44 protein-coding genes and 1 riboswitch (1 of these 45 only partly in view) are annotated in these 41,787 nt (G+C 71.6%); of the genes, 21 read left to right on the forward strand and 23 right to left on the reverse strand.

Going from position 1 to position 41,787, the window contains the following annotated elements:
- On the reverse strand, window positions 1-425 hold the 5' end (the start) of the coding sequence (locus D0Z08_RS25455) for a hypothetical protein (RefSeq protein ID WP_118928089.1). 1,459 nt of this gene lie to the left of the window's left edge; the window shows 425 of its 1,884 coding nt (coding positions 1-425); its start codon is at window positions 423-425; its stop codon lies beyond the left edge, outside the window.
- Window positions 426-464: 39 nt separating this feature from the next.
- A complete protein-coding gene (locus tag D0Z08_RS25460; RefSeq protein ID WP_118928090.1) occupies window positions 465-764 on the reverse strand; it encodes a TFIIB-type zinc ribbon-containing protein in 300 nt (99 codons plus the stop codon).
- Window positions 765-927: 163 nt separating this feature from the next.
- On the opposite strand from D0Z08_RS25460, the gene D0Z08_RS25465 reads away from it, so the two are divergent.
- Window positions 928-2,394: an alkaline phosphatase PhoX gene (locus tag D0Z08_RS25465; RefSeq protein ID WP_245994483.1), complete on the forward strand. Its 1,467-nt coding sequence runs from the start codon at window positions 928-930 to the stop codon at window positions 2,392-2,394.
- An 11-nt stretch (window positions 2,395-2,405) separates the two neighbouring features.
- Here the strand turns inward: D0Z08_RS25465 and D0Z08_RS25470 are convergent, their stop codons facing one another.
- The 3 genes from D0Z08_RS25470 to D0Z08_RS25480 form a co-directional block, all read right to left on the reverse strand.
- Window positions 2,406-4,091 (reverse strand): fumarate hydratase, encoded by a 1,686-nt coding sequence (locus D0Z08_RS25470; RefSeq protein WP_118928092.1) that lies wholly within the window; start codon window positions 4,089-4,091, stop codon window positions 2,406-2,408.
- A 6-nt stretch (window positions 4,092-4,097) separates the two neighbouring features.
- A complete protein-coding gene (locus D0Z08_RS25475) occupies window positions 4,098-7,304 on the reverse strand; it encodes a putative bifunctional diguanylate cyclase/phosphodiesterase (protein WP_118928093.1) in 3,207 nt (1,068 codons plus the stop codon).
- A gap of 147 nt (window positions 7,305-7,451) precedes the next feature.
- The gene (locus D0Z08_RS25480) at window positions 7,452-7,871 is read right to left on the reverse strand and encodes a hypothetical protein (RefSeq protein ID WP_118928094.1); all 420 of its coding nucleotides are present in this window, start codon (window positions 7,869-7,871) and stop codon (window positions 7,452-7,454) included.
- Window positions 7,872-7,919: 48 nt separating this feature from the next.
- Here D0Z08_RS25480 and D0Z08_RS25485 point away from each other — a divergent pair, with 48 nt between their 5' ends.
- Window positions 7,920-8,996 carry an NAD(P)-binding domain-containing protein gene (locus D0Z08_RS25485; protein ID WP_118928095.1) on the forward strand — a complete coding sequence of 359 codons (1,077 nt, stop codon included), beginning with the start codon at window positions 7,920-7,922 and terminating at the stop codon, window positions 8,994-8,996.
- 7 nt (window positions 8,997-9,003) lie between these two features.
- Here D0Z08_RS25485 and D0Z08_RS25490 read toward each other — a convergent pair whose 3' ends face one another.
- A complete protein-coding gene (locus D0Z08_RS25490; protein WP_118928096.1) occupies window positions 9,004-10,968 on the reverse strand; it encodes an acyl-CoA dehydrogenase family protein in 1,965 nt (654 codons plus the stop codon).
- Window positions 10,969-11,052: 84 nt separating this feature from the next.
- Between D0Z08_RS25490 and D0Z08_RS25495 the strand changes: the two genes are divergently transcribed.
- The 10 genes from D0Z08_RS25495 to D0Z08_RS25540 all read left to right on the forward strand — a co-directional run bounded on the left by D0Z08_RS25495 (window position 11,053) and on the right by D0Z08_RS25540 (window position 18,557).
- Window positions 11,053-11,544, forward strand: coding sequence for a DinB family protein (locus D0Z08_RS25495; protein WP_118928097.1), 492 nt, complete (start codon window positions 11,053-11,055; stop codon window positions 11,542-11,544).
- A 28-nt stretch (window positions 11,545-11,572) separates the two neighbouring features.
- A riboswitch (TPP riboswitch) is annotated at window positions 11,573-11,683 on the forward strand.
- Complete coding sequence (gene thiE, locus D0Z08_RS25500) at window positions 11,681-12,292, forward strand: thiamine phosphate synthase (RefSeq protein ID WP_118928098.1); 612 nt, start codon at window positions 11,681-11,683, stop codon at window positions 12,290-12,292. It overlaps the preceding riboswitch by 3 nt.
- A 40-nt stretch (window positions 12,293-12,332) precedes the next feature.
- Complete coding sequence (locus D0Z08_RS25505; RefSeq protein ID WP_182481486.1) at window positions 12,333-13,349, forward strand: FAD-dependent oxidoreductase; 1,017 nt, start codon at window positions 12,333-12,335, stop codon at window positions 13,347-13,349.
- Window positions 13,343-13,546, forward strand: coding sequence for a sulfur carrier protein ThiS (gene thiS / locus D0Z08_RS25510; protein ID WP_118928100.1), 204 nt, complete (start codon window positions 13,343-13,345; stop codon window positions 13,544-13,546). Before D0Z08_RS25505 ends, thiS begins: the two co-directional genes overlap by 7 nt.
- The gene (locus D0Z08_RS25515; protein WP_118928101.1) at window positions 13,543-14,307 is read left to right on the forward strand and encodes a thiazole synthase; all 765 of its coding nucleotides are present in this window, start codon (window positions 13,543-13,545) and stop codon (window positions 14,305-14,307) included. Before thiS ends, D0Z08_RS25515 begins: the two co-directional genes overlap by 4 nt.
- On the forward strand, window positions 14,304-14,882 hold the full coding sequence (locus D0Z08_RS25520; protein ID WP_118928102.1) for a thiamine phosphate synthase: 579 nt from the start codon (window positions 14,304-14,306) through the stop codon (window positions 14,880-14,882). Before D0Z08_RS25515 ends, D0Z08_RS25520 begins: the two co-directional genes overlap by 4 nt.
- Window positions 14,879-15,664: a bifunctional hydroxymethylpyrimidine kinase/phosphomethylpyrimidine kinase gene (gene thiD, locus D0Z08_RS25525; RefSeq protein WP_118928103.1), complete on the forward strand. Its 786-nt coding sequence runs from the start codon at window positions 14,879-14,881 to the stop codon at window positions 15,662-15,664. The genes D0Z08_RS25520 and thiD overlap by 4 nt, the downstream gene beginning before the upstream one ends.
- Entirely contained in the window at window positions 15,661-17,373 is a 1,713-nt protein-coding gene (thiC, locus tag D0Z08_RS25530; RefSeq protein ID WP_118928104.1) for a phosphomethylpyrimidine synthase ThiC, read from the forward strand. The genes thiD and thiC overlap by 4 nt, the downstream gene beginning before the upstream one ends.
- 10 nt (window positions 17,374-17,383) lie before the next feature.
- Complete coding sequence (locus D0Z08_RS25535; RefSeq protein WP_118928105.1) at window positions 17,384-17,707, forward strand: DUF1905 domain-containing protein; 324 nt, start codon at window positions 17,384-17,386, stop codon at window positions 17,705-17,707.
- Between the two features lie 31 nt (window positions 17,708-17,738).
- Complete coding sequence (locus tag D0Z08_RS25540) at window positions 17,739-18,557, forward strand: arylamine N-acetyltransferase family protein (RefSeq protein WP_220454344.1); 819 nt, start codon at window positions 17,739-17,741, stop codon at window positions 18,555-18,557.
- Here D0Z08_RS25540 and D0Z08_RS25545 read toward each other — a convergent pair.
- The 5 genes from D0Z08_RS25545 to D0Z08_RS25565 form a co-directional block, all read right to left on the reverse strand.
- Window positions 18,554-19,759, reverse strand: a complete 1,206-nt coding sequence (locus D0Z08_RS25545; RefSeq protein WP_118928106.1) for an ABC transporter ATP-binding protein — start codon at window positions 19,757-19,759, stop codon at window positions 18,554-18,556. The genes D0Z08_RS25540 and D0Z08_RS25545 overlap by 4 nt on opposite strands.
- A gap of 7 nt (window positions 19,760-19,766) precedes the next feature.
- A complete protein-coding gene (locus tag D0Z08_RS25550; protein ID WP_118928136.1) occupies window positions 19,767-20,645 on the reverse strand; it encodes a carbohydrate ABC transporter permease in 879 nt (292 codons plus the stop codon).
- Window positions 20,646-20,650: 5 nt separating this feature from the next.
- Window positions 20,651-21,595: a carbohydrate ABC transporter permease gene (locus tag D0Z08_RS25555; protein WP_118928107.1), complete on the reverse strand. Its 945-nt coding sequence runs from the start codon at window positions 21,593-21,595 to the stop codon at window positions 20,651-20,653.
- Entirely contained in the window at window positions 21,592-22,914 is a 1,323-nt protein-coding gene (locus tag D0Z08_RS25560) for an extracellular solute-binding protein (RefSeq protein WP_118928108.1), read from the reverse strand. Before D0Z08_RS25560 ends, D0Z08_RS25555 begins: the two co-directional genes overlap by 4 nt.
- A gap of 75 nt (window positions 22,915-22,989) precedes the next feature.
- On the reverse strand, window positions 22,990-23,916 hold the full coding sequence (locus tag D0Z08_RS25565; protein ID WP_118928109.1) for an alpha/beta fold hydrolase: 927 nt from the start codon (window positions 23,914-23,916) through the stop codon (window positions 22,990-22,992).
- 58 nt (window positions 23,917-23,974) lie between these two features.
- Here D0Z08_RS25565 and D0Z08_RS25570 point away from each other — a divergent pair, with 58 nt between their 5' ends.
- Window positions 23,975-24,805: an esterase/lipase family protein gene (locus D0Z08_RS25570; protein ID WP_182481487.1), complete on the forward strand. Its 831-nt coding sequence runs from the start codon at window positions 23,975-23,977 to the stop codon at window positions 24,803-24,805.
- Between the two features lie 124 nt (window positions 24,806-24,929).
- Here the strand turns inward: D0Z08_RS25570 and glpX are convergent, their stop codons facing one another.
- The 5 genes from glpX to D0Z08_RS25595 are packed head-to-tail and all read right to left on the reverse strand — an operon-like array spanning window position 24,930 to window position 28,888.
- A complete protein-coding gene (gene glpX / locus D0Z08_RS25575) occupies window positions 24,930-25,940 on the reverse strand; it encodes a class II fructose-bisphosphatase (RefSeq protein ID WP_118928111.1) in 1,011 nt (336 codons plus the stop codon).
- 35 nt (window positions 25,941-25,975) lie between these two features.
- The gene (locus tag D0Z08_RS25580; RefSeq protein ID WP_118928112.1) at window positions 25,976-26,953 is read right to left on the reverse strand and encodes an ABC transporter ATP-binding protein; all 978 of its coding nucleotides are present in this window, start codon (window positions 26,951-26,953) and stop codon (window positions 25,976-25,978) included.
- Window positions 26,950-27,747, reverse strand: a complete 798-nt coding sequence (locus D0Z08_RS25585) for an ABC transporter permease (protein ID WP_118928113.1) — start codon at window positions 27,745-27,747, stop codon at window positions 26,950-26,952. Before D0Z08_RS25585 ends, D0Z08_RS25580 begins: the two co-directional genes overlap by 4 nt.
- The gene (modA, locus tag D0Z08_RS25590; RefSeq protein WP_118928114.1) at window positions 27,744-28,493 is read right to left on the reverse strand and encodes a molybdate ABC transporter substrate-binding protein; all 750 of its coding nucleotides are present in this window, start codon (window positions 28,491-28,493) and stop codon (window positions 27,744-27,746) included. Before modA ends, D0Z08_RS25585 begins: the two co-directional genes overlap by 4 nt.
- Window positions 28,490-28,888: a TOBE domain-containing protein gene (locus D0Z08_RS25595; RefSeq protein WP_245994487.1), complete on the reverse strand. Its 399-nt coding sequence runs from the start codon at window positions 28,886-28,888 to the stop codon at window positions 28,490-28,492. Before D0Z08_RS25595 ends, modA begins: the two co-directional genes overlap by 4 nt.
- A gap of 122 nt (window positions 28,889-29,010) precedes the next feature.
- Between D0Z08_RS25595 and D0Z08_RS25600 the strand changes: the two genes are divergently transcribed.
- Window positions 29,011-29,577: a DUF4245 domain-containing protein gene (locus D0Z08_RS25600; protein ID WP_118928116.1), complete on the forward strand. Its 567-nt coding sequence runs from the start codon at window positions 29,011-29,013 to the stop codon at window positions 29,575-29,577.
- On the opposite strand, the gene D0Z08_RS25605 is transcribed toward D0Z08_RS25600, so the two are convergent.
- Window positions 29,574-29,786: an exodeoxyribonuclease VII small subunit gene (locus tag D0Z08_RS25605; RefSeq protein WP_118928117.1), complete on the reverse strand. Its 213-nt coding sequence runs from the start codon at window positions 29,784-29,786 to the stop codon at window positions 29,574-29,576. The genes D0Z08_RS25600 and D0Z08_RS25605 overlap by 4 nt on opposite strands.
- Complete coding sequence (gene xseA / locus D0Z08_RS25610) at window positions 29,776-31,014, reverse strand: exodeoxyribonuclease VII large subunit (RefSeq protein ID WP_118928118.1); 1,239 nt, start codon at window positions 31,012-31,014, stop codon at window positions 29,776-29,778. Before xseA ends, D0Z08_RS25605 begins: the two co-directional genes overlap by 11 nt.
- A 135-nt stretch (window positions 31,015-31,149) precedes the next feature.
- Between xseA and D0Z08_RS25615 the strand changes: the two genes are divergently transcribed.
- The gene (locus D0Z08_RS25615) at window positions 31,150-32,061 is read left to right on the forward strand and encodes a proprotein convertase P-domain-containing protein (protein WP_118928119.1); all 912 of its coding nucleotides are present in this window, start codon (window positions 31,150-31,152) and stop codon (window positions 32,059-32,061) included.
- A 13-nt stretch (window positions 32,062-32,074) separates the two neighbouring features.
- On the opposite strand, the gene D0Z08_RS25620 is transcribed toward D0Z08_RS25615, so the two are convergent.
- On the reverse strand, window positions 32,075-33,754 hold the full coding sequence (locus D0Z08_RS25620; RefSeq protein WP_118928120.1) for an NAD(P)/FAD-dependent oxidoreductase: 1,680 nt from the start codon (window positions 33,752-33,754) through the stop codon (window positions 32,075-32,077).
- 46 nt (window positions 33,755-33,800) lie between these two features.
- Between D0Z08_RS25620 and D0Z08_RS25625 the strand changes: the two genes are divergently transcribed.
- Window positions 33,801-34,709 (forward strand): PfkB family carbohydrate kinase, encoded by a 909-nt coding sequence (locus tag D0Z08_RS25625; RefSeq protein WP_118928121.1) that lies wholly within the window; start codon window positions 33,801-33,803, stop codon window positions 34,707-34,709.
- Here D0Z08_RS25625 and D0Z08_RS25630 read toward each other — a convergent pair.
- Together D0Z08_RS25630 and D0Z08_RS25635 are read right to left on the reverse strand one after the other, a co-directional pair.
- Complete coding sequence (locus D0Z08_RS25630; RefSeq protein WP_118928122.1) at window positions 34,694-35,605, reverse strand: pseudouridine-5'-phosphate glycosidase; 912 nt, start codon at window positions 35,603-35,605, stop codon at window positions 34,694-34,696. The two genes, D0Z08_RS25625 and D0Z08_RS25630, sit on opposite strands and share 16 nt — an antisense overlap.
- Window positions 35,602-36,504 carry a PfkB family carbohydrate kinase gene (locus D0Z08_RS25635; protein WP_245994489.1) on the reverse strand — a complete coding sequence of 301 codons (903 nt, stop codon included), beginning with the start codon at window positions 36,502-36,504 and terminating at the stop codon, window positions 35,602-35,604. Before D0Z08_RS25635 ends, D0Z08_RS25630 begins: the two co-directional genes overlap by 4 nt.
- A 27-nt stretch (window positions 36,505-36,531) precedes the next feature.
- Between D0Z08_RS25635 and truA the strand changes: the two genes are divergently transcribed.
- On the forward strand, window positions 36,532-37,353 hold the full coding sequence (gene truA, locus D0Z08_RS25640) for a tRNA pseudouridine(38-40) synthase TruA (protein ID WP_118928138.1): 822 nt from the start codon (window positions 36,532-36,534) through the stop codon (window positions 37,351-37,353).
- Window positions 37,350-37,961 carry a class I SAM-dependent methyltransferase gene (locus D0Z08_RS25645; RefSeq protein WP_118928123.1) on the forward strand — a complete coding sequence of 204 codons (612 nt, stop codon included), beginning with the start codon at window positions 37,350-37,352 and terminating at the stop codon, window positions 37,959-37,961. Before truA ends, D0Z08_RS25645 begins: the two co-directional genes overlap by 4 nt.
- On the opposite strand, the gene D0Z08_RS25650 is transcribed toward D0Z08_RS25645, so the two are convergent.
- On the reverse strand, window positions 37,951-38,619 hold the full coding sequence (locus tag D0Z08_RS25650) for a maleylpyruvate isomerase family mycothiol-dependent enzyme (protein ID WP_118928124.1): 669 nt from the start codon (window positions 38,617-38,619) through the stop codon (window positions 37,951-37,953). The two genes, D0Z08_RS25645 and D0Z08_RS25650, sit on opposite strands and share 11 nt — an antisense overlap.
- Before the next feature lie 39 nt (window positions 38,620-38,658).
- Here D0Z08_RS25650 and D0Z08_RS25655 point away from each other — a divergent pair, with 39 nt between their 5' ends.
- The 3 genes from D0Z08_RS25655 to D0Z08_RS25665 all read left to right on the forward strand — a co-directional run bounded on the left by D0Z08_RS25655 (window position 38,659) and on the right by D0Z08_RS25665 (window position 41,433).
- Window positions 38,659-39,327, forward strand: coding sequence for an SIMPL domain-containing protein (locus D0Z08_RS25655; protein WP_118928125.1), 669 nt, complete (start codon window positions 38,659-38,661; stop codon window positions 39,325-39,327).
- A 71-nt stretch (window positions 39,328-39,398) separates the two neighbouring features.
- The gene (locus D0Z08_RS25660; protein WP_245994491.1) at window positions 39,399-39,926 is read left to right on the forward strand and encodes a SigE family RNA polymerase sigma factor; all 528 of its coding nucleotides are present in this window, start codon (window positions 39,399-39,401) and stop codon (window positions 39,924-39,926) included.
- Window positions 39,919-41,433, forward strand: a complete 1,515-nt coding sequence (locus D0Z08_RS25665) for a hypothetical protein (protein WP_118928127.1) — start codon at window positions 39,919-39,921, stop codon at window positions 41,431-41,433. Before D0Z08_RS25660 ends, D0Z08_RS25665 begins: the two co-directional genes overlap by 8 nt.
- A gap of 54 nt (window positions 41,434-41,487) precedes the next feature.
- Here D0Z08_RS25665 and D0Z08_RS32360 read toward each other — a convergent pair.
- Window positions 41,488-41,787 (reverse strand): hypothetical protein (locus tag D0Z08_RS32360; RefSeq protein WP_182481488.1); only part of this gene is annotated, 300 nt, incomplete at its 5' end.

Below are 41,787 nucleotides of genomic sequence, written 5' to 3' on the forward strand. Positions count from 1 at the left end.
AACCCGTCGGGGCTCAGCGCCGGCGGGGGTGCGGCCGCGGGCTCCGACTCGGCTTCCGTGGCAGCGGGCTTGCCGAGGGCGGACGGCCGGGTCGTGACCCGCCCGACGCCGGCCAGGCCGCGGGCGTATGCCAGGGCGGACAGCGCCCAGCGGGCGCCGTCGGTCTCCACCGTTCCCCGGTCACGGGACAGCCGCTCGGCCTCGAGCGCGATCGCTGTCGACGGGTCGGCGTGGATCTCGAGCTGCGCGACCAGACGCTGGAAGGAACCGGTCGCGATCGCGTCGACCAGCAGGCGTCGCTCGCCGGTCGTGGCCGCACCCTCAGGGACGAAGTCGTCGAACGCCCCCCGGAAGGTGTCCGCGTCATCGAAGACCTGGGGACCGACCTGCGTGAAGAGCTCGCGAAGCTCGTCCTGAAGCGGCACGCCAGCGATGCTACTCGCGGGCGACCCCCGCGGAATCGCTCAATCGAACAGTTCGCTGAGCCAGCTCTCCTTCTTGCGCTTCTTGTAGTAGCCCTGCTGCTGGGGCGGGTACTGCGGCGCGCGGCGGTCGTCGTACCGGTCGTACTGCGCCGGCTGGGGTGCCTGTGGCGCCTGCGGGGCGGGCGGTGCGACCGGCTGCTCCATCGACACGGACCGGTCGATGATCTTGTCGAGCTCGCCCCGGTCGAGCCACACGCCTCGGCACTCCGGGCAGTAGTCGATCTCGATCCCGCTCCGCTCGCTCATCACCAGCGTGGTCTCGTCGTTCGGGCAGCGCATCGGGTCTCCTCGTGCGTCGGGGGCTACTCCGTGTCCAACGTAGCCGGAGACGCGTGGGTTCCCGGTGCGGTGGGGTCCGCTGGGACCGTTGCCGGGTCGTCGGCCCCTGTCTAGTGTGAGTGGACTTGTCTGGATATCGAGCGCTCGGGAGCAACAGATGTCGATGGATCGCAGGACTCTGGTGAAGTCTGCCGCCGCATTCACCGCGGCCGGCCCGTTCGCGGGACTCGCGGTGTCGGACGCGGTCCAGGCGCCGCCGGAGGCCGCGGCGCTGGTGGCGGTGAGGGACAAGCGTGACGGTGTGGTCCGGCTGCATCTTCCCCGCGGGTTCAACTACCGCTCGTTCCACGACACGGAGGCTCCGGTGGTGCTCACCGACGGCACCCTCCTGCCGGGTCGCCACGACGGCATGGGCGCCTTCGCGGGGCCGGACGACAGCGTGATCCTCGTCCGCAACCACGAGGTCAACAACCCGCGCCCGGCGTTCGGCCCGACGGGCACGACCGCCCCGGCGCCGTACGACGCCATGGCCGGCGCGGGCACCACGACGGTGCAGGTCACCCGGCGCGGTCAGGTGATCCGTTCGTTCACCAGCCTCAACGGCACGATGATGAACTGCTCCGGCGGCCAGATGCCGTGGGGAGCCTGGGTCACCTGCGAGGAGACCGTCAACGGCCCCGACGTCGGCCCCGACTTCACCGGCGCCTCGAAGGTTCCGCTCACCCAGCCCCACGGCTACGTGTTCGAGGTGCCGGTCAGCCACCAGCCGGGCGAGGGGCAGTCCGCCCGCCAGCCGGTCCGCAGCGCGGGCCGGCTCGCCCACGAGGCCGTCTCGTTCGACCCGGAGGACGGCTACCTCTACCTCACGGAGGACAACTTCGCCTTCGCCTCGGGCTTCTACCGCTACCAGCCGCCGTCGCACCCGATGGAGGTCGGTCGGCTCGAGGACGGCGGCACGCTGCAGATGCTCAAGGTGGTCGGCATCGACAACGCCCACCTCGAGGGCGCGCAGCCGGCCGGCACGACGTACGACGTCGAGTGGGTCGACATCGCCGAGCCGGACGTGCTCTACCCCTACACCCCGGGCCAGACCGCCTCGACGCCCAACGACACCGCGATCATCCACGTCAGCAGCCAGGGCTGGGAGCAGGGCGCCGCCTTCTTCTCGCGGCTCGAGGGCCAGGTGTACGACGACGGCGTCGTCTACTTCACCTCGACCCAGGGCGGCGGCCTGCCCGAGCCGGGCTCCCACAACCCTGCCGGTTTCGGCCGCGGCTCGGGCCAGGTGTGGGCCTACGACACCCGCGCCCAGACGCTGCGCGTGGTGTTCCAGTCGTCGGGCCCGCTCGAGCTCGACCTGCCCGACAACATCACCACCTCGGCGGCCGGGACGCTGGTCGTGTGCGAGGACAACGTCAACGACAATTTCATCCGCGGGCTCTCGCCGGACGGCTCGATCTGGGACATCGCGCTCAACCGGCTGCGCAGTGCTGCCGGCGCCGACCGGAGCAACGACGAGTTCGCCGGGTCGACGTTCAGCCCCGACGGCCACACGCTGTTCGTGAACATCCAGGCCAGTGCCGGCATGACGTTCGCGATCTGGGGGCCGTGGCGCTCGATCGGGGTGTAGGCATTGCTGGACTACTCCGCCGAGCGCACCCGGATCCCACTGATCGGCACGTTCACCGCACCGGACGGGTCGGTGAAGAAGTCGTTGCCCTTGTCGTCGACGACGATGAAGGCGGGGAAGTCCTCGACCTCGATCTTCCAGACCGCCTCCATGCCGAGCTCGGGGTACTCCAGCACCTCGACCGACTTGATGCAGTCCTGGGCCAGGCGGGCGGCTGGCCCGCCGATCGAGCCGAGGTAGAAGCCGCCGTACTCCCCGCATGCCTCGGTCACCTGCTTGGACCGGTTGCCCTTCGCCAGCATCACCATCGAGCCGCCGGCCGCCTGGAAGCTCTTGACGTAGGAGTCCATCCGGCCGGCGGTGGTCGGACCGAACGAGCCGGACGCCATGCCGGACGGCGTCTTGGCCGGGCCGGCGTAGTAGACGGGGTGGTCCTTCAGGTACTGCGGCATCTCGTCGCCCGCGTCCAGGCGCTCCTGGATCTTGGCGTGGGCGATGTCGCGGGCCACGACGAGGGGGCCGGTGAGCGACAGCCGGGTCTTGACCGGGTGCTTCGAGAGCTCGGCCAGGATCTCGCTCATCGGCTGGGTGAGGTCGATCTTGACGACCTCGCCGCCCTGGATGAGGTGCTGCTCCTCGGTGTCGGGGAGGTAGTGCGCCGGGTCGGTCTCGAGCTGCTCGAGGAACACGCCCTCGGCGGTGATCTTGCCGAGCGCCTGGCGGTCGGCCGAGCACGAGACGGCGATCGCGACCGGGCAGCTGGCTCCGTGGCGGGGGAGCCGCACGACCCGGACGTCGTGGCAGAAGTACTTGCCGCCGAACTGGGCGCCGATGCCGAAGGACTGGGTCAGCTTGAAGACCTCCTCCTCCAGCTCCAGGTCGCGGAACCCGTGGGCATCCATCGAGCCCTCGGTCGGCAGGTTGTCGAGGTAGTGCGCGCTCGCGTACTTGGCCGTCTTCAGCGCGAACTCCGCGCTGGTGCCACCGATCACCACGGCAAGGTGGTACGGCGGGCACGCGGCGGTCCCGAGCGAGCGGATCTTCTCGTCCAGGAAGCTGAGCATCCGCTTGGGGTTGAGGATCGCCTTCGTCTCCTGGAACAGGAACGACTTGTTGGCCGAGCCGCCGCCCTTCGCCATGAAGAGGAACTTGTACTCCGGGGTGCCGTTCTTGGTGGGAGTTGAGTAGAGCTCGATCTGCGCCGGCAGGTTGGTGCCGGTGTTCTTCTCCTCGTACGTCGTCAGCGGTGCGAGCTGGCTGTAGCGGAGGTTGAGCTTGGTGTAGGCGTCGTAGACGCCCTGGGCGATCGCCTCCGCGTCGTCGCTGCCGGTGAGCACGCCCTCGGACTTCTTGCCCATGACGATCGCGGTGCCGGTGTCCTGGCACATGGGCAGTACGCCGCCCGCGGAGATGTTGACGTTCTTGAGCAGGTCGAGCGCGACGAAGCGGTCGTTGCCCGACGCCTCGGGGTCGTCGATGATCTTGCGCAGCTGCTGGAGGTGCGCGGGCCGCAGGTAGTGGCTGATGTCGTGCATCGCCTCGGCGGTCAGCTGCTGGATCGCCTCCGGGCTCACCTTGAGGAACGTCTGCCCGTCGACCTCGAAGGTCGAGACCCCCTCCGTCGTGATCAGCCGGTAAGGAGTGTCGTCCTTGCCGGTCGGGAGGAGGTCGGAGTACCGGAACTCAGCGTCAGCCACGAGAGATCAGGATACGCCGATCGACCGAGGGGTGTGTCCGGAGACCACGACGGGGGACTGCGTGCGGATGAACGTCTCGATTTCCGCCGGGGGCAGTGCCGTCGAGTAGAGGAAGCCCTGTGCGGAGCCGCAACCCAGCCGGAGCAACGTCGTGCGCTGCTGCTCGGTCTCCACGCCCTCGGCCACGAGGTCGAAGCCGAAGGTCTCCCCGAGGCGGATGATCGCCTCGACCAAGGCCTCGTCGTCGGGGGAGTGGCCGAGTCCCGCGACGAAGCTGCGGTCGATCTTCAGGGTGCTCACCGGGAACCTCCGCAGGTAGCCGAGAGCGGCGTAGCCGGTGCCGAAGTCGTCGACGGCGAGACGTACGCCGAGCTCGTGCAGCTCGGTCATCGCCAGGCTGATCCTCGGGTCCCGGCCGGCGAGGATGCGTTCGGTGATCTCCAGGACGAGGGCTCCGGCCGGGAGGTCGTGCCGCTCGAGTGCGGAGACCACCGTGCTGACGAAGCCGGGTTGGGCGAACTCCCGCGGGGTGACGTTGACGTTCATCCTGAGGCCGCCACCCGTCGGTGAGCTCCGCTGCCACTCGGCCGCCTGGGCGATCGCTCGGTCGATGACCCATTCCCCGACGGCGACGGCGAGGTCGCTCTCCTCCACGACGGCGATGAAGTCACTGGGCATCAGCAGTCCGCGCTCGGGGTGCTGCCACCGCAGCAGGGCCTCCACGCCGATCACGGCGCCGGTCTCGAGCGCCACCACCGGCTGGTAGTGCAGCACGAGCTCGTCCCGTGCGATGGCCCGGCCGAGCTCGCGCGCCGTACGGGCGCGCAGCTCCATGATGTCGATCAGCTCCGGGCGGAACAGCTGTGCCACGCCCTTGCCGGCGTCCTTCGCGGCGTACATCGCGAGGTCCGCCTGGAGCAGCAGCTCCGACGCGTGCGCGCCGAAGGTGTTGGTGGTGACGCCGACGCTCGCCCCGGCAGTGACCACCTCGCCGGCGATGTCGAACGGCACGCTGAGGTGCCGGATCAAGCGCTCGGCGATCTCGCGGGCCTCCTTCTCGCTCTTCAGCCCCGTGGCGAGGATGGCGAACTCGTCGCCACCGAGACGTGCACAGGAGTCCAGCGGGCGCAGCACGGTCTGCAGTCTCCGGGCGACATGGCTCAGTAGCGCGTCCCCAGCGGCGTGCCCGCGGGTGTCGTTGATGACCTTGAAGTCGTCGAGGTCGATGAGGATCACGGCCAGCTCCACCTCGTTCCGCCCCGTACGCGAGAGGGCGCGCTCGACCCGGTCGAGGAACATGGTCCGGTTGGGCAGCTGGGTCAGCGAGTCGTGGTAGGCCTGGAACTGCAGGTCGCTCTCGAGCCTGCGCCGCTCGGTGATGTCGTGGAGCGTGACCACGACGCCGCCGAGGCTCGGGTCGTCCATCAGGTTGCGGCACGAGACCTCGAACTGGCGGATATCACCCGCAGCGTCCGGGATGCGCCACTCGTCGGCCGGCTCGACACCGGCCTCCACCCCCCGTTTCAGCACGCGGTCGAGCAGGTTGCGGGCTGCCTTCGCGTCGCCATGGGCCACCATCGAGTCGATGGGCCGGTCCCTCGACTCCGATGCGTCCCAGCCGAGCACCGCTGTGGCCGAGGGTGTGGCGTACCGCAACCGCAGCCGTCGGTCGACCACGAGGATGATGTCGGCGGCGTTCTGGAACAACGACCGGTAGTGTGCCTCGCTCCTGCGCTCGGCGACCTGCTCGGTGAGCTCGATACTGTCGAGCGCGAGCACCATCTGCGACGCCAGGCTGCAGATCGGGTCGACGCTCTCCGGGCGGTCGACCGATGGCCCGCTGATCACCAGCAGTCCGCTGATCTGCTCGTCCCGGATCATCGCGGCGAGCAGGACGGTCGCCTCCGGGCCCAGCGCTGCGGCGAACGCCGGACCACAGTCGGCCGCAGACGTGAGGACGAACTGCTGCCGGCGCAGCTCACCCTCGTGCCGTTGCAGCAGCTGGTCGAGGGACTCGTCCTTCGACTCCTCGTCCCCGGCGGAGTCGAACACCAGCCGCAGGGGCGACCCGGTGGCGACGAGCAGCCGGGTCGGAGGGCGGGTGATCTCGCCGATCGCGGTGAGGGCGACGTGGAACACCGTGTCCGGGTCCGAGGCGGCCACGAGCGCTTCGCCCGTGCGCCGCATGGAGGTCTCGCGGTGCGCGGCGCGACTCGCCGTGTGAACGAGCCCGGTGAAGCGGAGGGACACCAGCAGGAAGAGAACGGCCGAGCCCGCTGCGGTGACCGGCAGGTCGGCGGTCCCCTGCGAGATGCCCCAGATCTGCAGACCGGGTACGGCGAGCGGGATGAGCGTGAAGAAGAGCAATCTGCGGGGCGACGATGTGGGCGATTTCGGCCGCACGGGATCGGTGAGTCGCGTCATGTCCGGGGACAGCGCGGCAGCTCCCCAGGCGCCGTAGAAGAGCACCCAGCCCAGGTCCAGGACGCCGCCGGTGGACCAGGTCCCGTTCAGCTGGCCGAGACCGTAGACGACGTCGGAGGCGAGCAGGCCCACCGTGCCGATGCTGAGCAGCCACAGCGACCGTGGACGACGATCACCCCCGATCATCAGTCGTGCCAGCACGGCGAGGATCATCACGTCGCCCAGCGGGTAGCCGATCGAGACCGCCTTCTGGAGCCAGGTGAGCGTGGGGTCCTGCACGTAGGGTTCGACCAGGTAGACCCACACCAGGAGCCCGACGGCCACGGTGACGATGGCCGCGTCGATGACCGCGGCCTTGTCGCCGAGAGGGGTGGTCAGCCGGACCAGCACCAGCAGCCCGCCCGCGATCAGGGGGTACATCGCCAGGTAGATCGCGTCCGCGGCGGAGGGGAACGGGTTCTCCTCCCCGAGCACGCTGGCCATCACGTCGTAGGTGGTGTCGCCGAGCATCAGCGCCGCCACCCCGGCGCTTGCCAGCCACCACGGCAGCTGGCGGCGGGGTCGGTTCACCCTGATGCCCACCACGAGGCCGACGAGTGACAGCAGGCCGATGGCGGCCCACAGGTAGCGAGGTGGCTCGGGCAGCGCGATGTACACCGCGTACAGCGGCGCCGCCACCATCAGGTAGAGGCGGAGCCAGGGTCGGGGCGTCGATCGCCCGGGGAGCGAGTCCCCGTGCTGATCAGGCCCTCGTTCGGAAACGAGGGGCGCCATCGCCAGTTCGGCCATCGTCTTTCCCCTGCGGTCGTCGGTCCGTGGTCTTACCCCCGTTCACCATCGGTGACAGAGCGCACGAGGGCGACCTTTCCCGCAGACCAAGGCCCCTTTGTTTCCTCGATCCAGTCAGGAAGAGCCTGACGGTCTGGTCATTTCGGGCTAGAGATCCGTGTCAGGGCGTGGCGGGGCGCCGCGCGGCCGGCGCCGTACGGCGAACCAGGCCGCGCCGGCCGCAGCCACGGCCAGGAGCAGCCAGATCGACCAGGCCAACCAGGGCGGCTCCGTGCTGGCCACCTGGTCCCCGTCGGTCCAGATCGTCGTCTCCTCGAACGCCTGGAACCGCTTGCCACACAGCTGGTGCCAGGCCGTGTGGCGCTCGCCGTCGCGGTCCCAGCTGAAGCCGTACCGCCACTCGTCGCCGATCAGGCAGTGCCCGGACTCCCCGACAGCGACCACCCGGGCATCCGTCTTCTCGGTCCGGAACAAGACGTGGGAGACCCCGCCCAGCAACGGCACCGAGGCGACGACGATCGCGAGGAACACCGCAGCGACGACAGCCAGGGTGCGGGTCCGGGTCATGGCTGACTTTCTACGGCATACCTGCCGCGCCATCGTTGTTCCCCTCTCATGCATGTGTCCGACTCCCTCGTGATCGGTGCCGGCCAGGCCGGTCTGTCGGCGTCGTACCACCTCCGCCGGCTCGGCCTCGACCACGTGGTGCTCGACGCGGACCCGGACCCGGGCGGTGCGTGGCGGCACCGCTGGGACTCGCTCACGATGGACGACGTCCACGGAGTCGCCGACCTGCCGGACTCGGCCGCGCCGGGTCGTGGCGGCGATCGCGCCAACGCGGTGATCCCGGACTGGTTCGGCGACTACGAGCGCGCGCACGACCTGCCGGTGCTCCGGCCGGTGCGCGTCGACCGGGTCGAGAGCGTCGGTGACCTGCTCGTGGTCCGCGCCGGCGACCGCTCCTGGACGACCCGCACCCTGGTCAACGCGACCGGCACCTGGACCCAGCCGTTCGTGCCGTACTACCCCGGGGGCGACACCTTCCGTGGCGAGCAGCTGCACACGGTCGACTACCCGGGGCCGGAGCACTTCGAAGGCAAGCGGGTCCTGGTCGTCGGGGGCGGCGCGTCGGCGGTCCAGTTCCTCGGCGAGCTCGCGCCGCGCACGGACGTGCTGTGGGTGACCCGGCGGGAGCCGGTGTGGCGGGAGGAGTGGGACGCGCAGGCCGGCCGCGACGCGATCGCCCTCGTCGAGAAGCGGGTGCGCGCGGGCCTGCCGCCGGCGAGCGTCGTCAGCGTCACCGGGCTCGGGCTGCGGCCGCAGGAGCAGGAGGCTGCCCGGCTCGGCGTGTACGACGCGCGGCGGCCGATGTTCGCCCGGATCGAGCCGGACGGCGTCCGGTGGTCCGATGGCTCGTTCGAGCCCGTCGACGTGATCCTCTGGGCCACCGGGTTCCGCCCAGCGGTGAGCCACCTGGCGCCCTTGCGCCTGCGCAGCACGCACGGTGGCATCCCGCTGCTGTCGATCGGCAAGGACGTGCAGACCGCGGTCACCGCGGCTGCCGACCCCCGGGTGCAGCTGGTCGGCTACGGGCCGTCGGCGAGCACGATCGGCGGCAACAGAGCCGGACGCGCGGCGGCGATCGCCGTACTCCGCTATCTGCGGGAGCAGGAGCAGGCCGCAGCGGGCTGATCCAGGCTCAGCGCACCGAGCGATGCACCGACTCGCTCTCGCTCGGCCCCGGCTGCCACGGGCTGATCCACGGTCCCGTGCCCTCCGACTGGTCGAGCACACCCTCCTCGAGCCAGGTGAAGTCCCCGTCGAGCACCCGCTGGCTGATCCGGACGTCGAGGTCGTCGGTGTTGGACCAGAGCCCGTCGAAGAGCGCCTCGACCCGCAGCCGCGCGTGCTCGCAGCAGGCGTCGGCGAGGTCGTACGCTGTCTCACCCTGCTCCGGGTTGTCGATCCGCAGCATCTCGGCCCGGGTGCACGCCGCGGCCATCGCGAACAGCTCGGCACCGATGTCGACGATGCGGGCCAGGAAGACCTGCTTGTACTCCAGCTTCGCCTGCCACCGGGACATCCCGTAGAAGGTCTGCCGGGCCAGCTTGCGCGACGACCGCTCGACGAAACGCAGGTGCCGGGCCAGCGGACCGAACTCGGCGTACGACGTGGGCACGGTGCCCTTGCCGGCAGCGAGCTGCGGCAGCCAGGTGGCGTAGAACCGTCCGGCCTTCACCGCCGCCTTCGCCTTGCGCTGCAGGTCGGCGTCGGCGACCGCGAGGTCGCCGGCCGCAGTGAGGTGCGCGTCGACCGCCTCGCGGGCGATCAGCAGATGCATGATCTCGGTGGAGCCCTCGAAGATCCGGTTGATCCGCAGGTCCCGCAGGATCTGCTCGGTCGGCACCGCCCGTTCGCCCCGAGCGGCCAGCGAGTCCGCGGTCTCGTAGCCGCGGCCGCCCCGGATCTGCACCAGCTCGTCGGCCACCTTCCAGGCCATCTCGCTCGACCAGAGCTTGGCCAGCGCCGCCTCGATCCTGATGTCCTTCGAGCCGGCGTCGGCCAGCTCGGTCGAGAGCTCGAGCACCGCCTCCAGCCCGAACGTCGTGGCCGCGATGAACGAGATCTTCTCGGCGACCGCCGCGTGGCGGCCGACCGGGCGACCCCACTGCACCCGCTCGGCCGACCACTCGCGGGCGATCTTCAGCGACCACTTGCCCGCCGCGGCGCACATGGCGGGAAGGGACAGCCGCCCGGTGTTGAGGGTGGTCAACGCGATCTTGAGGCCCTGGCCCTCGCGGCCGAGCCGGTTCTCGACCGGGACCCGCACCTGGTGGAACCGGGTGACGCCGTTCTCGAGGCCCTTGAGGCCCATGAACGAGTTGCGGCGCTCCACCGTGATGCCGGGGGAGTCGGCCTCGACGACGAACGCGGTGATGCCGCCCCGTCCTCCGGCATGCTCCGGCACGGTGGCCATCACCACGACGAGCTCGGCGATGACGCCGTTGGTGGTCCACAGCTTCACCCCGTCGAGGAGGTAGCCGCTGCCGTCGTCGGTCGGCGTCGCGGTGCTCGCCATCCGGGCCGGGTCGGAGCCCACGTCGGGCTCGGTGAGCAGGAACGCGGTGATCGCGCCCTTGGCGCACCGCGGCAGGAACCGCTCCTTCTGCTCGGCGGTGCCGAAGACCTTCACCGGCTCGGGTACGCCGATCGACTGGTGTGCCGACAGCAGCGCGGCCAGGCTCGGGTGCACCGAGCCGGTCAGCATCAGCGCCTTGGCGTAGGCGGTCACGGAGAGCCCGAGCCCGCCGTACTCCTGCGGGATCTTCATGCCGAACGCGCCGATCTCGGTCAGCGCAGCGAGGTACTCGTCGGGGATCCGGTCCTCCCTCTCGATCCGGCCCCCGTCGAGCGAGGTGCAGACCTCGCGCAGCACGTCGAGGAAGGCGTTGCCACGCTGGACGTCCTCGGCGGATCCCCGCGGGTGCGGATGGATCAGGTCGAGGTCGAAGTGGCCCAGGTAGAGGCCCTTCGCGAAGCTCGGTCTCTCCCACTGCTGCTCTCGGGCAGCCTCGGCGAGCTCGCGCGCCTCGCGCTCGGTCGCGGCTGCGCGACCGGTCGCCGGGTCGGGGCTCGTGGTGGTCGGGGACTGGTGTGTGGTCATGGGCCGTCGCCCTCCTCGAGAGACCCTCCAGTCATACTCCTCGTTCGCGCGCGAAGGAAGGGACGGCGGCCTACGCTCGCTCGCGTGAGCTACGGATGGCGGGAGCTGGACGGCGTGGCCGTCGAGGTGTGTGACGAGTGCGGGTACGACGGGCGGGAGGTCGTCGACGGGGACGCCGCGCTGGCTGCCGCCCTCGCTGCCTTGGCCGGCCTGCTCGATCGGGGCGAGGCGGACCGCAAGCCGTCGGAGAAGATCTGGTCCGCCCGGGAGTACGTCGACCACTGTGTCGAGGTCACCGACGCGTTGCTCGGCTACATCACGGACCGGCTCGGCACGGCGAGGGTCGACTGCTCCGATCTCGAGGCGTGCCGCGCGGGCATCGCGACGACGGTGCCGCTGCTCACCGCGGACCAGCGGGCGGCCGTGATCGAGGACGTCTACCCCTGGCCGGTCACCGTCCAGTTCGTCCTCTTGCACCTGCTGCACGACCTCGGGCACCACGTGCTCGACATCCGGCGCGGGTACGCCGGCTTCGTGCTGGCTGACAACGAGGGCGGCGCGACCAACCAGCGGTGACTGCTCCGACCGGCTGCGCTAACGTGGGCGCATCCACCACGGGAGTCCGCGGCAGCGGACTGAGAGGGAGCTGGAGCCGCTCCGACCGTCGAACCTGATCCGGGTCATGCCGGCGAAGGAAGCGAAGGAGCGTCCCATGGGCCCTGTTGAAGTCCGCGTCCCCCGCTTGACCTGCCTGGTCTCCGAGCGGGACGACCTCTCCCTGTTGCCCGCCCTTGCCGACGCCGGGGTCGACGGCTTCCAGGTGCGCGCGAAGTCGCTCGACGGCCGGGCGCTGACGGCGTTGGTGGAGCGGGTCGTGGGCGCCGTTCGGCCGGAAGGAGCGATGGTCCTGGTCAACGACCGGCTCGACGTGGCGCTCGCTGGCGGCGCCGACGGAGTCCACCTCGGGCGGGTCGACGTACCGGTCGCCGCCGCCCGCCGGATCGCCCCGGACCTGGTCGTCGGGGCCACCTGCCGGACCCGCGCCGAGGTCGAGAGCGCCGCCCGGGACGGGGCGAGCTACGCCGGCTTCGGGCCCGTGTTCGCGACCGCCAGCAAGGAGGGGCTCCCCGACCCGCTCGGCCCTGCGGCCGTGTCGGCGGCCGCCGGGGTGCTGCCGTTGGTCGCCATCGGCGGCATCGACGCGGCCCGGGTCGCCGCTGTCGTCGCTGCCGGCGCCCATGGTGTCGCCGTCATCGGCGGGATCTGGCGACAACCGGATCCGGTGTCTGCAGCGAAGGAGATCGCCAGCCAACTGGGTGGTTGAGGTGCGAGGAGCGCGAGCGACGAGCCTCGAAACGATGGCGATGAGGATCAAGATCCTGGGTGCGGGCATCGTCGGGCTGTCCGTCGCCGACGAGCTGCTCCGGCGCGGTCATGCGGTGACCGTGGTGGACCCCGCGCCCGGCAGGGGCGCGTCGTACGCCGCCGCCGGGATGCTCAGTCCGTCCGCCGAGCTGTGGCACGGCGAGGAGGAGCTGCTGCGGCTCGGCGGTGAGTCGCTGGCACTGTGGCCGGAGTACGCCGGCCGGCTCGGGGTGCCGCTGCGCACGGACGGCACCGTGCTCGTCGGGTACGACGCCGGCGACCTGCAGCAGGTCGAGCGTCAGGTCGATCTCCTGGGCCGGCACGGGGCGGCTGTCGAGGTGCGGGATGCGGGCGGGGTCGCCGTACTGGAACCGGGGCTCGGTCGGGTGCAGGGCGGGGCGTTGCTCCGTGACCCGAGCGTCGACCCGCGCGCTGTCATGGCCGGGCTGCTGCGGCGGGTCCCTGTCGTCCCGGCCGACGCCGGCGGCGAGCACGACGCCACGGTCGTGGCGACCGGCAGCCGGCTGCCGGCGCCGTACGACCTGCTGGTGCGGGGCGTCCGCGGCGAGATCCTGCGCCTGCACTCCGACGACCCGCCCACGCGGACCGTGCGCGGCTGGGTCCGGGGTGAGCCCGTCTACGTCGTGCCGCGGGCGTCGGGGGAGGTGGTCGTCGGCGCCACCAGCGAGGAGCACGACGAGGCGCCGGTCGTGACCGCCGGCGGGGTGCTCCGGCTGCTGGCCGCCGCGCGCCTGCTCTGGCCCGCCCTCGACCGGGCCGAGCTCGTCGAGGCAACGGCCCGCGATCGCCCCGGCACCGCCGACAACCTGCCACTGATCGGACCGGCCGGCGACGGGGTGGTGCTGGCCGCGGGGCACTACCGGCACGGGGTGCTGCTCGCGCCGCTGACCGCGCGACTGGTGGCCGACCACCTCGAGACCGGCGCCGTGGACGGCGCTGTCGACCCGCGCCGGCTCTCGACCCTCGACCAGCGAACCGAAGGAGAACGATGCTGATCACCGTCAACGGACAGCCGACCGAGCTCGCCGGCGCGACCGTCGCCGACCTGCTGACCGCCCGGATGGACGACCCCCGCCCGAACGGCATCGCGGTGGCGGTCAACGACGAGGTCGTCCCGCGCGACGACTGGCCGCGGTGGCCGCTCAAGGCCGGGGACACGGTCGAGATCGTGACGGCGGTGCAGGGCGGATGAGCGCGCTCACCATTGCCGGACGAGCGCTGTCGTCCCGGCTGCTCCTCGGCACCGGCGGGCTGCCCAGCCTCACCCTCCTCGAGCCGGTGCTGGCCGCGGCACGGCCCGGCCTGGTGACGGTGTCGGTACGGCGCACGTCGTCGACCCGGGACGGGGGACTGCTCGACGTGCTCCGACGGCTCGGCGTACCGCTGCTGCCCAACACGGCCGGCTGCCTGTCCGCCCGCGAGGCGGTGCTGACGGCCGAGCTCGCCCGCGAGGCGCTCGGCACCGACTGGGTGAAGCTGGAGGTGATCGGCGACGAGGCGTCGCTGCTCCCGGACGCGGTCGGCCTCCTCGAAGCCGCCGACCAGCTGGTCCGGCGCGGGTTCACGGTGCTGCCCTACACCACCGACGACCCCGTGCTCGCGCGGCGCCTGGTCGACGTCGGGTGCGCCGCGGTGATGCCGCTCGGCTCCCCGATCGGGTCGGGCCTCGGCATCCGCAACCCGCACGCGATCGAGGCGGTCCGGGCCGCGGTCGACGTCCCCGTCGTCCTCGACGCGGGCATCGGGACCGCCAGCGACGCTGCGCTCGCGATGGAGCTCGGCTGCGACGCCGTGCTCGCCGCGACGGCCGTCACCCGCGCCGACGACCCGGTCGCGATGGCCCACGCGCTGTGCCTCGCGGTCGAGGCGGGGTACGCCGCCCGCCACGCCGGCCGGATCCCGCTGCGCTCCACCGCCCGCGCCTCCAGCCCGGTGTCCGGGCGGATCGCATGAGCCGGGCCGAGGAGCTGCCGCGGTTGCTGGTGCTCACCGACAGGTCGCAGCTGCACCTGGGACGGGCGCTGGTGCGGACGATCGAGGAGTGCGTGGGTGCGGGGCTGCGGGCGGTCGTCGTACGCGAGCACGACCTGCTGGCCGCGACCCGGGCCGCCCTGGTGGCCGACCTCGCGTCGATCGACGGGCTCGCGGTGATCTCCTCGCGCATCAGCGACCCGGCGGCCGACGCCGTCCACCTGGCCGCCGACCAGCCGGCCCCCGACGGCGGCGTGCGCTGGGGGCGCTCGTGCCACTCCGCGGCAGAGGTACGACGAGCCGCGGCCGACGGGGCGTCGTACGCGACCCTGTCGCCGTACGCCGCCACCTCGAGCAAGCCGGGCTACGGGCCGCCGCTGCCGGAGGGTGCCTTCGCCGACCTGTCGCTGCCGACGTACGCACTCGGGGGCATCACGCCGGCCAACGCGAGCAAGGCCCGCGCGGCCGGGGCCTACGGCGTCGCGGTCATGGGCGAGGTCATGCGCGCCGACGATCCCGCCGCCGTGGTGGCCGACCTGCTGGCGGTGCTGGCATGACCCCTCCTGTCGTGCTGGCGGTCGCCGCCACCGACCCGGGCGGGGGCGCCGGCCTCGCCGCCGACCTCGCGACCTTCGCCGCCCTCGGCGTGCACGGCGGGTGCGTCGTCACCGCGATCACGGTCCAGGACACCCGTGGCGTCCACGGGATCCATCCCGTCCCGGCCGATGTCGTCGCCGCCCAGCTCGACGCGGTCCTGGGCGACCTGCCGGTCGCGGTGATCAAGACCGGGATGCTCGCGACGCCCGAGGCGGTCCGGCTCCTGGCCGAACGGGTCGTCCTTGCCAGGGTGACCTCAGGGTCACGCGGGCAAGGACGACCCCTGCTCGTCGTCGACCCGGTGCTCCGCGCCACCACCGGCGCCACGCTCGCTGACGCCGCGGTGGTCGCGGCCTACCGGGAGCACCTGCTGCCGCTCGCCACCGTCGTCACCCCGAACGCCGACGAGGACGCCGTCCTCGGCCGGGGGCACGGCGCGGCAGTGCTCCGCACCGGCAGCGGCGCCCCCGACGTGCTCCACCGGCCGGGTCGCGAGCCGCTCGACATCCCCCACGCGCGCGTCGCCACGACCAACGACCACGGCACCGGGTGCACCCACGCCAGCGCGCTGGCGGCGTACCTCGCCCTCGGCCACGACCTCGCCACCGCTGCTCACCGCGCCGCCGACTTCACCTCCCGCCGGCTCGCCACCAGCTCCACCTGGGACCTCGGCCGCGGCCGGGGCCCGATCGCCCACATCTCGACAAGCTCGATGACCGAAACAGAAGGAGTCACCGCATGACCGTTCACCCCGCCCACACCCGGGTCTACAAGCGTGGCGAGCACAGCAACATCGAAGTGCCGTACACGCGGGTCGCGCTCACCAACGGCGAGACGTTCGACCGCTACTGCACCGAGGGCCCCGGCAGCGACCCGCAGGTCGGCCTGCCGCCCTTCCGCGTCGGCTGGATCGAGGACCGCGGCGACACCGAGACGTACGACGGCCGCGCGACCCAGCTGGTCGACAACGGCCGTGCCGCGATCCGCAGCGGTGCTGCGCGCGGCGAGTGGCAGGGGGAGAAGCGGGAGCCGCGCCGCTCGACCGGTGGAGCGGTCACCCAGATGGCCTACGCCCGGGCCGGCATCGTCACGCCCGAGATGGAGTACGTCGCGCTCCGCGAGTCCTGCGACGTCGAGCTGGTGCGCAGCGAGGTCGCTGCCGGCCGCGCGATCATCCCCGCCAACGTCAACCACCCCGAGTCCGAGCCGATGATCATCGGCCGCCGCTTCCTGGTGAAGATCAACGCCAACATCGGCAACAGCGCCGTCACCAGCAGCATCGAGGAGGAGGTCGACAAGCTCACCCACGCGATCACCTGGGGCGCCGACACGGTGATGGACCTCAGCACCGGCGACGACATCCACACCACCCGCGAGTGGATCATCCGCAACAGCCCGGTCCCGATCGGGACCGTCCCGATCTACCAGGCCCTGGAGAAGGTCAACGGCGAGGCCGACCGTCTCACCTGGGAGATCTTCCGCGACACGGTGATCGAGCAGTGCGAGCAGGGCGTGGACTACATGACGATCCACGCCGGCGTACTCCTGCGCTACGTCCCCATGACAGCCCGCCGGGTCACCGGCATCGTCTCCCGCGGCGGCTCGATCATGGCCGGCTGGTGCCTGGCGCACCACGAGGAGAACTTCCTCTACACCCACTACGACGAGCTCTGCGAGATCTTCGCGCAGTACGACGTCAGCTTCTCCCTCGGCGACGGGCTGCGCCCCGGCAGCACCGCCGACGCCGACGACGAGGCCCAGCTGTCCGAGCTGCGCACCCTGGCCGAGCTCACCGCGCGTGCCTGGGAGCACGACGTCCAGGTGATGGTCGAGGGCCCCGGTCACGTGCCGCTGCACCTGGTCGAGGAGAACGTCCGGCTCCAGCAGGAGTGGTGCCACGGCGCGCCGTTCTACACGCTCGGCCCGCTCGCGACCGACATCGCTCCCGGCTACGACCACATCACCTCGGCGATCGGCGCCGCCACGATCGCGATGCACGGCACCGCGATGCTCTGCTACGTCACGCCGAAGGAGCACCTCGGGCTTCCGAACCGGGACGACGTGAAGACCGGCGTCATCACCTACAAGCTCGCCGCGCACGCCGCCGACATCGCCAAGGGTCACCCGGGCGCCCGGGACTGGGACGACGCGCTCTCGAAGGCGCGCTTCGAGTTCCGCTGGCGCGACCAGTTCGCACTCTCGCTCGACCCGGTCACCGCCGAGGAGTTCCACGACGAGACGCTCCCGGCGGACAACGCCAAGACCGCGCACTTCTGCTCGATGTGCGGTCCCAAGTTCTGCTCGATGCGGATCAGCCAGGACGTGCGTGACCGGTTCGGCGCCGACCTGACCCCGGAGGACGCGGCGCTCGGCATGAAGGAGAAGTCCGCAGAGTTCCTCGAGCTCGGCGGCACCGTGTACGTCGAGGAGGATGTCCCCGACCGGCTCTAGGCTCTCGGTCGTGGAGTTCCAGTTCTCGGCCGCGGTGATCGAGTGGCGCGGCCCGGCGCCGTTCTACTACGCCGACATCCCGGCCGAGGACAGCGACGACGTCAAGGACGCCGCGAAGGGTCTCGAGTACTGGGGCCAGGTGCCGGTCGTCGTCCGGATCGGCGACACCGACTTCACGACCGCGCTGTTCCCCAAGGACGGCCGCTACCTGCTGCCGCTGCGCGACGCCGTACGTCGGGCCGAGGGCATCGAGCTCGGCATGACCCTCGACGTGGGGATGAGCCTCAACCGCGACCGGACCCGGCCCGACGTGACCCGCCGCAATCTCGGATGAGGATCGACCGGTGCCCTCCTACGATCGGGACGTGACCGACGACCCCTGGCAGATCGACCGGCTCGACCTCGACGGCTACCTCGCGCGGGTCGGCCTCCCCGCGCGGCCGCCCGACCGCAAGGCGCTCGACGAGCTCCACGAGGCCCACGTCCGCACCTTCACCTTCGACAACATCGACGTCCTGCTCGACCAGCACCCCGGCGTCGGGCTCGACGTGCTGAACGACAAATTCGTCGGCCGGGGGAGAGGCGGCTACTGCTTCGAGCACGGCACCGTGTTCGCGGCGGTCCTCGAGCGGCTCGGGTACGACGTACGCCGCCACCTCGGTCGCGTCGGCGACCCCGCGACCGGACCCGTGCAGGGCCGCACCCACATGACGGTCGAGGTCCGGATGGACGGCGAGCGCCTGTTGTGCGACCCCGGCTTCGGGATGAGCCTGGTGCGGCCCGTCGCACTGGCCGACGGGGCCGAGAGCGACCAGCGCGGCTGGCCCTACCGGGTGCGGCGCACCGACGCCGGGGAGTGGGAGCTGCAGCGGCTGCGGGAGGCGGGCTGGGAGGTCGGCCACACGGTCGACGACCTCCGCGTGCTGCCGGTCGACGTCGTGATGGGCCACCACTACACGAGCACGTTCCCGACCTCGCACTTCCGCAGCGGCCTGATGATCACCAAGCACGAGGACGGCCAGCACGTGTCCGTCACCGAGAAGACGGTGACCGTACGACGCCCCGGCAAGCCCACCGAGCACCGCGAGCTCGAGCAGGGCGAGCTCGCCGACTGGCTCCGCGTGCTCGCCGTACCGCTGACGGACGACGAGGAGACCCGGCTCCTCGCCCGGGTGGCCCCCTAGACCGTGGCGGCCTCGCGCGGGATGTGACCGGCGTGCTCGTTATCGACGGTGAGGTTCTCGCCGGTCGCGGGGTCGAAGAGGTGCATCTTCGCCGAGTCCACCCAGATCTCGGCCTCGGTGCCGGCGGTGATCCGGCTGGAGCCGTCGAGCGAGACCACCAGCTGGGTGCGCAGCGCCTCGCTGTCGAGCTCCTTCTCCAGCTGGGCCAGCTGCTTGGTCACCTCGGGGGGCGCCTCGAACGGGATGTAGGCGTAGGTCTCGTTGCCGAGCCACTCCACGACGTCGACGTTGGCCGAGAACGTCGCCGTACCGGTGGCAACGCCCTTGCTCTCGGCCAGCTTCGCGTCCTCGAACGCCTCGGGCCGGATGCCGGCGATGAGCAGCCCGCGGCCCTCGGCCCGGGCGGCCTTCTCGGCCGGGATCTCGACCTCGCCGAACGGCAGCTTCACCTTGTTGCCCGTGACCTCGGCCGGCAGGAAGTTCATCGGCGGTGAGCCGATGAAGCCGGCGACGAAGAGGTTGCCGGGGTTGTCGTAGAGCTCCCGCGGCGTGGCGAGCTGCTGGAGCAGTCCGCGCTTGAGGACGGCGACCCGGTCGCCGAGCGTCATCGCCTCGGTCTGGTCGTGGGTGACGTAGACCGTCGTGATCCCGAGCCGCTTCTGCAGGCGCGCGATCTCGGTGCGCATCTGACCGCGGAGCTTGGCGTCCAGGTTGGACAGCGGCTCGTCGAACAGGAAAGCGTCTGCCTGGCGCACGATGGCCCGCCCCATCGCGACCCGCTGCCGCTGGCCACCGGACAGGTTGCCCGGCTTGCGCTCGAGGTGCTCGTCGAGCTCCAGCGTGGACGACGCGTCGCGCACCAGTCGGTCCACCTCGGCGTTGTCCAGCTTGGCCAGCCGGAGCGGGAACGCGATGTTCTCGTAGACGGTGAGGTGGGGATAGAGCGCGTAGTTCTGGAAGACCATCGCCAGGTTGCGGTCGCGCGGCGCGAGGTCGTTGACCCGGCGCTCGCCGATGGTCAGCTCGCCCGACGTGATGTCCTCCAGGCCGACGATCATCCGGAGCAGGGTCGACTTCCCGCAGCCGGACGGCCCGACGAGGATCATGAACTCGCCGTCGGCGATGTCGATCGAGACGTTGTTGACCGCCGGGAAGCCGTCGCCGTACTTCTTGACGAGGTTCTGGATGTTGATGGATGCCATGACGGTCCTATCCCTTCACTGCGCCGGAGGTGAGTCCGGCGACGATCTTGCGCTGGAACAGCAGCACGATGATGATGATCGGGACGGTGACGACGACCGAGGCCGTGGCCAGCTGCCCGTACGGCGGGTTGAACGGATCGGGTCCGACGAAGAAGGACATCTGCGCCGGGACCGTGCGTGAGTCCGTCGTGGAGGTCAGCGAGATCGCGAGCACGAACTCGTTCCACGCGAAGAAGAAGGTCAGGATCGCCGCGGTGAACACGCCCGGTGCCGCCAACGGGACGATGACCTTGCGGAACGCCTGCCACGACGTGGCGCCGTCGACCTGGGCGGCCTGCTCCATCTCCCACGGGATCTCACGGAAGAACGCCGACAACGTCCAGATCGCCAGCGGCAGCGTGAAGGTCATGTAGGGGATGATCAGCCCCGGCCAGGTGTTGAACAGCTGGAACGTGCGCCACATGTCGAAGAGCGGCCCGACGAGCGACACGACGGGGAACATCGCGATCGCGAGTGCGAGCGAGAGCACCAGCCGCTTGCCCTTGAACTCCAGCCGGGCGATCGCGTAGGCGGCCAGGGTGGCGAAGACCACCGAGAGCAGGGTCGCGATCAGGGCGATGCCGAAGGAGTTGATCAGCGCCTGGATGAAGTCGTCGGAGACGGCAGGGTCCGGCTCGGTCCCATCGCTGAGCGTCCCGACGCCGAGCAGCGTCTTGTAGTTGTCGAGAGTGGCGTCCTTCGGCAGGAACTGCGGGCTACCGGCGCCGGTCTCGGCCGTGGACTTGAACGACAGCGAGATGATCCAGACCACGGGCAGCAGGCACCAGATCATGATCAGGACGAAGCCGATCCCGGTGCCCGCCTTGGTCTTCGTGTCCGTCTTCATGGCCATCAGCCCTCACCCCTCGCCTGGGCCAGATCGACCCGGAACAGCTTGACGATCAAGAACGCCAGCAAAAGGACGGTCAGGAACAGCAGCACCGAGAGCGCGGACCCGAGCCCGAGCTGGAACTGCTCGATCACCTGGCGATAGGTCAGGAACGACGACGACTCGGTGTCCTGTGCACCGCGGGTCATCACGAAGATGTTGTCGAAGATCCGGAACGCGTCGAGGGCCCGGAAGAGGACGGCGACCATGATCGCCGCGCGCATGTTCGGCAGGATCACCTTCCACAGCCGCTGCCACCAGGTGGCGCCGTCGACCTTAGCTGCCTCGATCATGTCCTCACTGACCTGCGACAGACCCGCGAGGAGCAGCAGCGACATGAACGGCGTGGTCTTCCAGATCTCGGAGACCATGATCGCGAACATCGCCGGCCAGTGGTCGCCGAACCAGTTGGTGTCCTCCGCGATCCACGGCAGCCAGGCGAACCAGCTGTTGACCCAGCCGTTGGTCAGGCTGAACGTGAACTGCCAGGCGAAGGCCGAGACCACGGTGATGATCCCGTAGGGGATCAGGATCGACGTGCGGACCACGCCGCGAGCGAAGATCACCCGGTGCATCACCATCGCGAAGGCGAACCCGATCACGAGCTCGACCGCCACCGTGACCACCATGATGATCACCGTGTTGACGGTGTCCTTCCAGAACAACCCGTCGCCCAGCACGGTCACGTAGTTGCCGAGCCCGACGAACTCCTTGTCGTCGGGCGACGTCAGCCGGTACTGGAAGAGCGACAGGTAGAGGGCCTGGATCATCGGCCAGGCCGTGACCAGCAGCATCACGATCACGGCCGGAGCAACCAGTCGCAGGCCGAGCCGGTTCTCCGCGGAGGAGCGGTCGCTGGTGACCGGCGCCCGACGGGTCTTGGTAGGGGCTGGCGCGGTCGCGGTCACAGCAGGCTCCTTTGCTGCAGCACGTCCTCGATGAAGGATTGTGCGTCCTCCGGTGTTTCGTCATCCACTGAGGACGGTGGGTGGAACCGGCTCAGGAGGGCGCCGGAGATGTCGCTCCAGTACGGCGAGACCGTGCGTGGTGCCGCGGCCTCGAGGCTCTGCTGGAAGAGGTCGAGCAGGTCCTGCGGGTAGATCTCCTTGAGTGCTGGCCAGTCGTATCCGGCCGCACTGGACGGCATGTTGCCGGTCAGCTCGGCGTTGAGGCCCTGGTTGTCCGGGCTGGTGAGGCACTCGAGCGCCTCGATCGCCTGCTCCTTCTGGTCGGAGAACTCGCTGACCCCGATCCCGATGCCGCCGTACGGAGGACGGGATTCCTCGCCTTCCACCGACTGCGGGTACCTGGTGTAGCCGATGTCCTTGACGACGTCCTCCGGGTAGCCGGCCCCGGTCAGCACGTAGGTCCAGTTGACCATGAATGCGCCCTGCTCCCCGCCGAAGGTCGCTCCGGCCTGGCCTTCCTGGGCGACGGACATGTCGTCCGGCGCCGCGGTCGAGCCGGCAAGCTCCTCGATGATGCCCGCGGCCACCCTGCCGGGTTCGGAGTCGACCTCGATGGTCGCTTCGGCGCCCTTCTCGGTGTCGGTCGCGATGTCACCACCCGCGCCGGCGATCAACGCGTTGATCCAGACCGAGTAACCCTCGTACTTGTTGGACTGAACCGCGACCTTGCCGCCGCCCTCGGCGGCCGCCTGGATGATGTCGTCCCAGGTGACCGGCTGGCTCATGTCGAGGTTGGTCTTCTGGACGAACGACTTGCGGTACCAGAGCACCTGGGTGTTCGACCAGAACGGCGCGACCACGAGCTGGTCGTCCCACGTCGCCGCGGCGGCGGCGCCCTCGAACGCCTGCTCGCGCATCCGCTCCTGCATGTCGGCGGGGATCTCGGCCAGGTAGCCGGCGTTGGCGAACTCCGCGGTGTACGGCGGGTCGATGCTCATCAGGTCGATCGCCGGGTCCTCGGCCGCGAGGCGTCGGGCCAGCTGGATCCGCTGCTCGCCTGCCGCCTGGGGCAGGACCTGGGTGGTGATCTCGAAGCCGAGCTCGTCGCTGCACGCGGCCGCGACGGCCGCCTGGCCGCCGGCATCGGGGTTGATGTACCAGACCAGCGCGTCAGAGTCGCTGCCGCAGGACGACAGCAGGGTGGCGGTGAGGCCGAGGGTCGCAGCAGTTGCCAGGCTGCTGCGCCACTTTCGTCGAGATCTACTCCCCCTCCGCCGTCCCGGTTCAGGGGACGCCGGTCCTCCCGAGCGATTCGTCATTGAATCCTCCCGTTGGTGTGACCAGTGCCACCGTCCTACGGAAGTTGATGGTTTGTCTAGACCGGAGTGAAACGATCATTTCCGGGTAGCCCGATCCGCGGTACGCCGAATGGCCGACGCGATCGTCTCGAACAGGGGTTTCGGGAAGTCGTGCCCCATCGCGTCGATCAGCAGGAGCTCGCTGCCGGGCACGGCTCTCGCGGTCGATCGCCCGCCGGAGACGTGCACCATCCGGTCGGCCAGCCCGTGGACGACGAGCGTGGGCATCGTGAGGCTGCGCAGCTGCGCGGTGCGGTCGGGCTGGGTGAGCACGGCCATCATCTGGCGCATCACGCCGCTCCGGCTGACGCCGCGGTCGAACGTCTCGTTCCCACGGCGCTCGAGCTCCTCGAGATCCGGCGGGAACCCGGGCGAGCCGATCAGCCGCCAGACCCGCAGGCCGCCGGCGACGTACGCCTCCCGCTCCGGACCGCGGCGCGCGATCAACGTCGGCAGCAGGACCGGGCTCTGCCAGCCCACGGTGCGCCGGCCGGTCGACGACATGATGCTGGTGAGCGAGTGCACCCGTTCGGGGTGGGCGATCGCCATCGTCTGGGCGATCATCCCGCCCATCGAGGCGCCGACGACGTGCGCCGCGGGGAGGTCGAGGTGGTCGAGCAGCCCGAAGGCGTCGTCGGCGAGGTCCGCGATGGGGTACGGCGCCTTGACCGGGCGCCCGGCGAACGCGCGGATCAGGTCCGACGGCTTGACCCGCCCGGGGTCGCGGGACGAGCGCCCCGTGTCGCGGTTGTCGTAGCGGATGACGAAGAATCCGTGCTCGGCGAGCAGCGTGCAGAGCTCGGTGTCCCACCAGTTCATCGGGCCGCCCAGGCCCATCACCAGCAGCAGCGGGTCGGCGGTCGGCTCGCCGAAGGTCTGGTAGCAGAGCTCGATCCCGCTCGGCAGGGGGGCGAATAACTCTTCGGACGCCGAAACGTTGCTCTGGTCAGGTGACGCGCTCATGAACTCAAGTTTGCCGGATTGCCACAGGTTCACGATTCAACCAGTTAGGGTCGGGTATATGACCACCGTGCTGGCGCCTTACTTGCTCCCCGACGGCTTCGGTCGTCCGGCGCTGGCTGCGCTGCTGCGGGAGGGCAGCCTCGTCACCGAGGCCGGCCGCCTCGCCGTGCACAAGGGCGCGGCGCGCCGTACCCGCTGGAAGACGCCGTACGCCGCCCGCAGCGTGTCCCGGGCGGCCGAGCCGGTGCTGCTCATCCCCGGCTTCCTCGCCGGAGACTGGACCCTGCGGCAGATGGCGGCCGGCCTGCGCGAGCGCGGTTTCCGCACCTATCGGTCCCACATCCACGCCAACGTCGGCTGCACGCTCGACGCGGCAGCGCTGGTCGAGGCGCACCTCGAGCGGATCGCCGAGCGGCGCGGCTCGCGGGTGCAGATCGTGGGGCACAGCCTCGGCGGCATGATCGCGCGCGGCATCGCCGCACGTCGTCCCGACCTGGTCTCCGGCATCGTCACCATGGGCAGCCCGATGCTGGCGCCCGCCGCCCACCACCGCCTGCTGACCGGCGGCGTCACCGTGCTCAACCGGCTGTCGGCCGCCGGCCTCCCGGGCTTCATGTCCCAGGAGTGCGTGTCCGGTCCGTGTGCCGAGGCCAGCTTCCACGAGGTCCGCCAGCCGCTGCCGCACGGCGTCGCGATGACGAACGTCTACTCGCGCCGTGACGGCATCGTCGACTGGAAGGCCTGCATCGACCCTGACGGCGTCGCCGTCGAGGTCCGTGCGTCCCACATCGGCCTCGCGGTCGACCCCCGCGTCCTCTCGGTCGTCGGCGAAGCCCTGGTGCGGCAGACGACGGGCGTTGCTGCCCTGACGGCCGTCGAGACTGCCTAGGCTGCGCTTCCGCAGGAATCACCGGTCGACCGGGGATCCCTGCACTTGTCGGCCGTTGCAATGCCCGACACGTGCCAGTTTTGCCTGGTCGCTGGGACAGATGAGGCTCGTGTGGCGAACGGCCCTAGTCGAAGTCGATGCTGCTGAACTGCCGCAGCTTCTGCAGCTGGTGCTCGGAGGTGATGGTGCGGATCGTGCCGCTCCGTGACCGCATCACCAGCGACTCGGTGGTGCATCCGCCCGCGCGGTAGCGGACGCCGCGCAGCAGCTCGCCGTCGGTGATCCCGGTGGCGACGAAGAAGCAGTCGTCGCCGGTGACCAGGGTGTCGGTGGTGAGCACGTAGTCGGGGTCGAGGTTGTGGCCGGCGTCGATCGCGCGCTGCCGCTCCTCGTCGTCGGTGGGCCAGAGCCGGCCCTGGATGGTGCCGCCGAGCGCCTTGATCGCGCAGGCGGTGATGATGCCCTCAGGGGTGCCGCCGATGCCGAGCAGCAGGTCGACGCCGGCGTTGCCGCGGGCGGCGGAGATGGCGCCGGCGACGTCGCCGTCGGTGATGAACTTGATCCGCGCGCCCGTGGCCCGGATCTCGTCGACCAGCTGGGCGTGCCGCGGCCGGTCGAGCAGGACGACGGTCACGTCGGACGGCTGGGCTCCCTTGGCCTTCGCCACCTGGTTGATGTTCTCGGCGACGGGGTAGCGGATGTCGACCACATCGGCGGCCTCGGGGCCGGTGACCAGCTTCTCCATGTAGAAGACCGCGGACGGGTCGTACATCGAGCCGCGCGGCGCGACGGCGAGTACGGCGATCGCGTTGCTCATGCCCTTCGCGGTCAGCGTGGTGCCGTCGATCGGGTCGACCGCGACGTCGCACTCGGGACCGGTGCCGTCGCCGACCCGCTCGCCGTTGTAGAGCATCGGGGCGTCGTCCTTCTCGCCCTCGCCGATCACGACCACGCCGTTCATGCCGATCGTGGAGATCATCACCCGCATCGCGTTGACGGCCACGCCGTCGGCGCCGTTCTTGTCGCCGCGGCCCACCCAGCGCCCGGCCGCCATCGCGGCAGCCTCGGTCACCCGCACCAGCTCGAGGGCGAGGTTGCGGTCGGGGGCCGGCGGTGCCACGGCAAAGCTCTCCATGAGGCGAACCTTATCCTCCGCGACGCCCTCGTCCGTCAGTCGGAAGCCGCCTCGGGACGGGCGTCGTACGTCGTCACGGCTGTCTCCTTCACCGACAGCCACACGTGCTGCCCCGGAACCAGGGCCAGCTCGCGCGAGGCCGCGGGTGTGACGTCGGCGATCAGGTCGCGTTCGCCGCTGACCTGGAGCCGGATGGCGTCGCCGTGGGGTGCCGCGCCGCGGACGACGCCCTGCCAGCGGTTGCGGGTCGAGTCGGTGGGTGCCTGCAGCGAGACGGTCACCGCGGCGGGGGAGAAGGCCCGCAGCCGGTCGCCGTCGCGGATCACGTTGAGCCCGACGAGCCGTGCGACGTGCTCGGTGCGTGGCCGCGCGGCGACGTCGGCCGGGGTCCCGATCTGCACGACCCGGCCCTGGTCGAGCACCGCGACCGAGGTGGCGAGGGTGAGGGCGTCGAGCGCGTCGTGGGTCACGAGCACCGTGACGCCGCCGAAGTCCGCGAGGTGGCGGCCCAGCTCGATCCGCAGCGTCGCCGCGACGCCGACGTCGAGCCCGGTGAACGGCTCGTCGAGCAGCAGCAGGCCGGGGTCGGTCGCGAGGGCGCGGGCGATCGCCACCCGCTGCGCCTGGCCGCCGGAGAGCTTCGCCGGCTTCCGCTGGGCGAGGTCGGCGATGCCGAGCCGGTCGAGCCAGACCTGGGCCTTCGCCCGGGCGGCCGGCTTCGCGTCCCCCCGCGAGCGGGGTCCGAAGGCCACGTTGTCGAGCGCCGAGAGGTGGGGGAACAGGCGCTGGTCCTGGAAGACGACCCCCACGGCGCGGTCCTGGGGTGCGAGGGGGAGCAGGTCGTGACCACCGAGCAGGACCCGGCCCTCGGCCCGCTGGAGCCCGGCAAGAGCGTGGACCAGGGTGCTCTTGCCGGCGCCGTTGGGCCCGACCAGGGCGACGACGTCGCCCTGCTGCGCGGCGATCTCGACGTCGAGCCGCCCGGGGACGACGAGCGTGGCTTCGAGGGTCATGCCGTCACCAGCCAGCGGTCGCGCAGAGCGACCAGGACGCCGACCGAGACCAGCAGCATGACCACGCTCAGCGCCAGCGCGGCGTCGGCGTCGGACTGGCGCGCGACGTAGATCAGCGTCGGCATCGTCTGCGTGGTGCCCGGGTAGTTGCCGTTGAAGGTGATCGTCGCCCCGAACTCACCCAGCGACCGCGCCCACGCCAGCACCATGGCCGCCGCGATGCCGGGCAGCGCGAGCGGGACGGTGATCCTCCGGAACGTGGTCCAGCGTCCCGCGCCGAGGGTGGCGGCGGCGCCGTCGTACCCGATCCCGGTCGAGCGGAGGGCGCCTTCGGTGCTGATCACCAGGAACGGGAGCGCGACGAAGACGTGCGCCAGGACGACGCCCCAGGTCGTGTAGGGGAACGCGAAGCCGGTGGCGTCGAGCAGCGGCTCGCCGAGCAGGCCCGAGCGGCCGAACGCCGACCGCAGCGCGATACCCGCGACCACGGGCGGCAGCACCATCGGCACGATCACCAGCGCGCGCACGAGGCGGCGGCCGGGGAAGTCGACGCGGGCCAGCAGCCAGGCGAGCGGCAGTCCGATCACGAGCGAGACGAGCATCGCCGCCGTCGACGTCGTGACCGACAGCCACAGCGCGTCCCGGGCGGCCTCGGACGTCAGCGCGTCGACGAGGCCGCGCGGATCGGTGGCCGCGACCATGGCGACGAGCGGGATCAGGAGCACGCAGGCCGCGAGTGCTGCCGGGACGACCAGGATCCACGGCGCGCGGCCGAGTGGGTCGCGGCCGGTCATGGCAACCCGAAGCCGGCGTCGGTCAGCGCCGCCTGCCCCTCGTCGAGCAGGACAGCCGCCCAGAACTCGTCGGCGAGCTCGGGGTCCTCGGACTGGCTCAGGGTCGCGATGAAGTACGACGACGCCACCCGGTCGGCCTCCGGGACATCGACCGTCGTCACCCGATCACCCGCCGCCACGCTGTCCGACGCGTAGACCAGGGCCGCGTCGGCCTCGCCGGCCACCACCTTGTCGAGGGTCGACCGCGCGTCCTCCTCGAGGCTAGACGGCTCCGACGGCTGGCCGATGCCTGCCTCCTCGAAGAGCCGCGTCGCCGCGCGACCGCACGGGACCTCGTCCGCGCACCGCACCCAGGTGACCGCGGCCAGGTCGGCGAGCGAGTCGATGCCCTCCGGGTTGCCCGGTGCGGTGACGATGACGAGGTGGTTGGTCGCGAACTGCTTCGCGTTGAGCGCGACCTCTGCGTCCTCCGCCAGCGTCATCGACTCCTGGTCCGCGGTCGCGAGCACGTCGCCCGGCGCCCCGTCGGCGGCCTGCTCGGCGAGGTCCGTGCTGGAACCGAAGGACAGCTGGACGTCCACCCTGTCGTGGTCCGCCTCGAAGGTCGCGGCGAGCTCGGTGAAGACGTCCGTCAGCGACGATGCGGCCAGCACGTGCAGCGTCTGGTCGTCCTCGCCGCCGCAGCCGGCGATCGGCACCAGCAGGGTCAGCGCTGCGAGCGTCGAGCGGAGGGTTGTCGTACTCATCGCGGCCGCTCCACGACGACACTGGTCGACTTCACCGACGCGATCGCGCGGACGCCGGGCTCGAGACCCAGCTCGGTGGCGGCCTCGGCGCTCATCAGCGACACCACCCGGTAGGGGCCGCAGACCATCTCGATCTGCGCCATCACGGTGTCCTTGACGACGCGGGTGACGATCCCGGTCATCCGGTTCCGGGCGCTCACCGAACCGGCCCGGGTCCGCTCGCGCTCCGCCTCGTCGACCAGCGAGGCGGCGAGCGTGGCGAGGTCGGCGCCCGGGATCACGGTCCGGCCCTCGCGGGTCGCGCTCGGCACGCGGCCGGCGTCGACCCAGCGCCGTACGGTGTCGTCGCTGACGCCGAGCACCTCTGCGGCTTCCGCGATCCGGTAGTCAGTCACCCGCACATTGTTCCGCAGATGAGGCATGTTTGCCATTATTCCGCCGCATCTGCGGCTAGCGATGATCGCCGAACGGGTCCGGTGCCGCGATCTCCCGGACGGGCTGTGAAGATAGGCGGGCTATGAGTACGTCGAGCGTGGGCCGCCCGGGCAAGTACCAGCGATCCGCCGGCGGGCTGGTCGCCGCGCTGGTGATCACGGTCGTGATCGTCGGCGCCCTGCTGTGGTTCCTCGGCCTGTTCCGGACCGACACCGACATCGACCCCGAGGAGATCGACTACCTCGGGATCGCCGGCGAGGCCCAGGACGCCGGCCTCGAGCCGGTCTATCCGACCGCGCTGCCGGAGGGCTGGATCGCGACGGGGTACGACGTCACGGCGGTCGACGGGCAGGCCCTCGAGATCCGGATGCTGACCGACGACGACAACTTCGTCGGCATCCACCAGGAGGACGCGTCGGTGTCCGCGCTGGTGCGCGAGTACGTCGACGAGGAGACCTCGTCGATCGACATCTACACGACGGACGGCTCGGTCGCCGAGGCCTGGGAGGGCTACGAGGACGAGGACGGCGACACGGCGTACGCCACCCAGGTCGGCGACCAGACGGTGCTCGTCTACGGCTCGGCCTCGCCCGAGGAGCTGCAGGACCTGATCGACCGGCTCACCACGAAGCCGGTGGCGAAGGACTAGTCCTCGTCCTCCGCTCCGATGACCGCGTCCAGCCGGGCGCGGGCGCCGTCGAGCCACTCCTGGCAGATCGTCGCCAGCTGCTCGCCGCGCTCCCACAGGGAGAGCGACTCCTCGAGCGTGGTGCCGCCGGCCTCGAGCCGGCGGACGACCTCGACCAGCTCCTCGCGGGCCTCTTCGTACGACGGACGCTCGTCCGCTTCAGTCGCCATCGGTCTCCTCGAGCAGCTCGCTGCGGGTGGTGGTCACGTGGATCCTTCCGTCGGCGACCCGGACGCTCATCGCCGCCCCGGTGGTGACGCCGGCGGCGGACGTGACGACGTGGCCGGCGTCGTCCTGGAGCACGGCGTAGCCGCGCTGCAGGGTCGCGAGGGGAGAGAGGGCGCGGGCCCGGGCCCGGTGGTGGGCGATGTCGTCGGCGGCACGGTCGAGCCGGTGGCCGAGGGTGCGCCGGATCCGCTCGCAGTACGCGGCCAGCTCGTCTTCGCGGCGGTCGAGCAGGGTCCGCGGGTCGGCGAGTGCCGGCCGGGAGCGGAGCGCGTCGATGCCGGCCTGCTCGCGCGCGACCTGGGCCCGGAGCGCGCGCCGCAGCCGCTCGCGGGCATGGGTGACGCCGGTCGTCTCGGTCGCCACGTCGGGGACGATCAGCTTGGCCGCGTCGGTCGGCGTCGATGCCCGGACGTCGGCGACCAGGTCGAGCAGCGGGGTGTCGGGCTCGTGCCCGATCGCGGACACGACCGGGGTCCGGGCCTTGGCCACGGCACGGACCAGACCCTCGTCGGAGAACGGCAGCAGGTCCTCGACCGAGCCGCCCCCGCGGGCGATGACGATGACGTCGACGTCGGCCCGCCCGTCGAGCCGCTCCAGCGCCTCGATCACCTCGAGCGCCGAGCGCGGCCCCTGCATCGCGGCGTAGACGGTCTCGAAGGCCACGCCCGGCCACCGCCGGGTGGCGTTCTCGAGCACGTCCTTCTCGGCCGCCGACCGGGGCGCCGTGATCAGGCCGACCCGCCCCGGCAGGAACGGCAGCCGGCGCTTGCGCTCCTGCGCGAACAGGCCCTCCGCGGCCAGCAGCTGCCGCCGCTGCTCGAGCCGCGCGAGCAGCTCGCCGAGCCCGACCATCCGGATGTCGCGCGCGTAGAGCGAGAGCGTGCCGCGGTTGGCGTAGTAGGACGGCTTCGCCTGGATCACGACGCTCGCGCCCTCGACCAGCGGCGGCTGCAGGCCGTCGAAGAGCACCCGCGAGCAGGTCACCGGCACCGAGATGTCGGCGACCGAGTCGCGCAGCGTCATGAAGACGGTGTTGACCCCGGGACGCCGGCTCACCTGCGCCACCTGGCCCTCGACCCACACCACGCCGAGCCGGTCGATCCAGCCCGCGATCGCGTTGGCGACCGACCGGACCGGCGCCGGCTTCTCGAGCGAGGTCTCCAGGGCCATGGCCCGACCCTATTTGATCCGGCCGACACCGCTGCGGAAGTACGCCGTGCGGCGGACGACGCCGTCCGGCAGGAGTATCGTCCACGGTACCTGTGACGACTCGGGCGTCGAACCGGACGGACGACGAGGACTCTGATGAGGCAGGTCAGGCGCACAGTCGCGGCACTCTCGACGCTCGTGCTCACGGGAGTCCTGGGCGTCGTCGTACCGACCGCGGTCGCGCCCCCGGCGGCTGCCTACATCGCATGCGGATACGGGACGAGCGCCAGCGTCAACCTGCCGATCCCCGACAACGGAAGCGTGATTTCGTCCATCGACAAGACGGGCCTGACGGCCGACGACCCGCTCTACGACCTCGACGTGACGATCAACATCGCGCACCCGTTCGTCGGGGACCTGATCGTCACCCTCTCGTACGGAAACCACACGGTCCTGCTCACCAACCGCCGCGGCGGCGGCGGCGACAACTACACGAACACCCGGTTCAACGACGGCGCAGCCTCCCACATCAGCGCGGGCACCGCGCCGTTCACGGGTGACTTCCGGCCCGAGCAGAGCCTCAACGCCTTCGACGACCTCAACCCGTCCGGCGTGTGGGTCCTGAAGGTCACCGACGCGGTTACCCACGACACCGGGACGCTCCAGAGCTGGTCGATGAAGTTCACCACCAAGTGGTGCAACGACCTCGACCGTGACTACGTCAAGGACGAGTACGACCGCTGCATCGACGTCCGGGGGGTCCTGCCCCACGGGTGCCCCGAGCGCGCCCGCACGCTGACCACCTTCTACAAGAGCTCGGTCAAGGAGTTCCGCGGCTACCTGAAGTGCTCGGCCGCGCCGCGTTGCGCCGAGCGGCAGCCCGTCCGGATCTACAAGGTTGCGGCCGGCGAGGACCCGCTGGTCGGTCGGACGTTCAGTGACACGAGCGGCTACTACTTCCTCAGGAAGCAGGGCGTGAGCGGTCAGTACTACGCGGTCGCTCCCCGGGTCCTCGAGGAGGACGTGGCGGAGTGCCTGCGGATCCGGTCCGCCAACATCGCGGTCTGACCGCTCAGGGTGGTCAGAGGCCGCCGAGGTACTCGTGCACCAGCGGTACGACGGACGACCCCTCGCCGCTCGCCGCCGCGACCCGCTTCATCGACCCCGCCCGGATGTCACCGACGGCGAAGACGCCGGCGACCGTCGTACCGAGGCTCGGCGGCGGCACCCCGTCGGTCCAGCTCTCCGCGGGCACGTCCCGGCCGGTGACGATGTAGCCACGCTCGTCGCGCGCGATCGCGCCGGGCAGCCAGGTGCTGTGCGGCTCTGCGCCGAGCAGCAGGAAGAGGCCGCCGGCCGGCACCGTGTCCTCCGTGCGGTCGCGCCGGTCGCGCAGGGTCAGCCACTCCAGCCGGTCGCTGCCACCACCGTCGACGACGTCGGTGAACGGGCGCACGTTCATGCGGTGGTGGTAGCTGATCTCCTTGATGAGGTACGACGACATCGTCGCCTCGAGGCCCTCACGGCGCACCACGATCGTCACCGACCGTGCGAACCGCGCGAGGTGGAGCGCGGCCTGTCCGGCCGAGTTCCCGCCCCCGACGACCACCACGTCCGCGCCCTCCATCTCGCGCGCGACGGACATGGCGCTGCCGTAGTGCACCCCGCGGCCGATCAGCTCCTCGATCGGCTCCACGCCGAGCTTGCGGTAGGTCACGCCGGTCGCGAGGACCACGGTCCTGGCGTGCAGGTCGCCGCCGTCGGTGTGCAGCACGTGCGGCGCGCCGTCGCTCCCGGGCGTGAGCCCGGCGACCTCCCAGCCGGTGAAGAACCGGGTGCCGAACCGGATCGCCTGGCTCCGCGCCCGCTGCGCGAGCCTCATGCCGGAGACGCCGCGCGGGAACCCCAGGTAGTTGCGGATCATCGAGCTGGTGCCTGCCTGGCCGCCGATCGCTTCTGCCTCGACGGCGACCGTCGTCAGGCCCTCCGAAGCGCCGTAGACCGCGGCGGCGAGCCCGGCCGGGCCGGCGCCGACGATGCAGAGGTCCACGATGGTGTTGGCGCCCTCGGGGTCGATCGAGTCCGGCCGGCCGTAGAGGATCGCGGCGACCTCGCGGACGCTGGTCGGGGCGATGACGCCGCCCCGGAGGCTGCGCACGACGGGGTACGTCGGCTCCTCCCCGGTCTTGGCCCGCAGCTCGTCGGCCGCGGACCTGCCGATCTCCGAGTCGGGGAGGTACGTCGCGCTCGGTATGCCCATCCGGGCGAAGAACTCCCGGATCCCCACCGCGAGCGCGTTCCCGGGGTCGGCGACGACCTCGGCGGTGGCCACCTCCGGCGCTGCGACGGTCGATCCCCAGTCCGACAGGAGCTCGCAGACGGCGGTGTGGAACTCCTCGTCGCGCTGTCCGCGCGGCATCAGCAGGAAGGCGTCGTACTTGCCGGTGACCAGGCCGGGTCGCAGCGCATCGGCCTCCGCCAGGAAGTCGTCCCAGTGGGCGGCGACCATGCGGCGCGCGGTCGGTACGACGACCCGCCACCGTTGGAGTGCGACGAGGACCGGCGCGTCGGGCAGCCGGGCCTCGGTCACGAACAGGGCGACCGGCTGTCGCTCCTCGACGAGCCGCTGGGCGAGGGACTCCGCCTCGGCCGCGGACGTCACCGCGAACAGCTCGTAGTCGCGGACGTAGCGCCCGAACTCGTCGAGGAGGAAGTCGGCGCGGGTGGCGGAGACCAGGATGATCGCGGGGTGCTGTGGCACGCGTGAAGTATGGCGGGGGCGTGGCTGCGCAGGGCAGAGTGACGGGATGGACGGCGTTGCCCTGGTGGTCGGCGAGGCCCTGATCGACGTCGTCGTGGCTGCCGACGGGTCGGTCGTCGAACGGCCGGGTGGGAGCGCGGCCAACGCGGCGGTGGCGCTGAGCCGGCTGATGCGGCCGGTGCTGCTCGCGACGTCGTACGGTCCGGACGAGCACGGTCGGCTGCTCTCCGAGCACCTGGTCGAGAGCGGGGTGGTGCTCGCGACCGAGCCGCACGTCGTGGGCCGGACGTCGGTTGCTCGCGCCCGGGTCGGCGCGGACGGTGGGGCGACGTACGACTTCGACGTCGTGTGGGCGCTGGGGCCGGTGACCGTCGACGACGTCCAGGTGATGCACGTCTCGTCGTTGGCGCCGGTGCTCGAACCCGGCGCCGCGCAGGTGCTGGCGCTCGTCGACCGGCTCGCCACGACGACGGTGACCTACGACCTCAACGTCCGCCCGGCGATCACCGGCACCGGTCCCGACGTGAGGGCGCGCGTGGAGCGGATGGCGGCCCGGGCCGACCTGGTCAAGGCGTCCGACGAGGACCTCGCCGCGCTCTGGCCCGAAGCCACGGAGGACACCGCCGTCCAGGGTCTGCTGGAGCTCGGCGCCGGCAGCGTCGTGGTGACCCGGGGCGCCACCGGTGCGGAGTGGATCTGGGGGCGCCGGCGGAGCGACCGGGTCGCGGTGGCGGCGCCGGCGGTCGACGTCATCGACACCATCGGAGCGGGGGACACCTTCGGCGCCGGCCTGCTCGACGCGGTGTGGGAGCACCTGGGGAGTCGCCGGCTGGCCGGCCTCGATCCTGAGGCGCGGGGCGCCGCGCTGACGCACGCAGCGGCGTGCGCGGCCGTCACCGTCTCCCGCGTCGGCGCCGACCCACCCTGGCGACGGGAGGTTCAGACGCCGACGTAGGCGCGGGCGATCGCCGCGCCCAAGCGGGCGTTGGCGCGCACGAGCGCGATGTTGGCGGTCAGCGACGCCCCGTCGGTGAGCTCGACGATCCGGCCCAGGAGGTACGGCGTGATGTCCTTGCCGCGGACGCCGCGTGCGTCCGCCTCGGTGAGCGCCCGGTCGATGACCGCGGCGATCTCGTCGGCGGCGATCTCGTCCTCGGGAGGGATCGGGTTGGCCACGACGACGCCGCCGGCGAGCCCGAGATCCCACTTCGTGCGCATCACGGCCGCGATCTCAGCGGCCGAGTCGACCCGCATCGGGGCACCGTGTCCGGACGAGCGCGAGTAGAAGGACGGGAACTCGTCGCTCGCGTGCACGAGGACCGGTACGCCGAGGGTCTCGAGCCGCTCCAGCGTGAGCCCGATGTCGAGGATCGACTTGACCCCGGCGCTGACGACCGCGACATCGCTCGCGGCGAGCTCGGTCAGGTCGGCCGACTCGTCGAAGGACGTGCCGGCACCGCGGTGCACACCCCCGAGCCCGCCGGTGACGAACACCGCGATCCCGGCCAGTGCCGCCAGCCGCATGGTCGAGGCCACGGTCGTCGCTCCGTGCGCGCCGCGCGCGACGACGTACGGGAGGTCGCGGATGCTCACCTTCGCGACGTCCGGGTGCGAGCCGAGCAGCTCGAGGTCGTCGTTGCCGAGGCCGATCCGGGGGACGCCGTCGAGGACGGCGATCGTGGCCGGGACCGCGCCGCAGTCGCGGACGATTCCTTCGACCTCGCGGGCCATCGCCACGTTGCGGGGGTACGGCATGCCGTGGCTGATGATCGTGCTCTCCAGAGCGACGACCGGCGCACCCTCGCGGAGGGCGGTCGCGACCTCGTCGGTGAGGCGAAGCAGTTCGTTCACAGGAGACTGCCTACCAGCCGATCGGTGAGGTCGGGGCGGACGGTGTGGTCGCTCGCGACGGTGAGGGCCGCGGCCGCATGGCCGTACGCCGCCGCGTGGGCCGGTGTCGCCCCGCCGAGGAGTGCGTGGCAGAAGGCGGCCAGCATCGCGTCGCCCGCGCCGGTCACGTCGACGACATCAGCTCGGATCGAGGCCAGTCGGGTGCGGCCGTCGGGCCCGCTCAGCACCGAGCCGTCCAGTCCGAGCCGGACCCACACGAGCTCGGCACCGGCCTGGTGCAGTCGGTCGATGCGCTCGTCGAGGGTGCCGTCCTCGCCGGTGAGTGCGACCAGCTCGTCGTGGTTGGGGGTGATCGCCCGGACCGGCCGGCCGAGGAGCGGCCGCAGCCGCGCCGCCTTGGGCACGCTCACCGGCTCGACCACGACCGGGACCGTCGCCGCCGCAGCCAGGTCGAGCGCGCGGCCGATCGTCGCTGCGGCCAGGTTGCCGTCGACCACGAGCAGGGCGGCGTCGGCCAGCAGGTCGTCGGGGAGGTGCTCCGGCGCCAGGGCGTCGGTCGCCGCCATGTCGGCGACGGCCACGGCGAGCTCGCCCTCGGGGCTGAGGACCGCGGTGTAGGTCCCCGTCGCGAGCGCGGGCAGCCGGTGGACGCCGGTCATGTCGACCCCCGCGGCCGCAGTGTCGGTGAGCAGCTGGTCACCGAGGGCGTCGTCGCCGACAGCGGCCACCAGCCGGGTCGGTGTGCCGAGGCGCGCCAGGGTCTCCGCGATGTTGCGCCCGACCCCGCCCGGGGTGATCCGGGTGCTCCCGGGATTGCTCGTGCCGGCGAGCGGCGCTGCCGCCGAGCGCGCCTTGACGTCGACGTTGGCCCCACCGACGACCACCACCTCGCTGATCACGCGGCAACCGTAGGCGACACTAGGCAGGTGCGGCTCCGGATCGACCTCGCCTACGACGGCACCGACTTCCACGGCTGGGCGGCACAACCGGCGCTGCGCACCGTGCAGGGCGACCTGACGACCGCACTCGCGACGGTGCTCCGCAGGCCCGCGGGCGGGCTCCAAGTGGTCTGCGCCGGTCGCACCGACGCAGGGGTCCACGCCCGTGGCCAGGTGGCGCACGTCGACCTCGTCGACGAGGTGCCCGAGGGCCTCGACCGGCTGGCCCGGCGCGTCAACGGCGTGCTCCCGCCGGATGTCCGGGTGCACCGGATCGTCGTCGCCCCCGACGGCTTCGACGCCCGGTTCGCGGCGCTCTGGCGGCGCTACGCCTACCGGATCGCGGACTCCGCCGACGTGGTGGACCCGCTGCACCGGCGGCACGTCCTGGCCTGGCCGCGCCCGCTCGACCTCGACGCCATGAACGCGGCATCCGCGCCCCTGGTCGGGCTCCACGACTTCGCGTCGTTCTGCAAGCAGCGGCCCGGCGCCACCACGATCCGCACCCTGCTCGAGCTCTCCTGGTCGCGGGACGGCGCCGGCGTCGCCGTCGGCAGGGTGAGGGCGGACGCGTTCTGCCACTCGATGGTGCGCGCGCTGGTGGGCTGCCTGGTCGCCGTGGGGGAGGGCCGCAAGCCGCCGGAGTGGCCGAGGGAGATCCTGACGGCCGAGCGCAGGGACCCCGGCGTCGTCGTACTCCATGCGCACGGGCTGACCCTCGAGGAGGTCGCCTACCCGCCCGACGACGAGCTGGCGGCGAGGGTCGCACAGGCCGCCGCCCGCCGGGTTGCTGCGGAGACCGACGCATGAGCGAGGACCACTACTTCACCGCCGACCCGGCGGCGCCGTTCCAGCGCACCGCCGTCCGGGCGGAGGTCTGGGGCCACGACCTCGACCTCACCAGCGGCTCGGGCGTGTTCGCCAACGGGCGGCTGGACATCGGCACGTCGGTGCTGTTCCGGGAGACCGAGCCGCCCGCCGGTGGGCGGATCCTCGATCTCGGCTGCGGGTACGGCGTCATCGGGCTGGCCATCTGCGTGGCCGCCCTGTCGGCACGCGTGACCGCGGTCGACGTGAACCAGCGCGCCGTGCTGCTCGCCAACGAGAACGCCGCCGCCCTCGGGGTCACCGACCGGTACGTCGCGGTCACGCCGGAGCAGGTTCCGGCCGACGAGCAGTACGACGAGATCTGGTCCAACCCGCCCATCCGGATCGGCAAGGCAGCGCTGCACGAGCTGTTGCTCACCTGGCTGCCGCGGCTCGCGCCCGGCGGCCGCGCCGTGATGGTCGTCGGCAAGAACCTCGGCGCCGACTCGCTCCAGCGCTGGCTCGGCGAGCAGGGCTATCCGACCGAGCGGCACGCGAGCGCCAAGGGGTTCCGGGTGCTGGAGACCCGGGCGGCGACCCCTACGGAGTGACGGCGGTCGCGAGCAGGCCGGCCGCTGCCGTGTCCTCGACTGGCGCGCGCTTCCACAGGGCCAGCAGGAGGTACGACGCCGGCCCGGTCAGCTCCGCCACTGGCTCGCCGCCGCCGATCTCGAGCGGGTCGGCGTCGACGTCGGTCGGGACCAGGCGCAGGCTGCCCGCCATCGGGGCGATCCGCTCGAGCCGGACCTGACGGGGGTAGAAGAAGGTCGCGACCTCGTCGACGCCGTCCCAGGCGAGGGCGCGGTCGATCGTCCAGTCGTCTGTGCGCCCGACCGCCGCGAGCGCGTCGTACTCATGGACGACGGTCTCGTGCACCTGCCGCCGCCGCCAGAACGCCGCGACCTTCTCGGCCCCGAAAGTCCAGGCCGGCGCGTCGGGCCCGCGCGTCGCGAGCACGTCGACCAGGTGCCGCGCGCTGTCGCGGTACCACTCGACCATGTCCGGCGGGTCTCCCGCGTAGGGGCTGTTGCCGTCGGGCGTCCCGTCGGTCACCGCGTGCGCGGCCCAGCGGTGCACCCAGCCGAGGTGCCCGACCAGGTCGGCGAGGGTCCAGCCGGGGCAGGTCGGCACCGGCGCCTCGAGGTCGCCGGAGGCGGCGGCGTCGGCGAACCGGCCGGTCGCCTCGTCGAGCAGGGGGATCCAGTCCATCCGCGGATCCTGCCACCTCCCACCGGCTACGGTCCGTTCATGGCCACCGAGATCACCGTGCGCGGGTCGTACTCATCCTTCCTGCCTCCCGAGCGGGCGACCGTCCGGGCGACGCTCGGGTTCGAGGGTCCGCAGATGCAGCCCGTCTACGAACGCGTGGTCCGGGACCTCGAAGCGGTGAAGACGTCGATCGCTCCGATCCACGACCCCGAGCAGGGACCGGTGACGTGGTGGTCGACCCAGCACGTCCGCACCTGGGCCAACCGTCCGTGGAACCAGGACGGCAAGCAGCTGCCGCTCGTGCACCACGCCAGCGTCGGGGTCGAGGTGAAGTTCCGCGACTTCGGTGAGCTGTCACGTTGGGTCGGGCGGCACGTCGAGGGGACCACCGGCTTCACCCTCGACGGCGTCGAGTGGGCACTGACCGAGGCGCGCAAGCACGAGCTGGCCCGCCAGGTCCGCGCCCGCGCGGTGCAGGACGCGGCGGCGCGGGCGCAGGAGTACGCCGACGCGCTGCAGCTCGGCCCGGTGCGGGCCCTCGCACTGGCCGACGCCGGCATGCTCGGAGACGGGCTGCACCCGATGGCGGTCGCGGAGTCGGCGTACCTGCGGGCGAGCAAGGACATGGACGGAGCTGCCGAGCTCACCCTGTCGCCCGAGGACATCGAGGTGTCCGCGGTCGTCGACGCGCGGTTCGCGGCGGGCTGACCGGGCCCTTCGCAACAGTGCGCTCGCAACAGGATGGGGCCGGCGAGCGTTGGTGGGTCATGGAGGCAACGATGGACGAGGTCGGCGCGCGAGCGGTGCCGGCATCGTTCGACGACTGGGTCGAGGCGCGCGGCCCGGCGCTGCTCCGCCTCGCGTACGTGCTGACCGGCAACGCCGCCGATGCCGAGGACGTCGTGCAGGACGCGCTCTCCCGGGCACTGCCCCGGTGGGACCGGATCTCCCGCGTCGAGGACGTCGACGCCTACGTCCGGCGGATGGTGGTGAACGCGCACACCTCGTGGTGGCGCAAGTTCCGCCGCCGGGAGTCGCCGGCCGCCGAGGTGCGGCCTGAGGGGGTGGTCGCCGGCCCGGGCGAGGGGCTCGGCGCCGATGAACGGCACCTGCTGTGGGCCGCCTGCCAGGCGCTGCCGGTCGACCAGCGCACCGCCGTGGTCCTCCGCTACTACGAGCAGCTCGAGTACGGCGAGATCGCCGCGCTGACCGGTGTCCGCGAGGGCACCGTCCGCTCCCGGGTGTCCCGCGGGATCGCCGTACTGCGTGACGCGATGGGTGACGAGAGGGGTGAGCGTGATGGGTGACTTCGAGGACCGGGTGGGCCGGGCACTGGGTGCCGGGGCCGAGGATGCGCCGGCCGCACACGGGCTGGCGGACGGCGCCCGCCGCCGGTTGCGGGCCCGACGCCGGCGGCTCGCGGTGGCGGGCGTGGCCGCGGCCGTGGTGGCCGTGGTCGTCCCGCTCGCGGTGTTCGGTCAAGACGGAGGGGACCACAACGTGTCGGACCCCGTGCCGCCTGCGGACTCGCTGGAACCCGATGCCGCCGACACCGAGGTGAGCTGCGTGGGCTGGGTGAGCTGGCCCGTGTCGGCCATGGTGGAGGGGATCCCGAACGACGTCGAGGAGGCCGACGTCAGGGACGCGTTCGTGCGGCTCCAGGCAGCCCCCGGCATCGACGCGCCGAGGGCGATCCAGGAGCAGGGCGGGGACGCGGCGCCCTACATCGTGCTCGCCGTCAGCGACCGCGTGACCGTCGTCGGTGTCGGCGAGTGGACGTCCGACGGTCCACGGGCCGACGCTCAGATCGTCGAGCTGAAGCAGACCAGCAACGGACTCAAGGCCGTCGGTTGGAGTGACTGCCGACGGCTTTCGGTCGCACTGCCTGAAGGCAGGTCGCGGGTCGAGGTGACCGCCCCGGCGGGAGGCGTCGATCCGACGACGACGTCGCCCCAGGTGCTGGTCCACGAGGGCGCGTGCACCAGCGGACGGGATCCTCGCGCCCACCTGGGTGAGCCGCAGGTGACCGAGACCGAGGGCGGCGTGTACGTCACCTTGTCGAGCCAGGCGTTCGACGGCGCCGCCACGTGCGTGGGGAACCCGCGCGTGCCGCTCACGCTGCACCTCGACGAGCCGCTGGGCGACCGGCAGCTGTACGACGCGGGCACCTGGCCCCCGACGCCGATCCGGGTCGCGCGCGCGGACGAGCAGTGGCAGACGGTCGCGCAGGACCACGCGCGCGCCGAGCTCCCGCCCGGCTGGCACGAGGTCGAGTGCGGCTCCGACGGTGGCGAGCATCCCGTCTTCGGTCCGACCGACGTCGACCCGTGCGAGTTCGGCGCGTACGCGGCCTTCTACGGCGGGGCCACGTACGACGCCCTGCAGTTCTCTGGTGAGGTGACCCGCTCCGAGGAGGACGGCGAGGTGAGGTGGAGCGGCTACGTCTACGCGGGCGACTGGGTGCTCTCCGCGGCCTCACCGGACCGCGACGTCACCCTCCGGATCCTTGCTTCAGCGCGCACCGACGGCCAGCCGGTCGTCGTCGCCGACCAGTGGGCGGCAGGTGCGGCCGGGGACGCCGAGTGGCGGTACCCCACCCGCTGGGGACTCGGCGGCGACCCGGATCCGACGTACGGCGTCGAGGTGTCGGCGCGCCCCGGCGGCGAGCGCGTCGAGCAGAGCCTGCCCGAGCAGCTGGACCAGGCGCACGTGCGGATGTACGGCGACGTCGGCACCCACCGGATCACCGTCACGGCGCCGAGCCGGGCCGTGGCCGAGCTGGTGCTGTCGTCCGTCGTCGCCGGCGAGGGTTGAGCGCCTGCAGGCATGCCGATGGCCCCGCCGTGGGCGGGGTTCGGGGCGTGGTGGCTACTCGTCGGGTGGGTCGGCCGGGCCGGCCGGGTTGGTCGGCGGCTCGGTCGGCTGGGTGGCGCCGGGTCGGGGTGTGAGGTCGTAGGTGCCGGTGGGGTCGACCAGGTACAGCCCGCTGGGCAGGGTCCACAGGTAGGTGCCGGGTGAGAGGATCCGGCAGGTCGCAAGGCCTGAGGTTCCCCCCGGACCGTAGAGGCATCGACAATGAGGATCGAGATGCCAGAGAAGCGGAAGAAGTACGACCGGGAGTTCCGTGAGGGAGCTGTCCGGATCGTCGAAGAGACCAACAAGCCGATC

This window comes from Nocardioides immobilis, from assembly GCF_003515065.1.
Lineage (GTDB): Bacteria > Actinomycetota > Actinomycetes > Propionibacteriales > Nocardioidaceae > Nocardioides > Nocardioides immobilis.

Coding starts and splice junctions, on each gene's coding strand:
- D0Z08_RS25645 (WP_118928123.1), top strand. CDS start 37,350: ATGAGCGAGGACCACTACTTCACCGCCGACCCGGCGGCGCCGTTCCAG.
- D0Z08_RS25560 (WP_118928108.1), bottom strand. CDS start 22,914: ATGACGAATCGCTCGGGAGGACCGGCGTCCCCTGAACCGGGACGGCGG.
- D0Z08_RS25460 (WP_118928090.1), bottom strand. CDS start 764: ATGCGCTGCCCGAACGACGAGACCACGCTGGTGATGAGCGAGCGGAGC.
- thiD (WP_118928103.1), top strand. CDS start 14,879: ATGACCCCTCCTGTCGTGCTGGCGGTCGCCGCCACCGACCCGGGCGGG.
- D0Z08_RS25655 (WP_118928125.1), top strand. CDS start 38,659: ATGGCCACCGAGATCACCGTGCGCGGGTCGTACTCATCCTTCCTGCCT.
- D0Z08_RS25615 (WP_118928119.1), top strand. CDS start 31,150: ATGAGGCAGGTCAGGCGCACAGTCGCGGCACTCTCGACGCTCGTGCTC.
- D0Z08_RS25545 (WP_118928106.1), bottom strand. CDS start 19,759: ATGGCATCCATCAACATCCAGAACCTCGTCAAGAAGTACGGCGACGGC.
- thiE (WP_118928098.1), top strand. CDS start 11,681: ATGGGCCCTGTTGAAGTCCGCGTCCCCCGCTTGACCTGCCTGGTCTCC.
- D0Z08_RS25550 (WP_118928136.1), bottom strand. CDS start 20,645: ATGAAGACGGACACGAAGACCAAGGCGGGCACCGGGATCGGCTTCGTC.
- D0Z08_RS25485 (WP_118928095.1), top strand. CDS start 7,920: ATGCATGTGTCCGACTCCCTCGTGATCGGTGCCGGCCAGGCCGGTCTG.
- D0Z08_RS25490 (WP_118928096.1), bottom strand. CDS start 10,968: ATGACCACACACCAGTCCCCGACCACCACGAGCCCCGACCCGGCGACC.
- D0Z08_RS25475 (WP_118928093.1), bottom strand. CDS start 7,304: ATGGCCGAACTGGCGATGGCGCCCCTCGTTTCCGAACGAGGGCCTGAT.
- D0Z08_RS25565 (WP_118928109.1), bottom strand. CDS start 23,916: ATGAGCGCGTCACCTGACCAGAGCAACGTTTCGGCGTCCGAAGAGTTA.
- D0Z08_RS25650 (WP_118928124.1), bottom strand. CDS start 38,619: ATGGACTGGATCCCCCTGCTCGACGAGGCGACCGGCCGGTTCGCCGAC.
- thiS (WP_118928100.1), top strand. CDS start 13,343: ATGCTGATCACCGTCAACGGACAGCCGACCGAGCTCGCCGGCGCGACC.
- D0Z08_RS25585 (WP_118928113.1), bottom strand. CDS start 27,747: ATGACCGGCCGCGACCCACTCGGCCGCGCGCCGTGGATCCTGGTCGTC.
- D0Z08_RS25660 (WP_245994491.1), top strand. CDS start 39,399: ATGGACGAGGTCGGCGCGCGAGCGGTGCCGGCATCGTTCGACGACTGG.
- D0Z08_RS25580 (WP_118928112.1), bottom strand. CDS start 26,953: ATGACCCTCGAAGCCACGCTCGTCGTCCCCGGGCGGCTCGACGTCGAG.
- thiC (WP_118928104.1), top strand. CDS start 15,661: ATGACCGTTCACCCCGCCCACACCCGGGTCTACAAGCGTGGCGAGCAC.
- D0Z08_RS25665 (WP_118928127.1), top strand. CDS start 39,919: ATGGGTGACTTCGAGGACCGGGTGGGCCGGGCACTGGGTGCCGGGGCC.
- xseA (WP_118928118.1), bottom strand. CDS start 31,014: ATGGCCCTGGAGACCTCGCTCGAGAAGCCGGCGCCGGTCCGGTCGGTC.
- D0Z08_RS25520 (WP_118928102.1), top strand. CDS start 14,304: ATGAGCCGGGCCGAGGAGCTGCCGCGGTTGCTGGTGCTCACCGACAGG.
- D0Z08_RS25505 (WP_182481486.1), top strand. CDS start 12,333: ATGAGGATCAAGATCCTGGGTGCGGGCATCGTCGGGCTGTCCGTCGCC.
- D0Z08_RS25625 (WP_118928121.1), top strand. CDS start 33,801: ATGGACGGCGTTGCCCTGGTGGTCGGCGAGGCCCTGATCGACGTCGTC.
- D0Z08_RS25605 (WP_118928117.1), bottom strand. CDS start 29,786: ATGGCGACTGAAGCGGACGAGCGTCCGTCGTACGAAGAGGCCCGCGAG.
- D0Z08_RS25480 (WP_118928094.1), bottom strand. CDS start 7,871: ATGACCCGGACCCGCACCCTGGCTGTCGTCGCTGCGGTGTTCCTCGCG.
- D0Z08_RS25515 (WP_118928101.1), top strand. CDS start 13,543: ATGAGCGCGCTCACCATTGCCGGACGAGCGCTGTCGTCCCGGCTGCTC.
- D0Z08_RS25570 (WP_182481487.1), top strand. CDS start 23,975: ATGACCACCGTGCTGGCGCCTTACTTGCTCCCCGACGGCTTCGGTCGT.
- D0Z08_RS25465 (WP_245994483.1), top strand. CDS start 928: ATGGATCGCAGGACTCTGGTGAAGTCTGCCGCCGCATTCACCGCGGCC.
- D0Z08_RS25600 (WP_118928116.1), top strand. CDS start 29,011: ATGAGTACGTCGAGCGTGGGCCGCCCGGGCAAGTACCAGCGATCCGCC.
- modA (WP_118928114.1), bottom strand. CDS start 28,493: ATGAGTACGACAACCCTCCGCTCGACGCTCGCAGCGCTGACCCTGCTG.
- glpX (WP_118928111.1), bottom strand. CDS start 25,940: ATGGAGAGCTTTGCCGTGGCACCGCCGGCCCCCGACCGCAACCTCGCC.